At 51.0% G+C, this 57671-nt stretch carries 50 protein-coding genes, 1 tRNA gene and 2 pseudogenes (1 of these 53 running past the window's edge); 36 read left to right on the top strand and 17 right to left on the bottom strand.

Annotated elements, in window-relative coordinates; translation table 11 throughout:
• The first annotated feature begins 141 nt into the window (after positions 1-141).
• Positions 142-1821 (top strand): S1C family serine protease, encoded by a 1680-nt coding sequence (locus tag AB1I49_RS03015; RefSeq protein ID WP_407721349.1) that lies wholly within the window; start codon positions 142-144, stop codon positions 1819-1821.
• A gap of 95 nt (positions 1822-1916) precedes the next feature.
• Here the strand turns inward: AB1I49_RS03015 and murC are convergent, their stop codons facing one another.
• Positions 1917-3302 carry a UDP-N-acetylmuramate--L-alanine ligase gene (murC, locus tag AB1I49_RS03020; protein ID WP_405317732.1) on the bottom strand — a complete coding sequence of 462 codons (1386 nt, stop codon included), beginning with the start codon at positions 3300-3302 and terminating at the stop codon, positions 1917-1919.
• A gap of 151 nt (positions 3303-3453) precedes the next feature.
• Between murC and rlmD the strand changes: the two genes are divergently transcribed.
• The 11 genes from rlmD (at position 3454) to AB1I49_RS03075 (ending at position 14175) form a co-directional block, all read left to right on the top strand.
• The gene (gene rlmD / locus AB1I49_RS03025; protein WP_407721350.1) at positions 3454-4815 is read left to right on the top strand and encodes a 23S rRNA (uracil(1939)-C(5))-methyltransferase RlmD; all 1362 of its coding nucleotides are present in this window, start codon (positions 3454-3456) and stop codon (positions 4813-4815) included.
• A 150-nt stretch (positions 4816-4965) separates the two neighbouring features.
• The gene (locus AB1I49_RS03030; RefSeq protein ID WP_316610182.1) at positions 4966-5595 is read left to right on the top strand and encodes a class I SAM-dependent methyltransferase; all 630 of its coding nucleotides are present in this window, start codon (positions 4966-4968) and stop codon (positions 5593-5595) included.
• A gap of 2 nt (positions 5596-5597) precedes the next feature.
• Positions 5598-6371 carry an SDR family NAD(P)-dependent oxidoreductase gene (locus AB1I49_RS03035; protein ID WP_316610180.1) on the top strand — a complete coding sequence of 258 codons (774 nt, stop codon included), beginning with the start codon at positions 5598-5600 and terminating at the stop codon, positions 6369-6371.
• Complete coding sequence (locus tag AB1I49_RS03040; protein ID WP_407721351.1) at positions 6334-7254, top strand: YihY/virulence factor BrkB family protein; 921 nt, start codon at positions 6334-6336, stop codon at positions 7252-7254. The genes AB1I49_RS03035 and AB1I49_RS03040 overlap by 38 nt, the downstream gene beginning before the upstream one ends.
• On the top strand, positions 7251-7952 hold the full coding sequence (locus tag AB1I49_RS03045) for a hypothetical protein (protein ID WP_407721352.1): 702 nt from the start codon (positions 7251-7253) through the stop codon (positions 7950-7952). The genes AB1I49_RS03040 and AB1I49_RS03045 overlap by 4 nt, the downstream gene beginning before the upstream one ends.
• Positions 7953-8026: 74 nt before the next feature.
• Positions 8027-8746 (top strand): hypothetical protein, encoded by a 720-nt coding sequence (locus AB1I49_RS03050; RefSeq protein ID WP_316611828.1) that lies wholly within the window; start codon positions 8027-8029, stop codon positions 8744-8746.
• 117 nt (positions 8747-8863) lie between these two features.
• Positions 8864-9331: a MarR family winged helix-turn-helix transcriptional regulator gene (locus tag AB1I49_RS03055; RefSeq protein WP_201427506.1), complete on the top strand. Its 468-nt coding sequence runs from the start codon at positions 8864-8866 to the stop codon at positions 9329-9331.
• Positions 9328-11076, top strand: coding sequence for an ABC transporter ATP-binding protein (locus AB1I49_RS03060; RefSeq protein ID WP_407721353.1), 1749 nt, complete (start codon positions 9328-9330; stop codon positions 11074-11076). Before AB1I49_RS03055 ends, AB1I49_RS03060 begins: the two co-directional genes overlap by 4 nt.
• A 1-nt stretch (position 11077) precedes the next feature.
• On the top strand, positions 11078-12988 hold the full coding sequence (locus AB1I49_RS03065; RefSeq protein ID WP_201427508.1) for an ABC transporter ATP-binding protein: 1911 nt from the start codon (positions 11078-11080) through the stop codon (positions 12986-12988).
• 75 nt (positions 12989-13063) lie between these two features.
• Positions 13064-13954 (top strand): ComEC/Rec2 family competence protein, encoded by an 891-nt coding sequence (locus AB1I49_RS03070; protein ID WP_201427509.1) that lies wholly within the window; start codon positions 13064-13066, stop codon positions 13952-13954.
• Positions 13954-14175: a DUF3006 domain-containing protein gene (locus AB1I49_RS03075; RefSeq protein WP_201427510.1), complete on the top strand. Its 222-nt coding sequence runs from the start codon at positions 13954-13956 to the stop codon at positions 14173-14175. The genes AB1I49_RS03070 and AB1I49_RS03075 overlap by 1 nt, the downstream gene beginning before the upstream one ends.
• Positions 14176-14187: 12 nt before the next feature.
• Here the strand turns inward: AB1I49_RS03075 and AB1I49_RS03080 are convergent, their stop codons facing one another.
• A complete protein-coding gene (locus tag AB1I49_RS03080; RefSeq protein ID WP_201427511.1) occupies positions 14188-14865 on the bottom strand; it encodes a ComF family protein in 678 nt (225 codons plus the stop codon).
• Between the two features lie 218 nt (positions 14866-15083).
• On the opposite strand from AB1I49_RS03080, the gene AB1I49_RS03085 reads away from it, so the two are divergent.
• Positions 15084-15167, top strand: a tRNA-Leu gene (locus AB1I49_RS03085).
• A gap of 430 nt (positions 15168-15597) precedes the next feature.
• Here the strand turns inward: AB1I49_RS03085 and AB1I49_RS03090 are convergent.
• The 5 genes from AB1I49_RS03090 to gltB all read right to left on the bottom strand — a co-directional run bounded on the left by AB1I49_RS03090 (position 15598) and on the right by gltB (position 23875).
• Entirely contained in the window at positions 15598-15801 is a 204-nt protein-coding gene (locus AB1I49_RS03090; RefSeq protein WP_316610631.1) for a hypothetical protein, read from the bottom strand.
• Between the two features lie 56 nt (positions 15802-15857).
• Positions 15858-16070, bottom strand: coding sequence for a hypothetical protein (locus tag AB1I49_RS03095; protein ID WP_316610630.1), 213 nt, complete (start codon positions 16068-16070; stop codon positions 15858-15860).
• Positions 16071-16223: 153 nt separating this feature from the next.
• The gene (locus tag AB1I49_RS03100) at positions 16224-17828 is read right to left on the bottom strand and encodes a CTP synthase (RefSeq protein WP_316611819.1); all 1605 of its coding nucleotides are present in this window, start codon (positions 17826-17828) and stop codon (positions 16224-16226) included.
• A gap of 12 nt (positions 17829-17840) precedes the next feature.
• Entirely contained in the window at positions 17841-19322 is a 1482-nt protein-coding gene (locus AB1I49_RS03105) for a glutamate synthase subunit beta (protein WP_316610628.1), read from the bottom strand.
• A gap of 11 nt (positions 19323-19333) precedes the next feature.
• Positions 19334-23875, bottom strand: coding sequence for a glutamate synthase large subunit (gltB, locus tag AB1I49_RS03110; protein WP_407721355.1), 4542 nt, complete (start codon positions 23873-23875; stop codon positions 19334-19336).
• A 297-nt stretch (positions 23876-24172) separates the two neighbouring features.
• Here gltB and AB1I49_RS03115 point away from each other — a divergent pair, with 297 nt between their 5' ends.
• The 3 genes from AB1I49_RS03115 to AB1I49_RS03125 all read left to right on the top strand — a co-directional run bounded on the left by AB1I49_RS03115 (position 24173) and on the right by AB1I49_RS03125 (position 30121).
• Entirely contained in the window at positions 24173-26263 is a 2091-nt protein-coding gene (locus tag AB1I49_RS03115) for a glutamine synthetase III family protein (RefSeq protein WP_201427289.1), read from the top strand.
• Positions 26264-26325: 62 nt separating this feature from the next.
• Complete coding sequence (gene glmS, locus AB1I49_RS03120; RefSeq protein ID WP_201427290.1) at positions 26326-28152, top strand: glutamine--fructose-6-phosphate transaminase (isomerizing); 1827 nt, start codon at positions 26326-26328, stop codon at positions 28150-28152.
• A gap of 304 nt (positions 28153-28456) precedes the next feature.
• A complete protein-coding gene (locus AB1I49_RS03125) occupies positions 28457-30121 on the top strand; it encodes an ammonium transporter (RefSeq protein ID WP_407721624.1) in 1665 nt (554 codons plus the stop codon).
• 113 nt (positions 30122-30234) lie between these two features.
• On the opposite strand, the gene AB1I49_RS03130 is transcribed toward AB1I49_RS03125, so the two are convergent.
• Positions 30235-30858, bottom strand: coding sequence for an EAL domain-containing protein (locus AB1I49_RS03130; RefSeq protein WP_407721356.1), 624 nt, complete (start codon positions 30856-30858; stop codon positions 30235-30237).
• Between the two features lie 11 nt (positions 30859-30869).
• The gene (locus AB1I49_RS03135) at positions 30870-32156 is read right to left on the bottom strand and encodes a hypothetical protein (protein WP_201427522.1); all 1287 of its coding nucleotides are present in this window, start codon (positions 32154-32156) and stop codon (positions 30870-30872) included.
• A 220-nt stretch (positions 32157-32376) separates the two neighbouring features.
• Between AB1I49_RS03135 and guaA the strand changes: the two are divergent.
• Positions 32377-33330: pseudogene (gene guaA, locus AB1I49_RS03140) on the top strand (glutamine-hydrolyzing GMP synthase).
• Positions 33331-33516: 186 nt separating this feature from the next.
• Here guaA and AB1I49_RS03145 read toward each other — a convergent pair.
• The gene (locus AB1I49_RS03145) at positions 33517-34029 is read right to left on the bottom strand and encodes a helix-turn-helix domain-containing protein (protein WP_407721357.1); all 513 of its coding nucleotides are present in this window, start codon (positions 34027-34029) and stop codon (positions 33517-33519) included.
• A 273-nt stretch (positions 34030-34302) separates the two neighbouring features.
• Here AB1I49_RS03145 and AB1I49_RS03150 point away from each other — a divergent pair, with 273 nt between their 5' ends.
• The 6 genes from AB1I49_RS03150 to AB1I49_RS03175 all read left to right on the top strand — a co-directional run bounded on the left by AB1I49_RS03150 (position 34303) and on the right by AB1I49_RS03175 (position 39391).
• On the top strand, positions 34303-34500 hold the full coding sequence (locus AB1I49_RS03150; RefSeq protein WP_138157601.1) for a helix-turn-helix transcriptional regulator: 198 nt from the start codon (positions 34303-34305) through the stop codon (positions 34498-34500).
• 7 nt (positions 34501-34507) lie between these two features.
• The gene (locus AB1I49_RS03155; RefSeq protein ID WP_407721358.1) at positions 34508-35836 is read left to right on the top strand and encodes an AAA family ATPase; all 1329 of its coding nucleotides are present in this window, start codon (positions 34508-34510) and stop codon (positions 35834-35836) included.
• On the top strand, positions 35823-36176 hold the full coding sequence (locus AB1I49_RS03160; RefSeq protein WP_407721359.1) for a hypothetical protein: 354 nt from the start codon (positions 35823-35825) through the stop codon (positions 36174-36176). The genes AB1I49_RS03155 and AB1I49_RS03160 overlap by 14 nt, the downstream gene beginning before the upstream one ends.
• A 221-nt stretch (positions 36177-36397) precedes the next feature.
• A complete protein-coding gene (locus AB1I49_RS03165; RefSeq protein WP_407721625.1) occupies positions 36398-37531 on the top strand; it encodes a plasmid recombination protein in 1134 nt (377 codons plus the stop codon).
• A gap of 25 nt (positions 37532-37556) precedes the next feature.
• Positions 37557-37934, top strand: a complete 378-nt coding sequence (locus tag AB1I49_RS03170) for a TnpV protein (RefSeq protein WP_407721360.1) — start codon at positions 37557-37559, stop codon at positions 37932-37934.
• Positions 37935-38128: 194 nt separating this feature from the next.
• Positions 38129-39391, top strand: a complete 1263-nt coding sequence (locus tag AB1I49_RS03175; RefSeq protein ID WP_407721361.1) for a hypothetical protein — start codon at positions 38129-38131, stop codon at positions 39389-39391.
• Positions 39392-39971: 580 nt separating this feature from the next.
• Here the strand turns inward: AB1I49_RS03175 and AB1I49_RS03180 are convergent.
• The 5 genes and pseudogenes from AB1I49_RS03180 to AB1I49_RS03200 form a co-directional block, all read right to left on the bottom strand.
• Positions 39972-41297, bottom strand: coding sequence for an IS1380 family transposase (locus AB1I49_RS03180; protein ID WP_330054891.1), 1326 nt, complete (start codon positions 41295-41297; stop codon positions 39972-39974).
• A gap of 475 nt (positions 41298-41772) precedes the next feature.
• A pseudogene (locus tag AB1I49_RS03185) lies at positions 41773-42708 on the bottom strand (alpha/beta hydrolase family protein).
• A gap of 135 nt (positions 42709-42843) precedes the next feature.
• The gene (locus tag AB1I49_RS03190; protein ID WP_186834220.1) at positions 42844-43797 is read right to left on the bottom strand and encodes a dockerin type I repeat-containing protein; all 954 of its coding nucleotides are present in this window, start codon (positions 43795-43797) and stop codon (positions 42844-42846) included.
• Positions 43798-43848: 51 nt separating this feature from the next.
• Positions 43849-44907 (bottom strand): RNA polymerase sigma factor, encoded by a 1059-nt coding sequence (locus tag AB1I49_RS03195; protein ID WP_407721362.1) that lies wholly within the window; start codon positions 44905-44907, stop codon positions 43849-43851.
• A 66-nt stretch (positions 44908-44973) separates the two neighbouring features.
• A complete protein-coding gene (locus AB1I49_RS03200) occupies positions 44974-45300 on the bottom strand; it encodes an RNA polymerase sigma factor (RefSeq protein ID WP_407721363.1) in 327 nt (108 codons plus the stop codon).
• A gap of 214 nt (positions 45301-45514) precedes the next feature.
• Between AB1I49_RS03200 and AB1I49_RS03205 the strand changes: the two genes are divergently transcribed.
• The 3 genes from AB1I49_RS03205 (at position 45515) to AB1I49_RS03215 (ending at position 47235) form a co-directional block, all read left to right on the top strand.
• A complete protein-coding gene (locus tag AB1I49_RS03205) occupies positions 45515-45814 on the top strand; it encodes an ArsR/SmtB family transcription factor (protein ID WP_186834229.1) in 300 nt (99 codons plus the stop codon).
• 79 nt (positions 45815-45893) lie between these two features.
• Positions 45894-46889 carry a permease gene (locus AB1I49_RS03210; protein ID WP_186834217.1) on the top strand — a complete coding sequence of 332 codons (996 nt, stop codon included), beginning with the start codon at positions 45894-45896 and terminating at the stop codon, positions 46887-46889.
• 16 nt (positions 46890-46905) lie between these two features.
• Positions 46906-47235 (top strand): thioredoxin family protein, encoded by a 330-nt coding sequence (locus tag AB1I49_RS03215; RefSeq protein WP_186834216.1) that lies wholly within the window; start codon positions 46906-46908, stop codon positions 47233-47235.
• A gap of 52 nt (positions 47236-47287) precedes the next feature.
• Here the strand turns inward: AB1I49_RS03215 and AB1I49_RS03220 are convergent, their stop codons facing one another.
• Positions 47288-47845, bottom strand: a complete 558-nt coding sequence (locus AB1I49_RS03220; RefSeq protein ID WP_407721364.1) for a Maf family protein — start codon at positions 47843-47845, stop codon at positions 47288-47290.
• A gap of 151 nt (positions 47846-47996) precedes the next feature.
• Here AB1I49_RS03220 and cysK point away from each other — a divergent pair, with 151 nt between their 5' ends.
• Both cysK and AB1I49_RS03230 read left to right on the top strand, forming a co-directional pair.
• On the top strand, positions 47997-48926 hold the full coding sequence (gene cysK / locus AB1I49_RS03225) for a cysteine synthase A (RefSeq protein WP_186834214.1): 930 nt from the start codon (positions 47997-47999) through the stop codon (positions 48924-48926).
• 176 nt (positions 48927-49102) lie between these two features.
• Entirely contained in the window at positions 49103-50824 is a 1722-nt protein-coding gene (locus AB1I49_RS03230) for a hypothetical protein (protein ID WP_405317825.1), read from the top strand.
• Positions 50825-50892: 68 nt separating this feature from the next.
• Here AB1I49_RS03230 and AB1I49_RS03235 read toward each other — a convergent pair whose 3' ends face one another.
• On the bottom strand, positions 50893-51264 hold the full coding sequence (locus AB1I49_RS03235; RefSeq protein WP_186834212.1) for a metal-dependent transcriptional regulator: 372 nt from the start codon (positions 51262-51264) through the stop codon (positions 50893-50895).
• Between the two features lie 412 nt (positions 51265-51676).
• Between AB1I49_RS03235 and ilvA the strand changes: the two genes are divergently transcribed.
• The 8 genes from ilvA to ispF form a co-directional block, all read left to right on the top strand.
• Positions 51677-52870 carry a threonine ammonia-lyase gene (gene ilvA / locus AB1I49_RS03240; protein ID WP_186834228.1) on the top strand — a complete coding sequence of 398 codons (1194 nt, stop codon included), beginning with the start codon at positions 51677-51679 and terminating at the stop codon, positions 52868-52870.
• Between the two features lie 27 nt (positions 52871-52897).
• Entirely contained in the window at positions 52898-53269 is a 372-nt protein-coding gene (locus AB1I49_RS03245; RefSeq protein ID WP_207752159.1) for a RidA family protein, read from the top strand.
• A gap of 121 nt (positions 53270-53390) precedes the next feature.
• Entirely contained in the window at positions 53391-54263 is an 873-nt protein-coding gene (dpsA, locus tag AB1I49_RS03250) for a dipicolinate synthase subunit DpsA (RefSeq protein ID WP_186834211.1), read from the top strand.
• Complete coding sequence (locus tag AB1I49_RS03255) at positions 54260-54832, top strand: dipicolinate synthase subunit B (protein WP_316610457.1); 573 nt, start codon at positions 54260-54262, stop codon at positions 54830-54832. The genes dpsA and AB1I49_RS03255 overlap by 4 nt, the downstream gene beginning before the upstream one ends.
• Positions 54833-54912: 80 nt before the next feature.
• Positions 54913-55425 (top strand): hypothetical protein, encoded by a 513-nt coding sequence (locus AB1I49_RS03260; RefSeq protein WP_186834209.1) that lies wholly within the window; start codon positions 54913-54915, stop codon positions 55423-55425.
• 29 nt (positions 55426-55454) lie between these two features.
• Positions 55455-56726 carry an O-acetylhomoserine aminocarboxypropyltransferase/cysteine synthase family protein gene (locus AB1I49_RS03265; protein ID WP_186834208.1) on the top strand — a complete coding sequence of 424 codons (1272 nt, stop codon included), beginning with the start codon at positions 55455-55457 and terminating at the stop codon, positions 56724-56726.
• Between the two features lie 88 nt (positions 56727-56814).
• The gene (gene ispD, locus AB1I49_RS03270; protein WP_316609790.1) at positions 56815-57510 is read left to right on the top strand and encodes a 2-C-methyl-D-erythritol 4-phosphate cytidylyltransferase; all 696 of its coding nucleotides are present in this window, start codon (positions 56815-56817) and stop codon (positions 57508-57510) included.
• A gap of 17 nt (positions 57511-57527) precedes the next feature.
• A protein-coding gene (ispF, locus tag AB1I49_RS03275; RefSeq protein WP_186834206.1) for a 2-C-methyl-D-erythritol 2,4-cyclodiphosphate synthase crosses the window boundary here: on the top strand, positions 57528-57671 show its start. 324 nt of this gene lie beyond the right edge of the window; 144 of the gene's 468 nt are visible here — the first part of the coding sequence; the start codon lies at positions 57528-57530; the stop codon falls past the right edge of the window.

The following is a 57671-nucleotide window of genomic DNA, read 5'->3' on the forward strand; positions in this document are numbered from 1 at the left end:
GAAAAGTGAAAGAGTTTATTTCAAAAAACACAGTATTTTTTCAAGCTGATTTCATATAGTTTTCACTTTTGGGTTTTATTATATAGTCACGATAAAGATGACGACAGCGAAAGCTGCTAATATAGTCAGGAGGAAAAAACAATGAAAGACTATTTCGACGATTATAATGAAATAAACGATACCCGGATTCCCGAAAGCGATTCCGATGACAGCTTCTCTGCAAAGGAAAGCGCAGACGCTCAGGAGCCTGTTGAGGCTGAGAGTGCATCGGCTCCCGAAGCTCAGGAGTATGAAGAAATCAGCAGCAGCTCAGAGGAAACCAAGTCGGTTCCCGAAAGCTCCTACGAGTGGAACGCGACGGGCAGCGAGTACCGTCATTCATATATCAACGGCAACAACAGCGCGGCTTCTCATAATCCCAACAATTACGAGAACGCCTACAGCACGCATCAGGGCTACGGCTATCAGCAGCCGCAGCACCAGGCTCAGACCCAGTACAACCGCGGATATCAGCAGAACGCCTACAGCGGTTATTCCGCTCCGCGCTACACCTCGCAGCAGCCTCAGCAGCACGCAGCTACTCAGCCCAAGCAGAAGAAAAAGAAAGAGAAGAAGCCCGTTTCACGCGGATTTATCGCGGGAATGCTTTCACTCACGATTCTCGCTTCAGCGGCTCTCGGCTTTGGCGGCGGATATCTCGCGAAGAACCTGAACACGACCACCTCGGGCAATGTGACCATCAATCAGGTTAGCTCGGGCAGCGTTACAAATACCTCCTCGGTTTCGGCGACCACGACCTCGGACATCGTTAAAAAGACAGCCGACAGCGTTGTTGAAATCGCGACAGAGGGTACTGTGACAGGCAGCTTTGCACGCCAGTATGTAACAAAGGGCGCAGGCTCGGGCGTGATCATCTCATCTGACGGCTACATTGTCACGAACCACCACGTAATCGAAAACGCGAATACCATCACCGTTACACTCCGTGACGGCACCACAACCTACGACGCTACCCTGATCGGCAGCGACGCGGACAATGATATCGCGCTTCTTAAGATAGATGCTGAGGGTCTTTCACCCGCGACCTTCGGCGACAGCTCCTCGATCGCAGTCGGCGACTATGTTGTAGCGATCGGCAATCCTCTCGGCACCCTCGGAGGCACCGTAACAGACGGTATCATCTCCGCTCTTGCCCGTGAGGTAACGATTGAGGACAAGAACATGACACTGCTCCAGACCAATGCGCAGATCAGCCCCGGTAACTCAGGCGGCGGCCTCTTCAACGCAAACGGCGAGCTTATCGGCATCGTAAACGCCAAGGACAGCGCGACCGAGGTAGAGGGTATCGCCTTCGCGATTCCCGTGAACAACGTCATCGACGTTATCAAGGATCTGCAGAACTACGGCTATGTAACGGGCAAGATCGATCTGGGAATGGAGTTTGTAGATATCAATTCCAACGACACGGCGTTCTATTACGGCGTCAACGAGCTCGGCTGCTATGTTCTCTCTGTAGGCACAGGCTCCAACGCTGAGAGCGCGGGCTTCAAGCGCGGCGATATGATTACCGCGGTCAACGGAACGACAGTTTCGACCTCAAGCGACATCAGCAAGGCCCTTGAGAACAACAAGGTAGGCGACACTGTCAAGCTGACCGTAAAGCGCAACGGTCAGACTCAGGATATTTCACTGACTCTCGCAGAGTATAAGCCCTCGGCGAAGCTCAATGACAACGCCGGCGGAAGCGGCAATTCCAATTCCGACGACTCCACACAGCGCCGTTCAACCGACGACCTCTGGGAGAGGATTTTCGGTTGGTAACTAATCACAAATGCTATCGACATTTTTATGATAAATTCTCCTTTAACAAAACCGCACCGCCGAGCTTTCGGCGGTGCGGTTTGACATTTGAAGGGTTATTTGTTTTCAGCCATGAACTGCAGCTGCTTGTAAATCATGTTGGCGCACATATATACGTTGCCGCCGCCCATGGTGAGGATAAGGTCGCCTTCCTGAGCGTTCTTGCAGACGTAGTCCGTAATTTCCTCAAAGGTGTCGAGGCATACGGAGTTCGGAACCTTAGCGCCGAGGTCACGCGAGTAGATGTTGTAGGTATTTGTCTCTCTGACGGGCAGGATCTCGGAGATTACCGCGACGTCGGGGATCTTCAGAGCCTCGGCAAAGTCGTCGAGGAGCATCGCGGTACGCGAGAAGGTGTGGGGCTGGAAAACCGCCCAGACCTTGCGGAAGCCCATGTTCATAGCCGCGTTGAGGGTGGCTGTGAGCTCCGTGGGGTGATGCGCGAAGTCGTCGGCGACGGTGATTCCGTCGGGAGTGCCGAGGATTTCAAAGCGGCGGTGAACTCCGCCGAACTTGTGAAGGTTCTCGGAGATCTCGTTCGCTGTAGCGCCGAGGTAGTGAGCCGTCGCCGCTGCCGCGAGAGAGTTGTAGACGTTGTGCTTGCCGGGGACAATCAGTTTCACGTTCGTGAGCTTCTCGCCCTTGTAAAGCAGGTCGTACTGCTCGTGAACACCCTTGTCGGCGCTGAGGTTGACCGCGCGGTAGTCGCAGTTCTCGCCGAAGCCGAAGGTGATCTTATCGAGCTTTACGTCCCTGACGGCGTCGAGGGTGTTCTCGTCGTCGCCGTTGATAACGAGCAGACCAGTGGTCAGCTCAGCGAACTTCTTAAAGGACTTCTTGATGTTGTCGAGGTTCTTGAAGTAGTCGAGGTGGTCGGCGTCGATGTTGAGGATAATCGAGATGAAGGGATTAAGTTCGAGGAAGGTGTCAACGTACTCGCAAGCCTCACAGACGATGATGTCGCTCTGACCTACGTAGCTGTTGCCGCCGATGAAGGGCAGCTTGCCGCCGATGATAGCGGACGGGTCAAAGCCGCTGCCGATAAGTATCTGCGAGAGCATCGCGGTGGTTGTGGTCTTGCCGTGCGTACCCGAAACGGCGATGCTTCTCTTGTAACGTCTTGTAACTACGCCGAGCATAACGCTGCGCTCGATGCAGGGAATACCCTGTTCTGCGGCAGCCTTTCTCTCGGGGTTGGTTTCCTTGATAGCGGCGGAGTAAACAACGAGCTCTGCGCCCTTGATATTCTCCGCGGCGTGACCCATGTAAACGGGAATACCGTAGCTCTTGATGCGGTCGAGGGTCTCGCCCTCGTTCATATCGGAGCCCGAAAGCTCAAAGCCCTCGCTCCTGAGGATCTCGGCGAGAGGGCACATTCCGCTGCCGCCGATTCCGATAAAATGGATTCTTTTTATATGATTCAAAAGCTCATCATAATTCATTCCAAACACTCCCATATCAAATTAATCTACTCTTATTATAAGGCGAAAAACGCGAAAAATAAAGTCCCAAATGCAAATTTCATCAAATCGGTTGCCAAAAGCGCCGCGCAATGTTAGAATATAGTATACTATTGATAAAGGAAAACCGTCTATGTTGAAAAAGAACGATTTGATACAGCTCAAAATAACCTCCGCCACCGCCGAGGGCAGCGGAGTCGGACGAACCGAGGACGGCTTGGCGGTATTTGTGCCTATGTCCGCGATCGGCGACGAGCTGACCGTGAGGATCCTTAAGGTAAAAAAGACCTATGCCTTCGGAAAGCTCGAGGAGATCATAACTCCGTCGCCCGCGAGAATAGAGCCCGACTGCCCGAACTTTTCAAAATGCGGCGGCTGCGTCTGGCGGCATATCACCTACGCCGAGGAATGCCGTATCAAGGAGCGGAAGGTTCGCGACGCGGTTGAGCGCATAGGCGGAATACAGACCGAAATCAAGCCGATAATCGCCTGTGACCGCACTGACCGCTACCGCAACAAGGCGCAGCTTCCTGTGGGCAAAGACCGCGACGGCAATGTTCAAATCGGCTTTTACTCATTTCACAGCCACCGTATTGTCGACTGCGGCGACTGCGCGCTGCAGCCTGAGCAGTTTGCCGAGGTAATAAAAATCACGCGTGAGTTCGCTCAGAAATACGACGTTCCGATTTATGACGAAACGACGGGCAAGGGCAGGCTGCGGCACCTGTATATACGCTACGCCGAGATCAGCGACGAGCTGATGGTATGCTATGTTGTCAACGGCAACGGACTGAAGCACGAGGATATACTGCTCAAGAACCTCCGCGAAGCTCTGCCAAATCTGAAAACCGTTATTTTTAATTCTAACAGAGAAAAAACAAATGTAATTCTGGGCAGCAAAAACCGTGTCGCTTACGGTGAGGGTACTATTGAGGACGAGCTGTGCGGCAAGCGCTTCCGCATATCGCCGTTCTCGTTCTGGCAGGTCAACCGCGCTCAGGCGGAGAAGCTCTACTCAAAGGCTCGGGAGTACGCGAACCTCAGCGGAAGCGAAAACCTGCTCGACCTTTACTGCGGCACGGGAACTATCGGACTGACGATGGCTGACGGCTGCGCGTCGTTGATCGGTGTTGAGATCATTCCCGACGCTGTGCGCGACGCGGAGCTCAACGCCGAACGCAACGGTGTGAAGAACGCGCGTTTTATCTGTGCCGACGCTCCGGCAGCGGCAGAGCAGCTCAGACAGGAGGGCGTATCGCCGGATGTTGTGATTCTCGACCCGCCGCGGAAGGGCTGCGGCGAGGAGCTTGTTGAGACCGTCGCGAAGATGCAGCCCGAGCGTGTGGTTTATGTTTCCTGCGATCCCGCTACGCTCGCGAGGGATCTGAAATATTTCGCGGAGCGCGGATATGTCACAAGAGAAGTAACTCCCTGCGATATGTTCAGCCGAACCGCGCATGTTGAGAGCGTAGCTTTGCTGACGCGCAATCCCTGAGTATTATATGCGCGCAAAAGCCTTGTGTGCGCTTAAAAACAGATCAAAAATAGTCGGCTGTTGTCGGAATAAACGGCATGATTTCTCTTGACCGCCGACACGCGAAAAGCTATAATAATATTAAGGCATATTTTTGAAAGAAGTGAAAATATGAAATATCATAAGCTCACCGAAAACGCGGTGAAGCCCGACGGTTTCTGGGGTAAGCTGATGATCCGTTCGATGAACAAGGGTCATCACGAGCTCACTGACTGGGCGCTCACTCATTTCCCGATAAAAAGCGGGAGCGTCGTTCTCGACGTAGGCTGCGGCGGCGGAAGAACCGTCAGCAAGCTGTGTGATATGGTAGGCGGCGGAAAGGTCTACGGAATCGACTACTCCGATTTGTGCGTAAAAAAGGCGGAGAAGCTCAACCGTAAAAACGTCCTCTGCAAAAAGGCGGTGATCCGTCAGGCTTCCGTATCATCTCTGCCGTTCGAAGATGAAAAATTCGACGCCGTCACGGCGATCGAAACATATTATTTCTGGCCCGACAAGCTCGGAGATCTGAAGGAGATCGCGCGCACAATGAAGTGCGGCGGCAGGCTGCTGCTCGTGTTTGAGATGCTTGCCGACCCCGAAAATCCCGACAAGTGGAAGGCTGTTGAGAAGCGCCTCAATATCGAGGCGGTAACGCGCGAGGGCATTGAGGAAATGCTCGACCGCGCGGGTTACCAGAATATCCGTACATATGTGAGGAGCGGTACCACATGGCTGTGCGCGACCGCTGAGAAGGAGTAGGAATGAAGGCATTGATCACAGGCGCAAGCTCAGGCATCGGCAGGGAATTTGCCCGGTATCTGGCGGAGCTCGGCTATGATTTGATTATCTGTGCGCGGCGCACAGATGAGCTGTACAAGCTCAGGGACGAGCTTTCAAACGTCCGCGTCCGCGTAATTACAATTGACCTTTCGCGTGAACAGGACGCGCTCGACCTGTACGAGCACCTCAGCATCGACGGGGAAGAGATCGACGTACTGATCAATAACGCCGGCTTCGGCGTTTACGGCAAATTCAGCGACACCCCTCTCGACAGGGAATTGCAGCTGCTTCACACCAACATCTGCTCGCTTCATATTCTGACAAAGCTGTTTCTCGGCGATATGCTCAAGCGCGGCAGCGGACTGATTCTCAACGTCGGTTCGATGGCGGGCTTTTCCGCGGGGCCGACATTCTCAAGCTACTATGCCTCAAAGAACTACGTTGTCCGCCTCACAGAGGCGATTCACGAGGAGCTTCGCCGTTCGGGCAGCAAGGTTAAGGTTTCGGTGCTTTGTCCGGGACCTGTGAACACGAGCTTCAACGACGTCGCGAACGTAAAGTTCTCTGTCGGCGGTCTTAATCCGCGCGACGTGGCGCGCTATGCCTTTGACAAGGCTCAGAAGGGCAAGATGGTGATTATCCCGGGCGCGGGCATGAAGGTCGTCAAGTTCTTTGAGCACTTCCTGAGCGAGAAGGCTCTCACCCGAATGTCATACAATGTACAGTCAAGAAAAGACGGTAACGGCAATGCGTAAGCTGATAGATTTTGTTTTAAGGCTTTACGCTCCGTTCAAGCCGTTTGTCGACAAGATCAACCACGACAATGTGTTTGCCATCGCGGGACAGACGGCGTTCTTTTTGCTTTTGTCGAGCGTACCTCTCGCGATGTTCGGCGTGTCGATTCTTCAGAGTTTCCATATTCCCGAGGAGACCCTCGACAAGTTTTTCGGAATTATCCTCAACGAAACCGCGTCGAGCTATATGTCGGATTTCATGAGCAATGTCTACGAGAACACGGCGGGAATCAGTCTTGTGACGATCGTGGTCACTCTCTGGTCTGCGGCAAAGGGTATACAGGCGATAACGAACGGACTCAACCGCGTTCACGACACATACGAGAACCGCAACTGGTTTTTTGTGCGTCTGCGCTCGATGGTCTATACGGTCGTATTCTTCCTGATAGTTCTCGCGACGATAATCGTCGTGGTTCTCGGCTCAACGCTCAACAGCATCATGAAGGATTACCTCACGGTGCTTCCGAGCTTTGTCGGCATAATCTACAAGCTGCGCTATGTTATCATATTCGCTTATCTTGTGGTGCTGTTCGCGCTGATTTACAGAAATATCCCGAACGTTACGCGCGAGGTCAGGAAGAAGTACTGCTTCCGCTACCAGCTCCCGGGAGCGTTTCTCTGCGCGGTCTCTTGGGTAGTGCTCTCGCTCGGAATCTCGATCTACGTCGACGATTTCAACGGCTTTTCGATTTACGGCGGATTGACCCGATTGGCGATAATCATGGTCTGGCTGTATTTCTGCATCGTCTGCCTGATGATCGGCGCCGAAATCAACGTGTACTATCACGACAATATCCGAAAAATCTACCACATGATCAAGCCCGGGAGGAAGAGAAGCAAATGAGATATCTGATAGCTGACCTTGTGACCGAATACACTCCTCTTTCCGAGGAATTCAAGGCGTTTCTGGAGCCTTTTTCCTACGACGGCGACAGAGCAACCGATATTACACTCAGATACACGCGCGAGGACGCGGAGTCCCTCCTGAAAAAGATGGTGAAGGAAACAACCTTTTCTCAGGCGGAGAGCTTCGGCGTTTCGGGTATATTCAACCGTTTGATAATCAGGCACCGCGCAATGCTGGTGCACTCCTCGGCGCTGATCTGCGGCGGAAAGGCGTATCTTTTTTCCGCTGATTCGGGAGTCGGCAAGTCGACCCACACGCGACTGTGGCTGGACGCGTTCGGAGATGAAGTCCACATCATGAACGACGACAAGCCCGTTTTGCGCATTTATGACGACAGGATACTCGCCTGCGGCACTCCGTTTGACGGTGGCAGCGGCATAGCTCTCAACGAAACCTATCCTCTGGGCGCGATAATATTTATTGAGCGCGGAGAGGAAAATTCCGTCCGTGTGCCGTCCGATAAGGAAGTGATCCAAAAGCTCTATTTCCAGACGGCGCGAATGGTGGGGCCAAAGACAGCTCAGGAAATGCTGATCAATTTCGATTTGCTTATCGGCAAAGCAATGTTTTATATTCTCACCTGCAACATGGACATTTCGGCGGCTCATACAGCGCGCAGGGAGATCATCGGCTGACAGAATTTTGAAATATTTAATAAAAATATTTGCCTCCGTTTGCGGAACACTAATTCCGTAACGGAGGTGTTTTTGTGTACAAAAGAATCATATCATATTTTATGGTGCTCCTGATTGCGTTCGCGGCGTTTTTGGGCAATTCCCCGACCGTCAGCGCGTTCGGCATGGACGACCTGAAAAGCGACAGCCGCATGCAGCTCGGCTATTCGATCATAAACGGCTATTCAAAGCTCAGCGCCCGCAGCGGTCTGACGGACTACAGCAAAACCGCCGTTTACTGCGGTCAGGACTTGTCAAATCCTTACCTGCTCGCGCTTGCCGGTACGTTTTATTTTACAAACGGAGTGGATCTCGAGCGCACTCTGACCGACAACGGCTACGCCCTCGGTCTTGTGCGTAAGCTCAACGCTTTTCTCGAGCGCATGGGAGTGAAAAACGAACGGCTCACTTCTCTCAAAGCGGCGCTTAAGAACGAAAAAGTGCCTGTCACGGAGAGCCTCGACAGCGTCGGTCTGTTGTTTATAAAGACGGACAGCGCCTTTGCGGGCCGTCTTATGAACGACGACAGGGTGGACTTCGTTTTCGCGGGCGGAGAGGTTCCGCCGAGCATGAAGGATTTGAATATGGACGGCAGATCGGACTTCGAGGACGCGTCGTATATCCAGCGCTTTTTGGCGGGAGAGCTTGTATATCCCGACGCTGACGAGAACGAGTATATCAAATTCGCGACGGATATTGACGGCGACAAAAATCAGGATATCAGGGACGCTACGGCGCTGCTTCGGGACGCGTAATAGCGCCCCGAAATTTTTTAAAAGGCTGTTGACATCGGCGGGAATATGGTATAAAATAGTTTTATATCAAACAGTTTAACTTCGAACTGTTGAAAACTGAACTATTGGGGTGATAGCATGACTGCGGCCAACGAAATCGGCGCGATCGGCCGTGAGATCAAGGCGATCGACCACCTGATGCAGCGCGAGATCCAGAAATCCGCCTCTCAGATGGGAGTTGACAAGGTGACGGTGATGCACGGCTGGATTATCGGTTTTTTGATGTCGGCGAGCGGCGACGTGTACCAGAAGGACATCGAGTCGCACTTCGCGATTTCGCGCTCCACGGTGACGAATATCGTCAAATGCATGGAGAAGAAGGGTTACATCAAGCGCGAGTCGGTCGATTCCGATGCTCGTCTGAAAAAGCTCGTGCTGACAAAGCAGGGCAGAGAGGTAGGCGAAACCATGCTCTCCGCCGTAAAGGAAACCGAAAAACGCTTTGACAACATGCTGTCCGAAGCCGAGAGCAGGCGATTTCTGACGCTTATCCGCAAGCTGAGGCTCGGACTTGAACAATCCGCTGCGAAAGGAGAAAAAGAATGATTAAAACACTTGCTTTACATATCAAGGGCTTTGTGCTCGAATCGGTGCTCACGCCCTTGTTTATGATTCTCGAGGTCGTTATGGAAACGATCATTCCGATGCTCATGGCGACCATCATTGACGACGGAATCAACAAAGGCGATATGCAGCATATCATCATCACGGGTCTGTGGATGCTGCTCTGCGCGCTGATAGCTCTGTTCGCAGGCGCGATGGGCGCGGTATACGGAGCGAAGGCGTCGGCTGGCTTTGCGAAAAATCTCCGTCAGGGAATGTTTGAAAACATTCAGAGCTTTTCCTTCGCGAACATTGACAAGTACTCAACGGCGGGTCTTGTAACCCGAATGACGACCGACGTGACGAATGTCCAGAACGCCTATATGATGCTCCTGCGGATCTGTTTCCGCGCGCCTGTCAACCTCATCGCCGCGATGACAATGACCTTCCTGATAAACGCAAGGCTCGCGAGCATTTACCTTATCGCGGTCGTATTCCTTGGAATCGTTATGGGGTTCATCATTGCGCGCACGCACAAGTATTTTACCCAGGTTTTCAAGCGTTACGACGACCTCAACGCGAGCGTGCAGGAAAACGTATCCTCTATCCGCGTCGTCAAGGCGTTTGTCCGCGAGGAGCATGAGGTAAAGAAGTTCCAAAAGGCGGCGAACAACCTCTACAAGCTCTTTGTCAAGGCGGAAAAGCTGATGGTTTCCGTCACTCCGCTCATGACCCTGACCGTATACGGCTCCGTTATCGCGATAAGCTGGTTCGGCGCGGTGATGATCGTCAACAGCGAGTTGACAACAGGCGAGCTGACAACCATGCTGACCTACTGCATGCAGATACTCATGAGCCTGATGATGGTGGGCTTCATCTTCGTGATGCTCACGATGAGTATGGCGAGCGCGCAGCGTATCGCAGGTGTGCTCAACGAGAAATCTACGCTCACAAATCCCGAGAACCCAGACTTCGATGTGCCCGACGGCAGCATCGATTTTGAGAATGTGTCGTTCAGCTATAGTGAAAAGAGCGAGCGTCCCGTTCTGAATGACATTAACCTTCATATCAGATCAGGCGAGACGATCGGTATCGCGGGCGGTACCGGCAGCTCCAAAACCAGCCTTGTAAACCTCATCGGCAGACTCTACGACGCGAGCGAGGGAACAGTCAAGGTCGGCGGCAAGGACGTACGCTCCTACGACCTCGAAATCCTCCGCGACGAGGTTGCCGTGGTGCTCCAGAAGAACGTCCTGTTCAGCGGCACGATCCTCGACAATCTCCGCTGGGGCAACGAGCACGCCACCGAGGAGGAGTGTATCGAGGCGTGCAGGCTGGCATGCGCCGACGAGTTCATTCAGAATTTCCCCGACGGCTACAACACCCGAATCGAACAGGGCGGCGCGAACGTCTCGGGCGGACAGAAGCAGCGCCTTTGTATCGCGAGAGCGCTTCTCAAAAAGCCCAAGATACTGATTCTCGACGACTCGACCTCCGCAGTCGACACGGCGACAGATGCCAAGATCCGCCGCGCCTTTGCCGAGGAGATCCCGAATACCACCAAAATCATCATCTCTCAGCGCATTTCGAGCGTTGAGAAGGCAGACCGCATTGTTGTAATGGAGCACGGCAAAATCAACGCCGTAGGCACCCACGACGAGCTTATGCAGAGCTGCCGGATCTACCGCGAAACCTACGTTGCCCAGACAGAGGGCAGCGGCGACTTTGACAAGAAGGGAGGAAACTGATATGGCTGCACCGATGGGACACGGAAGAAGAAACGCGGGCCCGCGCCCGAAGGTCAAAAACCCCGGAAAGACCTTCAAGCGTCTGCTCGGACTAATTCTCAAGAACTACAAGGTTCATCTGATAATAGTATTCGTCTGCATCATAATCAGCGTATTCTCCAGCGTTCAGGGAACTCTCTTTATCCGCAACCTGATCGACGACTACATCGTGCCGATGCTCTCTCAGCCGACACCCGATTTCACTCCGCTGATTCTCGCAATCATGCGCGTGGCGGCGTTCTATCTGGTCGGCGCGGCAGCAACCTACGCTTATTCGAGAATAATGATTTACGTCACTCAGGGCACCATGCGCGATCTGCGCTGTGATATCTTCAAACACATGGAGAGCCTTCCAATCAAGTATTTTGACACCCACCCTCACGGCGACATCATGAGCGTCTACACCAACGACGTTGACACCCTTCGCCAGATGGTCAGCCAGAGTATGCCGCAGGTATTCTCGAGCGCGATCACGATCGTTTCGGTTCTTGCGAGCATGTTTGTGATCAGCGTACCGCTTACTCTCATCACCCTCGCTATGGTTTTCGCGGTGATGATGATAACAAAGAAAATCGGCGGCAAGAGCAGCAAGTATTTCCTCGCGCAGCAGGTCGACCTCGGCAAGGAGAACGGCTACATCGAGGAGATGATGCAGGGTCAGAAGGTCGTCAAGGTTTTCAACCACGAGAAAAAGAGCGTTGAGGAGTTCAATGAGCTCAACGACACCCTTTTCCACAGCTCCTACAACGCCAATATGTTCGCAAATATTCTCATGCCGATCAACGCCCAGATGGGCAACGTCAGCTACGTACTCTGCGCGATCGCGGGCGGCGTGCTCGCGACCTCGGTCAGCGGCTTCTTCGGAATCTCGCTCGGCAGCCTTGTCAGCTTCCTGTCGTTCAACAAGAGCTTCAGCCAGCCTATCACACAGGTCAGCCAGCAGTTCAACAGCATTATCATGGCTCTCGCGGGCGCGGAGCGTATCTTCGCGATGCTCGACGAGCCGTCCGAGGAGGATAACGGCTACGTGACCCTCGTCAACGCCAAGAGGGTCGACGGCAAGCTCACCGAAACCGACGAGCGCACGGGACTGTGGGCGTGGAAGCACACCCATCAGGCTACGGGCGATATCGACTACATTCCGCTTCAGGGCGCGCTTGTAATGGACGACGTCGACTTCGGCTACACCGACGAGAAGATGGTGCTGCATAACGTCGACATCGACGCAAAGCCCGGTCAGAAGATCGCCTTTGTCGGTTCAACGGGCGCGGGCAAGACGACTATCACGAATCTTATCAACCGCTTTTACGACATTCAGGACGGCAAGATCCGCTACGACGGAATCAATATCAACAAGATCCGCAAGTCCGATCTGCGCCGTTCTCTCGGCATAGTTTTGCAGGAGACCAACCTGTTCAGCGACACTATCATGGAGAATATCCGCTACGGCAGACTTGACGCGACAGATGAAGAAGTCATCGCGGCGGCAAAGCTCGCAAACGCGGACGACTTTATCCGCCAGCTTCCCGACGGCTACAACACCGTTATCAAGGCTGACGGCGGAAATCTCAGCCAGGGTCAGCGCCAGATGCTCGCCATTGCGCGCGCGGCGGTCGCGGATCCACCTGCGCTCATTCTCGACGAAGCGACCAGCTCCATTGATACCCGAACGGAGAGAATGGTTCAGGAGAGCATGGATAAGCTGATGAAGGGCAGAACGACCTTTGTAATCGCTCACCGTCTCTCGACCGTAAGGAACTCCGACTGCATTATCGTGCTCGAGCAGGGCAGGATCATTGAGCGCGGAACCCATGAGCAGCTACTCGAGCAGAAGGGCAAGTACTACAGCCTATACACGGGCAAGGCGTCATAAAATAATTGCCGTTTCCGTCTGTATTATATTGATTACTGACACAATATGTTGTATAATACAGATGGAGGTGGGCATATGAAACACAAAAACTTGTTATCGGCGATATTCGCGGCATTCATGCTTATTGTTATGCTTTGCTCATGCGATATCGCCGATATCTTCGCGGAAAACACGTCGGATTTCACACCCGATATGTATGTCCACTTTCTCGACGTGGGGCAGGGCGATTCGATATTTATCGAGCTGCCCAACGGCAAAACAATGCTTATCGACAGCGGTGAGAACTACCACGGTGCGGCGATACTCTCGTACATAAAAGACCGCGGTTACGACAAAATAGACTATGTGGTCGGCACGCACCCGCACTCCGACCATATAGGCTCGATGGCATATATCGTCAGGAATATAAAAATCGGCTCGGTATATATGCCGAAGGTCGCCACGAATACCGTTATGTACGAAAAGCTGCTCGAAGCCGTCGAGAAGAAAAACCGCAAGATTCAAAACGGCAGGGCGGGAATAACGATCGCGAGGGACAAGGACAGGGACTTTGCGGCGAGGATAATCGCGCCGCTCGAGGTCGACGAGAAAAACCTCAACAACAGCTCCGTTATGATTCTTCTCGACTACAAGGATGCGACATTCCTCTTCACGGGCGACGCCGAGAAGGACGAGCTTAATACAATAAAAGCGGACGTAACCGCAGACGTGCTCAAGGTAGGACACCACGGCAGCCGCAACGCCAACCCGAAGGATTTTCTCAAGAAGGTCGATCCGCAGATCGCCGTGATTTCCTGCGGAGTTGACAACGACTACGGCCACCCTCACAAGGAAACACTTAAAATTCTCAGCGAGATGGACTGCGATGTATACCGCACCGACAAAGACCAGACCGTGACCGTTTACACCGACGGCGAAAAGCTCGGGGTTGAAACGGGCGGCGAAGTAATAGAAAGGGCGAAGTAATGAAGAAATTTACTGTTGACCGCATTGAGGGAGAGCTTGCCGTACTCGAATGCGAAAACGGCAGCTTTGTCAATATGGAGCTTGATTCACTTCCGAAGAATATCCGCGAGGGTGATATAATTCGCTTTGACTCAAACAGCTGCTTTCTCAGCGCTGAGGAAACCGACCGCCGACGCAGGAAGATGCAGAAGTTGATGGACAAGCTCTTTACAGAGGAATAAAAAATCGCTCCCTCACCGGGGAGCGATAAATTTATTTTCGACAGTTGTGCACACCACGGCACAGCGGATTTCGGCGCATTTGCCCTTTGAGAGAATACGTGCGCACTCGCCGAGCGTATTGCCCGACGTGATGATATCGTCGATTATCAGGATATTCCTGCCTCTGACCGATTCTATATCTTTCAATGCGTAAACGCTGTGTACGTTTTTCGCGCGGTCGCGGCCTCTTGTCTTGTGCTGCGGATTATTGCGCTTTACCTTCTCAAGTGTGTCAAGGTACGGAAGCTCCATGATCTGGGCGCATTCGCGCGCAAGCAGCTCCGCCTGATTGTAGCCTCTGGCGCGCTTGTCCTTATAATGCATCGGCACGCACGTCACAAGGTCAAAACGCAGCTCTCCGTGAATCTCCGAAACCGCGCGGACGATCTGCATCGCTAAGGGTTTCGCGAGGTCGCCGCGGTTATGAAATTTCAGCTTTTTGACAGCCTTGGCGTAAACGCCGTTATAGGAGAAGGGTGAGGCACAGAGAAATCCGCCTATGGCATAACGTGTGCAGCAGACTTCGGGGAACTGTCCGCGACAGCTCTTGCAGGCGCATTCGGTATCGGGAATTACCTTGTTGCAATACGGGCACCGCGACGGAAACAGAGCCACGGCAGAAAAACGGAGTATTTTTTTGAAAACATTCATGGCAACAAATATTATGGGCAAGGTTGATTATGGCGTTTGGTACTGATAATATAATACCACTTCTTTTGGTGCTAACGCAAGAGCTGAAATATGTTTCCGCTCAAAAGAAAAATTTTTCTGACGCTCAAAAGAAAAAATTTTCTGAAAACTGTTGACAACCAATGAACTCTGTGATATAATATCTCTTGTTGAGTTCGCAAAGAACAAAAACAAAATATGCGAGTGTGCTGGAATAGGCAGACAGGCACGTTTGAGGGGCGTGTGTCTTTGACGTACGGGTTCAAGTCCCGTCACTCGCACCAAAGCCGCACTTTTATGTGCGGCTTTTATTTTTCCCTAAATGCTGAAAAATCCGCATAAACACAAGACAAATGAGCTTTTTAAACTCTAAATTTCATTATCCGTTTTTATCGCTTTATAGACACTTAAATACAGTAAAACTACGCAGAAAATACACAGTTTAAAACCCGAGGAGAGTACCTCGGGCTTTATCTAAAGCGGCATATCTCTAATTCCAAATTAGAATAATGCAGGGTTGTGCATAGTTGAAGTTTTTTTAAACCTTTCTTATAGAAAATAATATATAGTGAGGTATTTAAAAACCGTGCAAACCCTGCACAGAGGTGATCTATGAAGATTGACTTCAACGCCCCCTCGCTAAATAACAAACAACCCCGTCCGAATTTCTCAGGCGGGGTCATCTTATGTGTTCAAAGTCCGGGTGTATCATGTTTATTCCTCCAGTGCCTCAAGGAACTCCCTTTCGTTGTTGTAGTCGTGAGGGAAAACTGTGGTTGATTCACCTGACAGAACCGACTCGTCGATTTTCGCGGTGGAATCGGGCTTTGTCAATTCGTATTTTTCCAGAATTGCCCTGATTTCTTCGTCAGGCAGATTCATGATCAGTTCAATTGCGTGCTTCTTGATCGCTGTCATATTATCACCTCAAATCTTTTTTTCGGCAATTGCTGTTTCAGGCGATTGCTATTCTTTCAAATGTACATACACTCTGACTCGTCATCGTATTCTGACGGGAGATACGCATTTGCCGGCACGTTAGCTGACGACTCGTAGATCCTCTCCGACACTGTTGTGTTCACGTAGTTGTCTTGCGCTGATTTTTTGCTGAAAATAGCTGCCTTTGCGGCTGCGGCTGCGGTTGCAGCTGTTGCGGCGGTGATTGCGATAAATAAAAGTTTCAACATAGTTTTCGTCTCCTTTGCTTCAATAAAATACAGTGTTTCGTTTGACTGTGGCTATATTATATCAGACCGAGTATAACAAAACTATTACAACAACAATTACATTCGAAAAAAATACGGACAAAGATGGTTTTTCATCTTTGCCCGATTATAAGGTTAATTATATTTTTGCTTTATAGCCGCGCTGATAAACGCTGAGAACAGCGGGTGCGGATTGTTCGGACGCGATTTGAATTCGGGGTGGTACTGCACACCGACATAGAAGTCGCGGTCGCTCAGCTCAACGGTTTCGACAAGTCTGCCGTCGGGAGAGAGTCCCGAGAGCGTCAGACCCGCGCCTGCGATCTGCTCGCGGTAGTCGTTGTTGAACTCATAGCGGTGGCGGTGGCGTTCGCTGATTTCCCTTTTGCCGTACGCGCGGAGCATTGTCGTGTTTTCCTGAATAACGCAGGGATACGCGCCGAGACGCAGAGTGCCGCCCTTGTCGATCTCGTCGTTCTGCCCGGGCATAAAGTCGATTACGTCGGGTACGGAGCGGTCAAATTCGCCCGAGTTGGCGTTTTCGATGCCCGCGACGTTTCTCGCGAACTCAATGACCGCAATCTGCATTCCGAGGCAGATGCCGAAGTAGGGGAGGTCGTTTTCTCTTGCGTACTTGGCGCTGAGAACCATGCCTTCGATGCCGCGCTTGCCGAAGCCGCCGGGAATGATAATGCCGTCAAGACTGTTCAGCTTTTCGCTGACGTTCTCCTCGGTGATATCCTCGGAATCGAGCCATTCGATGTCGACCTTCGTGTTCTGGTAGTAACCGGCGTGGTGGAGAGCCTCGGCTACGCTGAGATAAGCGTCGTGCAGCTCAACGTACTTGCCGACAAGACCGATCCTGACAACGCGCTCGCGGTTCTTGATGCGCTCGATCATATGCTCCCAGTCAGAGAGGTCGGGCTTGCCGCACTCGATATTGAGCTCGCGGCAGACGATGTCCGAGAGATGCGCCTTTTCGAGCATGAGCGGAGCCTCATAGAGCACGGGAAGCGTGAGGTTCTCGATTACACAGTCGCGGCGCACGTTGCAGAAGCCCGCGATTTTTTCAAAGATACCCGTGTCGGTAATCGGCTCGTCGGCGCGGAGAATGATCACGTCGGGAGCGATACCCAAGCCCTGCAGCTCCTTGACGCTGTGCTGAGTGGGCTTTGACTTGTGCTCGCCCGAAGCCTTGAGGTAGGGGACGAGGGTTACGTGGATATAGAGGCGGTTTTCCTTGCCGATTTCATGGCCGACCTGACGGATAGCCTCGAGAAACGGCTGGCTCTCGATGTCACCTATGGTGCCGCCGATTTCGGTGATAACAACGTCAGCGTCGGTTTTCTTGCCGACGGAGTAGATGAACCGCTTGATCTCGTCGGTGATATGCGGAATAACCTGAACGGTTTTGCCGAGGTATTCGCCGCGGCGTTCCTTCGAGATAACGTTCGAGTAGACCTTGCCTGTCGTGAGATTAGAGAACTTGTTGAGATCCTCGTCGATAAAACGCTCATAGTGACCGAGGTCGAGGTCGGTTTCAGCGCCGTCCTCGGTTACGTAGACCTCGCCGTGCTGATAAGGACTCATTGTGCCTGGGTCGACGTTGATGTATGGGTCGAGCTTCTGAGCCGCGACCTTAAGACCGCGCGCTTTGAGGAGTCTGCCGAGCGAGGCGGCGGTGATGCCTTTGCCGAGACCCGAAACTACGCCGCCCGTAACAAAGATATATTTAGTCATGCTGCAGCCTCCTTAAAGATTAGTGTAGCCCATCAGGCTCTCGTCGACTTCCCTTGCGCAGTCGCGGCCGTCGCGGATCGCGCGCACTACGAGTGACTGACCGCTGTGCATATCGCCCGCGGTAAATACGTTCGGCACGCTCGTCAGGTGGGTGCCGTTCTGACCCGCGACGTTTGTTCTGCCGTCGAGCGCTACGCCGAAGCTGTCGGTTACATAGCTCTCGCTGCCGAGGAAGCCCGCCGCAATAAGCGCGAGCTCGCAGTCGACGATGTATTCGCTGCCCTCGATCGGAGTCATGTTCAGTCTGCCTGTCTTGCTGTCCTTTACGGCGTCGAGCTTGACGAGCACAACCGCCTTGAGGTCGCCGTTGTTGTCCTTGATGAATTCCTTGACCGTCGTCTGATATTCTCTCGGATCCTTGCCGAATACCGCAGCGGCTTCCTCCTGACCGTAGTCCGTTTTGCAGACCCTCGGCCATTCAGGCCACGGGTTGTTTTCCGCGCGGGTGTCGGGCAGCTTGGGCATCATCTCGAGCTGTAGAATGCTCTTTGCGCCGTGGCGGACGCAGGTGCCTACGCAGTCGTTGCCCGTGTCGCCGCCGCCGATAACGAGGACGTTCTTGCCCTTCGCGCTGATATAGCCCTCAGTCAGACCGTTGTCGAGCAGAGCTTTTGTAGTGGATTTCAGAAAGTCTACCGCGAAGTAGATGCCGTTTGCATCTCTGCCCTCGGCCTTGATATCGCGCGGATTTGAGGCTCCGCAGGCGAGAACTATGCGGTCAAATTCTTTGTTTAATTCCTCAAAAGAAATATCCTTGCCGACGTTCACGCTTGTGCGGAATGTGATTCCTTCCTCGCGCATAACGTCAAGGCGGCGCTCGATGATGGTTTTCTCGAGCTTCATGTTTGGTATGCCGTACATCAGCAGGCCGCCGATGCGGTCGCTTCTCTCAAAAACGGTCACGCTGTGTCCGCGCTTGTTGAGCTGGTCGGCAGCGGCAAGTCCCGAGGGACCTGATCCGATAACGGCGATTTTCTTGCCTGTACGTGTCTTGGGCGGATCTGCCTTTGCCCAGCCGTTTGCATAGGCGGTTTCAACGATTGCGAATTCGTTGTTCCTCACCGTCACCGCGTCGCCGTTCGCGCCGCAGGTGCATGCCTTTTCACAGAGAGCCGGACAAACGCGGGAGGTGAACTCGGGGAAGTTGTTGGTGATTTTGAGGCGGTGATACGCCTGTTCCCACGCGCCGCGGAACACAAGGTCGTTCCATTCGGGGATGAGGTTGTTGAGCGGACAGCCCGAGATCATGCCGCCGAGCATCATGCCCGACTGGCAGAAGGGTACGCCGCATTCCATGCAGCGCGCGCCTTGCTTCTGCTGTTCCTCACGGCTGAGCGGCTCGTGAAATTCGTCGAAATTTTTGATTCGTTCATATACGGAGAAGGCTGGGGCTTCCTCACGCTGATATTCCATAAATCCTGTTGGCTTTCCCATCTTTCTCCTCCTTATCTGTCGTTGATGATATTGTAAAACGCCTCAATGCGCGCCTGTTCGGGTGTTGCGCCGTTTTGCTCAAGTGAAGCAATTTCGGTTGTGATCTTCTTGTAGTCGTGCGGAATGATCTTCTTGAACAGCGGCAGGTAGTGCTTGAAATCGTCGAGGATCTTCTGACCCTTGGCGGAGCCTGTAGCGGCTACGTGCTCCTCTATAAGTGCTTTTACTACCGAGTACGCCTCGTGCTCGCTGACCTCTGTGCATTCGACAAGGTCCTTGTTGAGGCGCTTGTAGAGGTGGTGGTGCTCGTCGAGGACATACGCTACGCCGCCCGACATACCCGCGGCAAAGTTGTTGCCCGTTTTGCCGAGAACAACGACCGTACCGCCCGTCATGTACTCGCAGCCGTGGTCGCCTACGCCCTCAACGACCGCTGTCGCGCCTGAGTTGCGCACGCAGAAGCGCTCGCCCGCGACGCCGTTAATGAACGCATAGCCGCTTGTTGCGCCGTACAGAGCTACGTTGCCGATGATGATGTTCTCACTCGCTTCGAACTTAGAGCCCTTCGGCGGATAAACGATCAGCTTGCCGCCCGAGAGCCCCTTGCCGAAGTAGTCGTTGCTGTCGCCCTCGATTTTGAGGGTCAGACCCTTCGGAATGAACGCGCCGAAGCTCTGACCGCCCGAGCCGTGGCAGCAAACGGTGAAGCTGTCGTCGGAAAGAGCGGAGCCGTACTTCTTTGTGAGCTCGGAGCCGAACGCCGTGCCGAGAGAACGGTCGGTGTTTTTGATATCCATTTCAAGCTGTCCGCCTCCGCCGTTCGCAAGCGCCTTTTTGAACTTCTTGAGCAGGACGTTTTCGTCAACGGTCTTTTCAAATTCAAAGTTATAGAGGTTCTTTTCGGTGTATCTGACAGGCTCGCTGAAATCAGAGCTGAGCAGCTTGCTGAGATCTATCTGCTTTTCTCTGTCGGTGAGGTTATCCTTCTGACGGAGCAGGTCGGTTCTGCCGACGAGCTCGTCGAGAGTGCGCACGCCGAGACGAGCCATGTATTCTCTCAGCTCCTCGGCGACAAAGCGCATGAAGTTGATGACGTACTCGGGCTTGCCCATAAATCTCTTGCGCAGCTCGGGATTCTGTGTCGCCACGCCGAAGGGGCAGGTGTCGAGGTTGCAGACGCGCATCATCGCGCAGCCGAGGGTAACAAGCGGAGCTGTTGCGAAGCCGAATTCCTCAGCGCCGAGCATAGCGGCGATCGCTACGTCGCGGCCTGTCATCAGCTTGCCGTCGGTTTCGATTACAACCTTGTTTCGCAGGTTGTTCATAACGAGAGTCTGGTGAGCCTCGGCGAGACCGAGCTCCCACGGCAGACCCGCGTTATAGATCGAGCTTCCGGGAGCCGCGCCCGTGCCGCCGTCGTGACCCGAGATCAGGATAACGCCCGCGCCTGCTTTTGCTACGCCCGCGGCGACTGTGCCTACGCCGCACTCCGAAACGAGCTTGACGGAGATTCTCGCTGCCTTGTTGGCGTTCTTGAGGTCATAGATGAGCTGTGCCAAGTCCTCGATTGAGTAAATGTCGTGGTGGGGCGGAGGTGAAATCAGCGATACGCCCGGAGTGGAGTGTCTTGTTTTCGCAATCCACGGATATACCTTCTTGCCGGGCAGGTGACCGCCTTCGCCGGGCTTTGCGCCCTGAGCCATCTTGATCTGGATCTCGTCGGCTGAGGTGAGGTATTCGCTCGTTACGCCGAAGCGTCCTGAGGCTACCTGCTTGATTGCTGAGCAGCGGTTCTCCTTTGTGCCCTTTGTGAGCAGTCTTTCGGGGCTTTCGCCGCCCTCGCCGGAGTTTGACTTGCCGTGCAGTGAGTTCATCGCGAGAGCGAGAGCCTCGTGAGCCTCCTGCGAAATCGAGCCGTAGGACATAGCGCCTGTCTTGAAGCGTCTGACGATCGATTCAACGCTCTCGACCTCGTCGATCGGAACGGGATTTTCGGGGTAGTTGAAGTCGAGCAGACCTCTCAGGCAGATGGGATCCATTTCCTCGTTGATAAGCTGGGAATACAGCTTGTAGAGCGCGTAATCGCCCTTTTTGGTCGCCTGCTGGAGGGTGTGTATAGTGCGCGGATTGTAGAGATGTTCCTCGCGTCCGCTGCGGAATTTATGGCTGCCGCGTGACTCAAGCTCGTTTGATACCCCGAGGTCGAGCGGGTCAAACGCCGCGGTGTGAAGTCTGTCTGTGTTTCTTTCGATATCCTTGATTGTGATGCCGCCGACTCTGCTGACGGTGCCCGCGAAGTACTTGTCGATAACGTCGCTGCTGATTCCGACAGCCTCAAAAATGCGCGAGCCGAGGTAGGACTGAATGGTAGAAATGCCCATTTTAGAAGCGATTTTTACTATGCCGTGCAGAATAGCGTCGTTGTAGTCGCTGACCGCCGCGTAGAAGTCCTTGTCGAGCAGATCGTCGTGAATGAGCTCGTGGATTGTTTCCTCAGCCATGTAGGGATTGATGGCGGTTACGCCGTAGCCGAGAAGCGTCGCGAAATGGTGAACCTCACGGGGCTCGCCGCTCTCGAGTACGAGTGAGAGCGAGGTTCTGCGTTTGGTGTCTACAAGGTGCTGATGAAGGGCGGATACAGCTAACAGAGAGGGGATAGCGAGGTGATTCTCGTCGACTCCTCTGTCAGAGAGGATCAGGATATTCGCGCCTTCGTTATAGGCTCTGTCAGCCGCCAGGAACAGCCTTTTTATCGCTTTGTCAAGACGGGTGTTTTTGTAGTAAAGAATCGGGATAACGGCTACCTTGAAGCCGCTGATTTTCATGTTTTTGAGCTTGAGGATATCGGTGGAGGAGAGGATCGGGTTGTGAACCTTGAGAACCTTGCAGTTCGAGGGCTTTTCCTCCAGGATATTTCCCGCCGAACCGATGTAAACGGTGGTTGAGGTGACGATCTCCTCGCGGATCGCGTCGATCGGCGGATTGGTTACCTGCGCGAACAGCTGCTTGAAGTAGTTGAACAGCGGCTGCGGCTCGTTAGAGAGCGCTGCAATCGGCTTGTCGGTGCCCATCGCGGAGATAGGCTCGCTGCCGTTTTTCGCCATCGGCAGGATAGAATTCATCACGTCCTCATATGTGTAGCCGAACGCCTTCTGGAGCTTTCTGCGCTCCTCGCGGTGATGTCTTTCGACCTTCTCGTTCGGGATCTTGAGGTCGCGCAGCTCAACGAGGTTTGAGTCGAGCCACTCGCCGTACGGCTGCTTTGAGGCGTAGGTCTGCTTGATTTCGTCGTCGTCGATAAGTCTGCCCTTTACGGTGTCAACAAGCAGCATTTTGCCCGGGCGCAGACGTTCCTTTGTGATAACGTTTTCAACGGGGACGGGAAGCGCGCCGACCTCTGAGGAGAGGATCAGGTTGCCGTCGTCGGTGATGTAGTAGCGCGAGGGTCTTAAGCCGTTTCGGTCGAGCACAGCGCCCATAACGTCGCCGTCGGTAAAGAGTATCGCCGCAGGGCCGTCCCACGGTTCCATCATCGTCGCGTAGTACTGATAGAAATCGCGCTTTTTCTGGTTCATTGCGCGGTTGTTGTCCCACGGCTCGGGGATAGTCGTCATAACGGCAAGGGGTAAGTCCATGCCGCTCATAACGAGGAATTCGAGGGTGTTGTCGAGCATCGCAGAGTCGCTGCCCTCGGTGTTGACAACGGGCATTACCTTGTCGAGGTCGCCCTTGAGGTGCTCGCTCTGCATTGTTTCCTCACGCGCGAGCATCTTGTCTGCGTTGCCGCGGATAGTGTTGATCTCGCCGTTGTGGACGATCATGCGGTTGGGATGAGCTCTCTGCCAGCTCGGGTTGGTGTTGGTCGAGAAGCGCGAGTGAACCATCGCGATAGCGGACTCAAAGTCCTCGTCCTGCAAATCGAGGAAGAAACGGCGGAGGTCGCCGACAAGGAACATTCCCTTATATACGATCGTGCGGCTAGAGAGAGAAACGACATATGTGTCCTCGTTGCTCTGCTCAAACACTCTGCGCGCGACGTAGAGTCTGCGGTCAAAGTCAAGACCCTTCTTCACGCCCGAGGGACGCTGAATGAAGCACTGCTCGATGTATGGCATACAGTCGAGAGCGCGCTGACCGATGACCTTTGTGTCGGCGGGCACTTCTCTCCAGCCGAGGACGGTCAGTCCTTCCTTGCGCGCGATAATTTCAAATAATTTTTTTGACTGGCTGCGCATAAGCTCATTCTGAGGGAAGAAAAACATTCCCACAGCGTAGTCGCGTTCGCCTTTGAGGTCAACGCCGATCGCCTTTGCCGCCTTTTTGAAGAATTTATGCGAAATCTGCACCAGGATACCAACGCCGTCGCCTGTCTTGCCGTCGGCGTCCTTGCCTGCGCGGTGCTCAAGTGTTTCAACAATGGTTAGGGCGTTCGCCACAGTCGCGTGTGACTTGATGCCGTTGATGTTTACCACCGCGCCGATGCCGCAGTTGTCGTGCTCAAAACGCGGGGAATAGAGGGTGTTTTCTAATGGTCGGTTTATTGTCTGACTCATTTGCCTTCTTCCTTTCGTCGGAATTCTTACGTGCACTATTATATAACCGTTATTCTTGTGTTGTCAATAGAAAACTGCAAGAAAAATTGTTGTTCATGCAAAATTAACGGCAACAACAGGGAGAAAACGAGGCGTTTTTGAGAAAATTTGCAAGATTCGAAAAAATTATTGCAATACCCCTTGACAAACCCTCCGAATGGGTGTATACTGTCAGCAATGACACGGCAAGGGTGCTGAGGGCAGATGCTCTCCGCACCCTTTTTTGCTTTGTTTACGAAACGCAAGGAGACGATTTTTATGTCAAAAGTACCCGAAATGTTCGGCAGTATGGTGTTTAACGACAAAAAAATGCAGGAGCGCCTGCCGAAGTCAACCTATAAAGCGCTCAAGAGAACAGTCCAGAACGGCGAGCCGCTTGATCTGAGCGTAGCAAACGTAGTTGCCAACGCCATGAAGGACTGGGCGGTTGAGATGGGTTGCACCCACTACACACACTGGTTCCAGCCTATGACAGGCGTTACAGCAGAGAAGCACGACAGCTTTATCTGTCCCGACGGCGACCAGGTAATCATGGAATTCTCAGGCAAGGAGCTCATCAAGGGCGAGCCCGACGCGTCCTCCTTCCCGAGCGGCGGCATCCGCGCGACCTTTGAGGCGAGAGGCTACACCACATGGGATCCCACCTCTCCCGCGTTTATCCGCGACGCGACACTTTACATTCCCACCGCGTTCTGTTCATACACAGGCGAGGTTCTCGATAAGAAAACTCCTCTTCTCCGCTCGATGGAGCGCCTGAGCAGCGAGGCGGTCAAGGTTCTGCAGCTTCTCGGCAAGGAGAACGTAACGCGCGTTACCACGACCGTAGGTCCCGAGCAGGAGTACTTCCTGATCGACAAGAAGATGTACGATCAGCGACCCGACCTGATCTACACAGGCAGAACGCTCTTCGGAGCGAAAGCTCCCAAGGGTCAGGAGCTTGCAGACCACTACTTCGGCTCCATCAAGACCAGAGTCGCGGCATACATGAAGGATCTCGACGAGGAGCTCTGGAAGCTCGGCGTGCTCGCAAAGACAAAGCACAACGAGGTCGCACCCTCACAGCACGAGCTTGCTCCGATCTTCTCGACCTCCAATATCGCGACCGACCACAATGAGCTCTGCATGGAGATTATGAAGAAGGTCGCCGAGCGTCACGGCCTTGTATGCCTGCTCCACGAGAAGCCCTTCGCGGGTGTCAACGGCTCGGGCAAGCACAATAACTGGTCAATTTCCACCAACACGGGCGAGAACCTTCTCGACCCCGGCAAGAACCCCGAGGATAACCTGCAGTTCCAGCTCTTCCTCGCGGCTATCGTAAAGGCGGTTGACGAGTATCAGGATCTGCTCCGTATCACTGTAGCTTCCGCGGGCAACGACCACAGACTCGGCGCGAACGAAGCGCCGCCCGCAATTATTTCTATGTATCTCGGCGACGATCTCGGCGCTCTTGTTGAGAGCATCATCGAGGGTAAGGAGTACCGCAGCCACGACAAGGCGAAGATGGAGACAGGCGTAGACGTACTTCCCGACTTCCGCAAGGATAACTCCGACCGTAACCGCACCTCTCCGTTTGCATTCACGGGCAACAAGTTCGAGTTCAGAGCGCTCGGTTCATCGCTTAACATCGCCTGCCCGAACTACATGCTCAACACCATGGTAGCCGAGGAGCTCAGCCAGTTCTATGAAGCCGTAAAGGACGCAGAGGACGTTGAGGCGGCCCTCAAGGCTCTGATCAAGGATACCTTCACAGCCCATCAGAGAATCATCTTCAACGGCGACAACTACACCGACGAGTGGGTCGAGGAAGCCGCAAAGCGCGGACTTTGCAACTACAAGTCGCTGCCCGAGGCAATGGCTCATTATGTAGATCAGAAGAACATCGACCTCTTTGTCAGAAACGGAATCGTATCCGAAGCCGAGATCCGCGCACGTTATGAGATCGAGCTCGAGCACTACGCAAAGCAGCTCAACATCGAGGCGCTCACAATGCTCGAAATGGCAAAGAAGAACATCACACCTGCAGTAATCTCCTTCGTCAGGGAGCTCGCCGAGACCGTATCGCTCAAGAAGAGCGTATCGGCAAGCATCTCGACCGCAGCCGAGGAAAGCCTGCTCGAAAGCCTTTCGGAGCAGCTCGAGGCGTTTGTAAACAAAACCTCAGAGCTCGAGAGCGCGGTTGCAGAGGCTGATAAGTACAGCGGCGACGTTCTCGCCTGCGCGACCTATTTCCGCGAGAAGGTATTCGCGAAGATGGAAGAGCTCAGAGCAGTAGGCGATTCAATGGAAACAGAGACCTCCGCGAACTACTGGCCGTATCCTTCTTACGGTGAAATGCTCTTTGGCGTTTGACTATAATATAAAATTAGTATATAATATAATATGCTAATTCTATTTTCGGAGGTAACTAATATATGTGCGGAATTGTAGGATATGTCGGTCCCCGCGACTGTACGGACGTTTTGGTATCGGCGCTGACAAAGCTCGAATACAGAGGATATGACTCTGCGGGCATCGCCGTTTTTGAGGACGGAAAAATCGCTGTAGCCAAGACGAAGGGAAGACTTTCCGATCTTGTAAACAAAATGGAGAAGGAAGGCAAGCCCCACGGACACGCGGGCATAGGTCACACGCGCTGGGCGACTCACGGAGAGCCGTCGGACGTAAACTCACACCCGCATTCGGGCAGACGCGTGACCATCGTTCACAACGGCATTATCGAGAACTACAAGCAGCTCAAGCAGTTTCTGATCGACAATGAGCGCACAGAGTTTCTCTCTGATACAGACACCGAGGTCGTGGCTCAGCTCCTCGACTTCTACTACGACGGCAATCCGATCCGCTGTATCCGCAAGGTTCTCCATGAGCTCCGCGGTTCGTTCGCACTCGGCATTGTATTTGCCGACCGTCCCGACACGGTATACGCGGTACGCTGCGAAAGCCCTCTGATTGTCGGTCAGGGCACGGGCGAGGTCTTTGTTGCCTCAGACGTTCCCGCTATTATTAAGTATACAAAGGACTATTATCTTTTGGAGTACGGCGAGATCGCGGTGCTCAAGAACGGTTCGGTTCATTTTTGCAGTCTGCACGGCAGAATGATAGAAAAGGAACTGCACACAGCCGACTGGGACGAGGACAGCGCCGAGAAGGGCGGATATCCTCACTTCATGATCAAGGAGATCCATGAACAGCCCACCGCCGTCAAGACGACCGTAACTCCCCGCATCGAGGACGGACTTCCCGATCTGTCCGAGTGCGGAATCACACCCGAAGCCCTCAAAAACGTCAACAATATCTTTATCGTCGCCTGCGGAACGGCGATGCACGCGGGAATGGTCGGCAAGTATGTCATCGAAAAGCTGGCGCGCGTATCCGTAACCGTTGACATCGCGAGCGAATTCCGTTACCGCGATCCGCTGCTCGGCAAGGACGATCTGGTGGTGATCATCAGCCAGTCCGGCGAGACAGCCGATTCAAAGGCGGTGCTGAGCCTGGCAAAGGAGATGGGAGCAAAGACGCTCGCCGTCGTCAATGTCAAGGGAAGCTCGATAGCCCGCGAGGCTGATATGGTTATCTACACCCACGCAGGTCCCGAGATCGCCGTAGCGTCAACGAAGGCGTATATGGTGCAGCTCGCGGTCATGTATCTGCTGGCGTTTGAAATGGCGTTTGCGGGAGGCAGAATCGACGAGGAGAAATGCAGAAAGCTCACTTCTCAGCTCACCGCGATGCCCGACATCATTCAGGAGACTATCGAAAAGACCCTCGATGTTTGCCAGTACATCTCGACAAAGCTGATTACCGCAGACAGCCTTTTGTACATCGGACGCGGACTTGACTACGCGCTCTCGATGGAAGGCTCCCTCAAGCTCAAGGAGATATCCTACATTCACTCCGAGAGCTACGCGGCAGGCGAGCTCAAGCACGGTACGATCTCGCTGATCACGGACGGTATGCCCGTTATCGCCGTCGCTACGCAGAACACTCTGCTCGAAAAGACGGTTTCCAATATTAAAGAGGTCAAGGCGCGCGGCGCTATGACCATCGTCATCTGTGACGAACAAGCCGATATTGACCGCGAGGCTGCGGATTATCTGATCCGTGTGCCGCGCATAAGCGAAATGCTCATGCCGATGGTTGCGACAGTTCCGATGCAGCTGCTCGCGTACTACACCTCGGTCAATAAGGGCAACGACGTTGACAAGCCGAGAAATCTCGCAAAATCCGTCACCGTCGAATAATAAAATACCGCACATGAGAAATATGCGGTATTGCTGAACAAGCTATTATCCCATATTCTTTCATATCTTACGCAACGGCGCGTTTTTCCTTCGGGGGGAACGCGCCGTTTGTCGTAAAACCATAAGGGATAATTAAGCTGAATAATTACAATAATCCCGCCCATACGGCAGGTTTGAATATATGTAATTTATTTTTTAAGGAGTGATCAAGGTGAATGAATCAATCAGAGAATTCGTCACCCAACTGACAAATGAACAGCTGTTTGCCGTGTGGTTCCTGATCGGAGCCGCGCTGGTATTCTGGATGCAGGCAGGCTTCGCCATGGTTGAGGCGGGCTTTACCAGAGCCAAGAACACAGGCAATATTATTATGAAGAACCTCATGGACTTCTGTATCGGAACCGTGACCTTCATTCTCATCGGCTTCGGTTTGCTGATGGGCGAGGATCTGGTCGGAATTATCGGCAAGCCCGGATTTGACCTCTTCACCTCATACGCAAACTTCAACTTCTCCAGCTTTGTATTCAACCTCGTATTCTGTGCTACAACCGCTACGATCGTTTCGGGCGCTATGGCGGAGCGTACAAAGTTCCTGTCCTACTGCGTATACTCGGGCGTGATCTCCGCGGTCATCTACCCGATCGAGGCGCACTGGATCTGGGGCGGCGGCTGGCTCAGCCAGATCGGCTTCCACGATTTCGCAGGCTCCTGCGCGATCCACATGGTCGGCGGTATCTCCGCTCTTATCGGCGCGAAGATCCTCGGCGCGCGTATCGGCAAATTCAAGAGAGATAAGAACGGCAAGGTCGTCAAGGTCGGCGCTTTCCCGGGTCACAACATCGCGCTCGGTGCGCTGGGCGTATTTATCCTCTGGCTCGGCTGGTACGGCTTCAACGGCGCTGCGGCTACCTCTGTTGAGCAGCTCGGCTCAATCTTCCTGACAACCACCATCGCGCCTGCCGTTGCGACAGTCGCTTGCATGATTTTCACATGGATCAAGTACGGCAAGCCCGACGTAAGTATGTGCCTTAACGCTTCTCTCGCGGGTCTGGTTGCAATCACCGCTCCCTGCGACGTCACAGACGCCTTCGGCGCAATCGTAATCGGCCTTGTAGCCGGTCTGCTCGTAGTATTCGGCGTATGGCTTCTCGACTACAAGCTCCACATCGACGACCCTGTCGGCGCAGTAGCGGTTCACATGATGAACGGTATCTGGGGTACTCTTTCTGTAGGCCTTTTCGCAACAGATTCAGCTCCCGGCTACGCTATCGCCAACGCTTCGGGTCAGAAGCTCGTCGGTCTGTTCTACGGCGGCGGATTTGAGCTCATGGGCCTGCAGCTTATCGGCTTTGCTTCCGTAGCTGCATGGACAGCCGTTACGATCACCGTTGTATTCCTGATCATCAAAAAGATTTTCGGTCTCCGCGTTACCCGCGAGGAGGAAATCTCAGGTCTGGACGCTACAGAGCACGGTATGCCTTCCGCGTACGCAGGCTTCTCAATGCTTCCCGACTATATCGACGAGGGAGAAACTCCCATTGTTGTCAGCGGCGACGTTCCCGTTGCCGAGGCTGTCGCGGTTAAGAAGATGCCCAGCTTTGACGACGGTACACCCAAGATCACCAAGGTTGAGATCGTATGTAAGGAAGCCCGTCTTGAATCTCTCAAGAACGCTATGATGGGCATAGGTATTACGGGTATGACAGTTTCACACGTACTCGGCTGCGGCGCACAGAAGGGTAAGCCCGAATACTACCGCGGCGTACAGATCGAAGCTAACCTCCTGCCCAAGGTACAGGTTGACGTTGTAGTCTGCACCGTTCCCGTTACACTCGTAATCGAAACCGCCAAGAAGGTTCTTTACACAGGCCACATCGGCGACGGCAAGATCTTTGTCTATGACGTTGAGGACGTTGTAAAGGTAAGAACCGGCGAAACAGGCATCGATGCCATGAAGAACTTCGATTAAGTAAATAGTCATCCTCTTCTTCTTGACTGATATACTAAACGAAAAGACGGTCGTTTTTCGGCCGCCTTTTCCTTTTAAAATAGAAAAGCAGACCCGTTTTGAGTCTGCTTTGTTTATCGGGTTGCTCTGAGGTACGCGAGGAAAGCGCTCGGTGGAACGGGCTTTGAGAAGAAGTAGCCCTGTTCGTAGTCGCAGCCCATTTCTGCAAGCTGCGTTTTCATATCGACGGTTTCTACGCCCTCGACAACGATTTTCATATTGGAATTTCTGAACATCTGGATCAGGTCGGGCAACAGTTTTGACTCTCCCTTGAAGTAGGAGTGCACGACCGACATATCGAGCTTTACAACGTGGATCGGCAGCTTGAGGAGCTGCGCGATATTCGAGGTACCTGTGCCGAAGTCGTCGAGCGACAGCTCCGCACCGCTTGCCTGCAGGCGCGTCATCTGGTTGACGATCGCCTGATGGTCGTCGATGAAGGATTCTGTGATCTCAAAGTCGAACATATTCATCGGCACGCCGTGCTTGAACGCGATGCCCGACAAATCGGCGGCGAGGTCGTCGTCAAGACACTGGGCGGGCGAGAGGTTTACGTTGATGAACTCGATGCCCTGATTGACAACCTTCTCATTGTTGACAAACCGGCACACGCGGTCAAAAATCTGCCTTCCGAGCTCCGTGATATCTCCGTTGCGTTCGGCGACTCGGATAAATTCGTTCGGCGGGATATATCCCATGTTGTCGTCATTCAGACGGGCAGAGCTTCCGCACCGACAACGCGGTCGGCTCCGGTGGAGTAGATGGGCTGGAAGAATACTTCAACGCGGTGCTGCTCAAGGGCTTTTTTGAGTGCTGCCTCAATGTCCTTTTCGCGCTGCAGCTTACTGAGGATCGCTTCAGTGATCGCGTAGTTACCGCGCTGGTTTTCGTGGTAGCTTCTGCCTGACGCGAAGTTTATGAGCTCCTCGATCCGCTCGATCTCGCGCTTCAGGATATCGAAGGGGATAAGCATAACCGTAAATGTCATCGGAACAGTCTCGTTGCTGAGCTTTAGCTGCCGCTCAAATTGCCGTTTCCATTTACGGGCGGTAAGCTCGGGAGTGTCGGCATTCTCGCGGCTGAGAATAATAAAGCGACCGCCGCCGAGATAAAATATATTTGTTTTCGGCGTGATGCCCTTGATACGCTTGCTGACAAGCTCAAGCTGGCGTTGAATCTGATTCGCGCCGTAGAGGTGCTTTGCCGTGTCGAAGTCATGAGCGCTTACCATTATCGCGCTGACGGGAATGTTCTTTTCCAAGAAGTCGTCGCATATCAGGGCGAAGGCGTATTTGTTGAACAGCCCTATGCGGCGGTCATAGAAGAGGTCGGGGTTTTCCGCCGAGAAGAATATGATCAGGATAACGATGATGCTGAAATAGCTCGTCACGAGCGTGTTGATAAACAGCTTGCGGAAGATAATGCCGAGCAGAAGCGCTGTGTTGCAGGAGAACAGACCTACGCGGTTGCGCTTGCGAAGCCCCTTCCAGCCGACGATAAGAGAAACGAAGGACGCGCCTATGTAAAAGTATGTGCTGAAATAAATCGTCTGGTAGAGCGCGCAGTTGTGATAGCCTGTTTCGGGGTTGATCGTGAATATCGCCGACGTCCACGGAGTGGAGAGAGTCAGAAACACGCCGACGGATACGGGTATAAGTGTGACGATGCGGAACCATCGCCCGAGCTTGCGGAACGCTCCGCAGACTTCTGAGGTGTACGCGAACAGCGCCCAGCCTCGTATCAGGAAGGGGAGGAAATACAGCATATTTATCGCGTACATGATCCACATCGGAAAGCTCGTCCAGACCTCGTTCATCTCGCAGGACACGATATCCGCGAGCGTCATGGTCAGATTTGAGATCATGACCGCCAGAAAACAGTGGCTCGAACGGATCGGCAGGTTGCGCCTGAAGCTGTAGAACAAAATGATCAGCAGCTGAACGGGTATTGACGCGAGCGCAAAGTCGTAGTTGTAATCACTGAGCCAATGGATCATTTCCTCACCTCCTTTTTGCATACTAAGCTGTATAATAATGATACACGAAAAACGACTAAAATTCAACATATAATGTGGGTTATCTTAATGAATAATTGCCAAAAGAAATGTTTGCGTTTGACGAAAAAAGTCTTTTCAACGAGGAGCGGATGTGTTATAATCAAATCAACACAAAAAACTCCGGAGGTAAGATATGCAAGGAAATGTAAGACCCGAAACAATGGAAAGAATCACAACACCCGAGCTTGCTCAGGCGTTTATTGACGAGCAGATTTCAGAGCTCAGAGAGCAGATCGGAGACAAGAAGGTGCTTCTCGCACTCTCCGGCGGCGTTGACAGCTCGGTCGTCGCAGCGCTGCTCATCAAGGCGGTCGGACAGCAGCTCGTATGCGTCCACGTGAACCACGGTCTGCTCAGAAAGGGCGAGCCCGAGCAGGTTGTCGAGGTATTCCGCAACCAGATGAACGCGAACCTGATCTATGTCGACGCGGTTGACCGTTTTCTCGACAAGCTAGCCGGTGTCGCTGAGCCCTAAAAGAAGAGAAAAATCATCGGTGCCGAGTTTATCCGCGTGTTTGAGGAAGAGGCGCGCAAGCTCGACGGAATCGAGTTTCTGGCTCAGGGCACGATCTATCCCGATATCCTCGAGAGCGACGGGGTAAAGGCGCATCACAATGTCGGCGGTCTGCCCGAGGATCTTCAGTTTGAGCTGGTCGAGCCGCTCAAGCTCCTTTTCAAGGACGAGGTAAGAGTGGTCGGCAAGGCTCTCGGTCTGCCCGACAACATGGTATTCCGTCAGCCGTTCCCGGGTCCCGGCTTAGGCGTCCGCTGCCTCGGCGCTATCACCCGCGACAGACTTGAGGCTGTCAGAGAGTCCGACGCGATTCTCCGCGAGGAATTCGCAAAGAACGGTCTTGAGGGCAAGGTCTGGCAGTATTTCACCGCTGTGCCCGATTTCAAATCCGTCGGCGTAAAGGACGGCAAGCGCACCTTCGCTTATCCCGTAATTATCCGCGCCGTCAACACAAAGGACGCGATGACCGCTACTGTCGAGAACGTGCCGTTTGAGCTTTTGCAGCACATCACCGCGCGCATTACGTCTGAGGTTGAGAACGTCAACCGCGTGCTCTACGACCTCACGCCGAAGCCCTCGGGCACAATTGAGTGGGAATAAGGCAAAATCGAGAGAGAACCGCATAAACAGTGGCTTTTTGAGTGGTTAGCGTTAATAATGATAGCAAAATGATAGCACCCTCAAAAGCGCCTTTATTCTAAGGTTTATTCCGGTTTGCAGGTACAATTATATAATAAAAGTTTAGGCATTACTGACTTGTTGCAGTCGGTAATGCCTTTTTTGTGCTTATTGATTTTTCAGTTTGTCCTCAAATGCTTCCAACATAGCGTTATTCAGGTCATCTGACGGCAGCTTTACATATTCGCTGTTAGTGTCATATTTAGGATAGTTATAGCGCCACTCGTCATACTCTTCCTTGGTTATTTCTCCGGCTTTCAATTTGGCACTTTGCTCTGCCCACGCCTTTACCGCCCGAAGAACAGAAGCGTTTGAAAAACTCAGCTTGGTTTCTCCGTCCTTTTCTTCGGCTTGTAAACCGTAGATATCCTCAAGTGCGAATAAGGTGTGCATTAACCCAAGCTCTGAGTCAATGTTGGGAACATCCAACGCAAGAGGTGAAACCTCTAACGCTTTTGCAAGCTCCTTTGTAATATCTGCTTTCGGAGTTCTTGTGCCCGATTCATACTGAGCGATTCTAATGTCAGCTGTTTTTTCGGGAAATCCGATAAGCTGACCGAGATACTTTTGTGTGAAATTCTTTAAATTGCGAATGTATTTGATTCTTTCGCCGATTGCCATTTCAAGTCACCTCAAATAATATGATACACATAGTATAGCATATATGTTTAGTGCTTGTCAACAAAAATTAAACAAAAAAGTTTTATTTTTTCTAACTCAATCCGCTTGACTTAACCATATATGTTTAGTATAATAGAAATAGACTAAGCAATATAGTTTAGCTATCTGTCGCATATCACAGTAAAGGTATGTCCGCCCGGGCGAATCGGTTGGCGGTCAGAAAGTATTCCGACACGAAATAAATTATAATTTACTATGAAAGGGGGTTTGTCTATGTCAGGAACTATGTTTATGCGAGTGAGTGAAGTTGCGGAGGAATTGGGCGTATCCGAATCTTACGCATATAAACTCATTCAAAAGCTAAATAAAGAGCTAAAGGCGACCGGATGCCTTACACTTCCGGGAAGAATTGACCGTAAATTTTTTCACGATCATATTTATGCGACCAGAACAAATAGTGAAAAGGAGTGATGTGTAAATGGGCGCATTTAAAGATAAGAAAAGCGGAAGCTGGTATGTTCAATTCCGCTATACAGATTGGCAGGGTAAACGCCAACAAAAGCTTAAGCGTGGGTTTGCAACAAAGCACGAAGCGCTGGAGTGGGAACGTGAGTTCCTATTGCAGAAGCAAACGGATGTAACAATGTCCTTTGGCAGTTTCTATGAGCTATATAAAAAGGATATAAAGCCTCGGCTCAAAGAAAACACTTGGCAGACAAAGGAAAATATCATCGAGGGTAAAATTATTCCTTATTTCAAGGATAGAAAGCTCTGTGACATATCCGCAACAGACGTGATTGAATGGCAAAACGAGATAAGGACGCTCAAAAATAAGCACGGGAAGCTATATTCCAAGACGTATCTCCGTACCGTTCACAATCAGCTCAGCGCTATGTTCAATCACGCTGTGCGTTATTACGGCTTGCGTTCCAATCCTGCGTCCATCGCAGGAAATATGGGTGAAAAGGAAAGCAAGGAGATGAAGTTTTGGACGCTTGAAGAATATAAAAGCTTGTCTGATTTCAATAGTTTGGAGTTAAATTGTTTTGACGAAAATTATCTGCACACCGTTTCTATGACTGAGTTGTACGACACTGTATATGAAAACAGACCGCCGATCGTTGACAGTTTGCTGTACAACGGACTGTATCTGTTTGTCGGCTCGCCGAAAATCGGCAAGAGCTTTTTGATGGCGCAGCTTGCTTATCATATCAGCACCGGAACGCCGATTTGGAATTACAAGGTCAACAAAGGTACGGTGCTTTACCTTGCCCTCGAAGATGATTACAGTCGCTTGCAAAAGCGGTTGTATCAGATGTTTGGTACTGACAGCGCCGACAATCTGTACTTATCCGTTTCGGCAAGTCAGTTGAATGAGGGCTTGGACAAACAGTTGGAGAGTTTTATCACGAAGCACGCCGACACCAAGCTCATAATCATTGACACTTTGCAAAAGGTGCGTGAGGTAAGCTCTGATTACAGCTACTCGAATGATTATGAGATTATCAGCAGTCTGAAAAAATTTGCCGACAATAACAAAATCTGTATGATACTCGTTCATCATACACGCAAGCAAAAATCTGATGACAGCTTTGATATGATTTCAGGAACTAACGGCTTGCTCGGCGCTGCCGACGGAGCGTTTGTTCTGCAAAAAGAAAAGCGGACTGCAAACGCAGCTACGCTTGAAATATCCGGCAGAGACCAACAGGATCAGAAGCTATACCTTAACCGCAATCCCGATAATCTGATATGGGAGCTCGAGAGGACGGAAGAAGAATACGGAAACGCTGGTGTGGGAGCTTGACAAAATCGAAACAGAGCTTTGGAAAGCGCCACTTGAGCCGTTGCTCGACAGGATCGCCGAGAGGGTGACCGCCGACAATCCGCAATGGTGTGGTACGCCGACGGAGCTGTGTGAATATCTCGCCGTTAACATCAAGCCGAACGCTATCACACAAAAGCTGAATGTCAATGTCAACCGTCTGATGGACGAACACAAGATCGTCTACCACTACAAGCGCACTCACGAAGGGCGCAGAATCACGCTGACCTATGAGGGCGGCGTGTCAAAGCGTGACGGCTGTGACAGCAATTGTGGGGTGTGTGAAACACCGACACAGCTGACACGGACTGACACGCACTAAAGTTTAGGCGGGGTGCAGGGAGCCCTTTTCAAAGGGCTGCCCTTGCCCCTCGGAGAGCGCAAAACCTGCTCGCAGGTTGCATTTTTGATAGCCCTGCTGTCAAAAGTGCTTTTGCGTTACTCTTGGCAAGAGTAACAGAACCTGAGTAAGCAACTCAGTAAAAAGATAGCTGAATACAAATACAGATTTGAGGTAGATAAATGAAGAGAACGATTAGCGCAATGGTGGGTAAAGGCTCTGTCACGCACAACAGCCGCAGCTTCACAGCGGAGAACGTGGACAGCGAGCGTACCCATTTGAATATAGATTACTGCAACGAGCCAATCAAGAAAGTGTATCACGAAATGTTTGATGAAGCTCTGAAACAGTACAACGATAAACAGAAACGCAAGGACAGAAAAATTCCCGATTACTATAAGCATATCGAGTCCGGAAAGCAGGAAAAGCTGTTCCACGAGATCATTTTCCAAATCGGCAACAAGGAAGATATGTCGGCAACAGGAGAACACGCCGAGCTTGCGAGGATAATCCTCGACGAATACTATCAAGGCTTCCAAGAGCGCAATCCTTACCTAAGAGTGTTCTCGGCGCACCTTCATATGGACGAAGCAACGCCGCATATCCATATCGACTTTGTACCGTTCACAACCGGCAGCAAGCGAGGTTTGGAAACACGAGTTTCGCTGAAACAGGCAATGCTCAATATGGGCTTCAAAGGCGAGGGCAGGAGTGACAACGAACTGAATCGCTGGATACTTTCCGAAAAGAAAGTCCTCGCTCAGATTATGGAGCGGCACGGTATCGAATGGGAGCAGAAGGGTACTCACGAGCAACACTTGTCCGTTCTTGATTACAAAAAGCAGGAGCGAGCCAAAGAGGTTGCCGAACTTGACAGGGAGATTGAAGAAAAGCAATTGGAGGTCAAGGGGCTGAAAGCGACGGTTGAGAAAATCGAGGAAGCAAAGGAAATTCTCGGCGACGTCGAAAAACAGCTTAACGAAGATCCGCAACTGCAACTCCCTGAGCCGCAAGGCTTAATGACGGCAAAGAGCTACAAGAAAAAGTTTGTAGAACCGCTAATTAACCGGTTGAAAAATCTTGTTCGTACAGTCCTCGCCAGAAGCTATCAGGGTTGGGAGAATTACCACCGTATCAATAATCTGAACGGCAGATTGCACCGTGAGAACGAACATCTGAAATATGAAAACTCCAAGCTCAAAGAGCTCAACGGTATGCTCCGTGAACAAAACAAAGCCTATCAGCTATTGGAGAAAGTCTTTGGAAGGCGTAGGCTCAATGAGATTATCGAGCAGGCGAGAGGTTTCAAAAAGTCAAAACAGCGTGACGCACGCTAAATTTATTAAGAAAGGTTGATGAACAATGGAAAAAAGAATTTACGACAAGAAAACGGGTATTCACTATGAGCTGCAAGGTGATTATTATCTGCCGTGCCTGACGCTCCCCGAACAGCCGAAGGTAGAAATCGGAATATGGGGCAAGCGGCATTTGCGTTACATCAAGCAGCACCACAAAATCCGCTATACCAATCTGCTGACAAGCTGCAAGCTCACCGCCTACCTCGCCGACATAGACGAGCAGGCAGAGGATATGTTTTTTCGGTTGGTACAACAACTTGCCGAAAAGGAATGCGTGACTGAGCAGCTCAAAGCGGATAATCAAATGCTGTGGGTGAAGCGAATGAACAATATCCGGAACCGTGCAACGGAGATCGTGAATGCAGAGCTGATTTACAACTGATCAGCACAGCCGCCAAGTGGGATAATCTCCTGCTTGGCGGCGCTTTTCTATTGCCAATAAACCTAAATCTCTTGTTTTATTATATTGGTCGCTCTTGAATTATTTCTTGTAATGGCGAGAAAATATATGGTCCTTTTGAATACGATATCAAAGATGACACTATCTCTCTTCAAAGTTGTAGAGAACATCAGTATTTGATTGGTGTATATAAGTCTGATTCTTATACAGAAAACTATTTGTCTATTATAGATCACGATGATGAAGAAGTCGTTCTTTTGCTCCCAAAAGAAATATTGTGTTCTCCTTCTGAGTGTGAAAAGAACTATGATTGGATTACTGAAGAAAAACTATTAGATACGTTTTTTGTTTCGTTGCGTAATAGCAAAGAATATACAAGAGAACAGATTCGTCAAATAAAAGATAACGTCCTTCAAACGCTAAATGTTGAGTCGGATGTTAGTATATCCGAAGAAAGAGTTGAACGAATTTGCAATCTATTTGACAGTATATCGAAAGAAAATGATCAAATTCAACAAATTGTACAATACGCAATGGATGATGCTACATTAAAGGAAGCGTTAATCAAAGAAATTGCAGAAAATCATTTTGATCTCATTGGATCAAAATTGCCAGAATATGATTCTGTGCAACAAGAAATTAGTAAGCTTAATAATTTTAAAGCAAAACTAGAAGATGAAATTAGAGACATTGAGGACTCACGCAACGAAGACGAACTACCTGCCGACTATGCAGAAAAACTTGAAGAATTGAAAAATGAAAATGATGAGAATAATAATAAGATAAAAGAATTAGAACAAATCATAAACGACTATAAGCAGAAAGAGCAAGATTTAAAAAATATTGAAGAAATAAAAAATGATATTATTCGTCTATCTAAGGAACGTGATGATTATACCGATGAATATAAAAAAGCAAAAGAAAAATACAACCAACAAATAATTGATAACAACGAATTAAAGAAACAGTTTGAAAAAACTCTCGAAAGTTTTACGACAGAAGAATTATCTCCCCGCTTTTTAGATAGGAGCTGGGTTATTATGCTTACTCTATTCAGAACAACAAAAAACTATAATAAAGATTATTATACTCCAGATTTTGTTTTGAAATTCTATAGCGACACTCATAATGAAGAATATGTGGTGTTTGATTCAAAGTTTTCATCCAGAGATAATATAAAAAAATATAGTTTGGATGAAGTAATACTTAAGTATTCACGTGAATTTGCTTCTACTGCAAAGGTAAGTTATCCAAAAATGGTATGGATATTACAAGGTAGAGTCAAGAGCAGTGAAAATCCTATTTGGAAATATCATAATTCCCGATTAGCATCCAGGTACTTACCTGCGACTTCTTATGGAATAGCTTCTGTAAATACTATCGTAGATATTAAACAACGACTATGGAATGAAATTAAACGGTGTATTTCTTTGCTATAAACGAGAAATAATTTATCACTTTAAAGTGTTGATTTTAAAGATTGTTCGTGCTATAATAACAGCAGTACCGTTGATACTGTTTTGATACTGTTATTATTTGAAGCCAAAAATAATAGTCAGAATAGCGGTAATAATGGTATCAATAGAAGAAAATACTAAACTAATATGTTTAGTATCTAAATGAATTAAGCGAGTGGGAATAAATTTCGAATATAGAATTATAATCAATGCCGCCAAGTGGGATAATTCCTGCTTGGCGGCGTTTTTCTATTGCTAATTATCTGGTTTTATGGTAAAATTAAATTACGATATTTGAAAGGCTAATTAGAATGAATACAAAGGATTTAATCAAATACTTGAGTGTCCTTTATGTGAGAAATAATTATGAAATCAGATATAATTAAACCCGAATTATTCACGGATATCCGGAATTGCGTATGAAAATGGATATGTAAGAGAAAACAGCAGCAAAACTGACACCCTGCAAAGTTTTCCACCGAATAAAGGCGCACTACTCCCTTGGGGGTCAGATAATTTTTGAACGGGAGTTTTGAAGCTGTCAAGGTACACGGGGTAACGTCTATTTGAGTTGCGGACTGAGTTTTTTAATATTGGCGAGAGTCTCGAAAAACTGCGTTTGGTATGGACAGTAACTGCACAGTTTAAAATACACATATCTCGCGGAGCTGACGATTCTGGCTGCAATTTTCAACAGCTTGAGTCTGACAGTGTCGATACGATCCTTTCGCATGGATTCAGGCAGTGTCAGGCGGCGAAACCAGTTAAATAGATTGTATGCCAGCGCATGAATCTGAACCCGGTTGGCGTTGACAATCATGGAAGAACTGCTGACATAGCTCATATCAAAGCCGGATTTGCACTCCTTGATGAAGTTTTCCATATTTCCCCGCTTGCAGTAAAAGCGGATTAAATCCTCAGGAGAGGACTCCATATTGGTCACGACAAAGGTATGCATGTGAATCATCTGACCGTAAGGCTTCTCGATTTTGCAGACGACGCGTCTGGGGTAATCCCAAGAACCCGCCTTGTACAGAAACTCGCCATACACGACGGCATGAGAAACAGTGTCCTCCCGGGTAAGATCATACAGTTCAGAGTCCAAGTCTTGAGCAAGTCTTCTCAGCACAGGATTTTCCTTGAGCCGAATGACATAGCCGGTGCCGTTTGTTTCAAACAGACTGTAGAGTTCATCTGTGGCAAAACCGCTGTCTCCCCGTGCAAAGAGGGCTGTTTGAGGATAATCTCTCTGATATTCCTCCAGAAGCGGCAGCATAAATGCGGCTGCTCCGTTGCTGCAATACTGCGTTCCCGGGCGCAGTTCTACCATCAGTAAATCTCCGGTCATTCCGTCGAAGCAAAGCAGGGGATGATAACCGTGGGCTTGGTAGTGGTAGTTGAACGCTTCGCCTTCCTGCGTGCCATATGCAGCCAGCAAGGTGGAATCGAGGTCGAACAGAATGTGCTCCGGTTTATCGACAGAATAGACTCTTCTGCGAAGAATCCGCTGTATCTCTTCCAACTGCTGTAAACTCCGTTCATCCATGCGGTTGTGAAAACGGGACAGAGTAGGCTGAGAGGCTAAAGCGGTTTTGCCGATAACAGCGTTCAGGACAGGATCGTTTCTCAGGCTGTCGGCGTGATCGTCCTGAAAATAGGCGCCGGTAATCTGATAGAGCATCTGTAAAAGATTCTCATGATCTTTGTGGATTCGGAATGAAGCAGTGTCCGTTGTGCGGAAACGATTTCTGAGCAGCGAATTGACGCCCAGCTTGTGATAAAACTCCTTGAGCAAAAGCAGTCCGCCATCCGAAGAAAGATTGCCGCCATCGAAATTTACGCGAATTTTCTTATTGCTTTCCAACACTGTTTCTGATATAATAGCCATGGGACTTCTCTCCTTTGGTTTGTTGTTGTGGTAACTACATTATACCAAATTTGAAGTCCCTTTTCCATACCCTGCGGGCTTCATCTTTTAGGTGAAAGCCCGTTTCTTCATTTTTTTAGTATTTTCCCTGTGTTGGGGCGATTACCAGGCGATGGCGTGAATAATTCAGGTTAAATTAGATATTACGGATTATCAAAAGTGTACGCTATCGCTTTAAAGTGTTGATTTTATTGCATATTTCTGCTATAATAATCTTGTATCGTGGCAACAAAATGGCAACAGAATTTTTGATAGCCTGTGTTTTATTTACAATACAAATAATAGAAATACTCCGTGTTAAAACCCTTAAACAAATACTGTTAAGATTATTTTGCAGGGAGCGAATGGGAGTAAAGATCTCCATTCTCCCCAATAAACAGGCAATAGCAAACCCCTCACGTGTGAACGCTCGGTTCATTCGGGAGGGGTATTTTTATTACTGGTTCAGCCAGTTGCGGATAGTGGAATAATCTTTGTCATGTACGATGGCGTGGGAATCGTCCTCATAAGTGATAAAGGTGCAGTCGGTACTGTCTTTGAGCTTCGCGTACAAATCCTCCGCCTGCTTGTAGGAAACCCGTTTGTCCTGTCTGCTGTGGAACATCAGCACCGGAACCTCGATTTCGTCCGCCTAATACACAGCCGAGCGTTTTTTGTATTCCTCGGGATTTTCATCAGGCGTGCAGCCGATTGTTTCCTTCAGGACGGTTTTCATATCATCACGGCTTTCATACGCCTCAAACAAATCGCTTTCGGCGCTGAGTGCGATGATGCGCTTGATTCTTTTGTCCTGTCTTGCGACAGGGTATGTCATCACGCCGCCGCGCGAAGCGCCCGCAGCGCAGAAATCGTCCATGTCTATGAACGAAAAATGATTCTCGCATAAATCAATCAGCTTGATAACATCATGCAGGTCGTCTCCGCCGAACTGGTCGGCACCCTCGGACCCGCCGCCGCCCCTGTACTGTGAAGCGACGACAATGCGGCCACAAACGGCGCAGATATTGGCTGTAGTATCATTTTCCAGCTTGCCGAAATCTCTGTTTCCGCCGCGGTTAAACAGAACGCATTTGCCTGGCTTCTGCGTTGCCGCCAACGAATTCGGAACGGAGATATATCCGTTGATTTTAAGACCGTCCGACAGATATGTGAATCGATATGACGTGCAGATATCCGACAATGCTTCACTGAGATTGACCTTTGCAATGTCAAAGACCTCGCTGCTTTCGTAGTCCTCGATACGGTAGATGTCGCTGCTTTGGGCGGAGCTTGTCGTTTCAGTCTGGCCCGGCTTTGCGGGTTGACATGCCGATAAAGACAGAAGGACGAGCGTTGATGCCAATAATGCGCAAACCAGTTTTTTCGTTTTCATGCTGATAATCTCCTATCATTCCGTGTGGTTCATATCAACAGTGTACCATATCCGCTTTTGATATACAAGCAATTTGCAGTGATACGCGCCGCAAGTATTTCTTTCCCCGCGAAAATATGCTTAATCGGATGAAAACTATCCTAAACAGTCAATTTCATCGGCGAGATATTTTTGAATCTGCGTAGCGTCGTCAACGGTTACTTCACCGTCGCCGTTTGCGTCGGCGGCCGTTAGGCAGTCGCCTTCCAGGGTGATACGTTCCGCAAGATGCAGCTGAATAAATGTCACGTCGGTAATATTTACCTCACCGTCGCCGTTCGCGTCACCAAACAGGATATCATTTTTACCTATTGCTTCAGAAAATACGTCGGTGTAGTCCTTGCTTCGATCGTAGGAATCGATTGTCAGAGGTTCAGCATTGCCAAACGTGACGGTATAGGTGTGTCCGGGTTCGAGCGCGATGCCGTGCCTGCCGAAATCAAAGCTCCAGATCTGGGCGTTTTCGTCCAGGGTCATTCTGCCGCACCACAAGACGTAGGCTTCAGCGGTTTCGTCATAGACCTGACAGGTCAGTGTGCGGTCACTTCCGTAGGCGCCCTTATCGGCGCGGACGCTGAAAACATCTGCTCCGGCTTGTTTCTCGTTCTCGCCGAGCCACTTGTATTTGTACACAGGCTTGGAATAGAAGGATTTCATTGTGAAGATTTCCGAGAAAACGGCGGTGTATTCCTTTTCGCTGTCATAATCTGCGATGGTGAGGTCCTCGGTTTGAATGATCCAGTTGTCAGAGAAAACAACGGTGTATGAGTGTGCGGGATCCAAGGTGATGCCGTGTCCGTCAAGGTCGTAACGCCACACATCGGTATTCGCGTCCTTTGTCATTGCGCCTTTTTTGGCGCCCCATTTCACGATTTCGGAGCTGTCGGTTTCGTCCGTGATAAAGCAGTACATCTGCTTGACGTCCCTGAAGGTATCGCTGTCAATATCAATGCTGAGTACATGGGCGGCAGGTTCGACTGCGTTTGCCGGAACGCTGAAAACGGAAACCGACACAGTCGCGGCTAGTACAGCGGTTAAGCATTTTTTCATTGCTGGTTTCATAAAAAAGCACCCTTTCTTATTAAATCTTCGTCCGTTCTCTTATTCTCCGAGCCACTTATACTTATATGAATAAGTGTTGGCGGTATAACTGATAGGGGTGGATTCGCCGGTGTACACAGCGACATGCTCTCTGGTGTTGCCCGAGGCGGTGAATTCAAGCACATCTGTCTGCGTGCTCCAATCGCTCGTAAATACGACGCTGTATCTGTGTCCTGAATACAGCGTGATATTCTGTCTGGCAAGAGAAATGCTCCAGGTGTCCGTGTTTTCGATCTTGGACATGGTTTCCTTTATCGAGCCCCAGGCCGCCAAAACGGTATCCGCGGTTTTGTCCGTGAGGAAGCAGTACATTCTGTCAAAATCGCTGAATGTATCTTCCGCGACCTGAATTCTGATGATTTGCGAATAGAGCGGCGTATCGCTTTGCTCAGCCGTTGACGGCGTCTGAGTTGACGGAGCCTGAGTCGCGTTTTCGGAATAGACGGTTGTTTCCGCGGTATTCTCCTGCGGCTGCTGAGTGCCGGCTTCGATGTTGTCGGTCACGGCGCGGCTGACGGGAACGGTCTGTGCGGTTGTTTCCGCGGCGGTCGGTTCGGTCGGCTCTGTACTTGAGGGCTGAGTCATAATGTATGTATGCGAGGAAGGAGCGGTGAACGGCTCGGACGGATTATCCGCGTTCGATTTCCCTGACATCACAGCGGCGCCGATTCCGCCGGCGGTGATAAGGCACGCAGCTCCGACAGCCGCCGCTTTTATAGGCAATGAGGCGGACGCTGACGAGGGATTGACAGCCGCTACCTTGATTTCGCCTGCCTGTGTCGCATACGGGATCAGAATATTCTTTTGCCTTTCCGCGCCCTGGATCAGGCTGAACGATATCACGGACATGGGCGGTACCGCGCAGGAGGCGAGAGCCGCGCCGCCGTATTGCTCCAGATATTTTTTCATGGACTGACGCGCGGAGTACAGGCGGCTTTTCACGGTGTTTTCGTTGACCTCAAGGATATCTGCGATCTGCTTTACGCTCATCTGATTAAAGTAAAACATCATCACGCTTTCACGCAAAAGCTGAGGCAGCGCTCTGACCGCTTCTCTCACATAACCGCAGACCTCCTCGGTTTCCGCTGATTTCTCGGGACAGATCTGGTCGTTTTCATCAGCGAATTACCATGTGTCCTCGTCAATGCTGATATGCTCCTTTGTGCGCGAGAGCTTTGTTTTGCAGTAGTTCGCGGCAATCGTTTTCATCCAGCCCAGAAAAGCCTTCGGTTCGTCGAGTGTATCGAGCTTTTTGAGAATGGTCAGCAAAATATCCTGCACCGCATCCTTTGCCTGTTCCTCGTCGCCGAGCAAAGTCAGGCTGTAGTAGTACAGATATCCGCTCACCATATTGATGACGTCCTCCATCGCCTTGCGGCTGCCGTTCTGCGCCTTTGCCACCAAGCGCGACAGCCTTGCGTTATCTATTTTATATTTAGGCTGTTTGTTCATGCTGATCCCTTCTCTTTCCTCTCATTTTCCCCTTTCATTAAAAAGGACTCTGAAGTTCGGAAAAGGTTTGCTGCTTTTTTAAAATTTTTTCTGAATCTATGATAACAGAAAAAATCAATGTTGTCAATCGGAGCGGAAAAACTTAGCCTTGACAAGCCGCTGAATTTCATTATAATATATATAGACACTTTTCAATATGGTGAATAAAATGGAAATGAACGAAAAGAAAACCGCCGAGCTGTTCAAGGCGCTCTGCGATGAAAACCGCATAAAGATTTTGAAGCTGCTGCAGTCGGGCGAGAAGTGCGCCTGCCGCCTCAATGAGGAAATCAGCGTCACCCAGCCCACCATGTCGCACCACATGAAGGTTCTCTGTGATTCGGGGATAGTTGTCGGCCGCAAGGAAGGAAAGTGGATGCACTACTCGATTTCACAAGAGGGTGCCAAAGCCGCCGTGGATATTCTCTCGCAGCTGACAAATGTGCAGACGGAACAGAAGGAATCCTGCTGCTGATCAAAGCCGTGCTCATGCACGGCTCTGTTAATGGACTATAAATAGACAAATTTCGATTTATCTATATTTTGGAGGTATTATGGGGAGCTTTATTCAGAATGAAATACTCGGAATGGCGTGGCTTGAGCGCCTTATAGGCAGTTTGCTAACGCTATGCGGACTCGACACCGATAGCAAAATCGGCGGCAGCGTCCTGTTTTTTATCTATGACACAATCAAAATCATGCTTTTGCTCGGCGTATTGATTCTGATAATCTCGTATATTCAGAGTTATTTTCCGCCCGAAAGGAGCAAGAAGCTGCTCGGCAGGTTCAACGGCTTGGGTGCGAGAATCATCGCCGCACTCCTGGGAACGGTGACGCCGTTTTGCTCGTGCTCGTCAATACCGCTGTTTATCGGTTTTACAAGCGCGGGTCTGCCGCTCGGGGTGACGTTCTCGTTCCTGATCTCGTCGCCGATGGTCGACCTCGGCAGCCTTGTGCTGCTGATGAGCATTTTCGGGTGGAAGGTCGCCGTCGTCTATGTCGTGCTCGGACTTGTTATCGCCGTTGCGGGCGGCACGCTGATCGAGAAGCTTCACCTAGAGGATCAGGTTCAGGAGTATATCCGAAACGCGAAGGCGATCGATATTCCGCAGGAGGAGCTGCGTTTTTCAGACAGGCTTAAATACGCGTGGGGAGAGGTGCTCTCAACCGCGAAGAAGGTATTCCCTTATGTGCTGATAGGAGTCGGAATCGGCGCGGTCATTCACAACTGGATCCCCGAGGAGTGGGTGATCACCGCGCTGGGCGGCGACAATCCCTTCGGTGTGATCATCGCGACGATCTGCGGAATCCCAATGTACGCCGACATCTTCGGCACGATACCGATCGCCGAGGCTTTGCTCGGAAAGGGAGCGCTGCTCGGGGTAGTGCTCTCGTTCATGATGGGCGTTACGACGCTGTCACTGCCTTCGATGATCATGCTCAAGAAGGCGGTCAAGGCAAAGCTGCTGGGAATTTTCATCGCCATCTGTACGGTGGGAATAATAATAGTAGGTTACGCGTTCAACGCGCTGCAATTTTTGTTGATATAAAAACGGAGGTATAAAAATGGCATTTTTCAATCGTAAAAAGGAAGAAGCAAAACCCTGCTGCTGTTTGGGAACCGCTCAGACCGCAAAGTACGACGCTGTGCTTTCTGAGGTAACGAGCGTCAAGGTTCTCGGTGCGGGCTGCAAGTCGTGCCATCAGATGTACGAGAACACAAAGCAGGCGGTCAGCGACCTCGGTCTCGGAGTTGAGGTCGAGTACATCACCGATATGGAAAAGGTTATGCAGTACGGCGCGATGTCGATGCCCGTGCTGGTAATCAACGAAAAGGTCGTGTCCGCAGGCAAGGTGCTCAAGCCGCAGGAAACAGTAAAATTATTATCCAGATAATGCTCAGGGCTGACGCGTTTGATCTGCGTCAGACCTGATTTTGTAATATAAATTATTCAGCCTGAATATCCTTTAATGCTCTGCTCAGCTTTGCGACGGGCAGTCCGACAACGTTGAAGTAGTCGCCGCGGATACCCTTGATCAGCAGCGAGCCTTTTCCCTGAATGCCGTACGCGCCTGCCTTGTCCGCAGGCTCTCCCGTGATGATGTACGCCTTTATCTCCTCGTTTGAAAGAGGATAGAACTCTACCTCGGTCACGTCGGAAAAGGTGAGTTTTTTGTTTCCCTTGTAAATCGCGCAGCCCGTGATCACGCGGTGAACCCTGCCCGATAGCAGCCGCAGCATTTCGAACGCTGCCATGTCGCCGTGGGGCTTGCCGAGCATTCGGTTCCCGACAAATACGCCAGTGTCGCAGCCGATAACAATGTCGTCGGGGTATTGCGCGCTTACAAAAGCCGCCTTTTGGTAGGCAAGGTGTTCGGGAACGCTCTCGAGCGGAAGGCTCTTGTCGACGCTTTCGTCGATATCGGCGGGTACGATTTTGAAATCCTCGGTAATGAGCTTGAGCAGCTCCTGTCTGCGCGGTGAGGCAGAGGCGAGTATGAGCATAAAATCAGTCCTTTTTTGAGTTCTGATACTATTTTACACCGTTTCGCGAAAAAAGTAAATAAAAACCATTGACAAACGGATAAAGTGGTGATATAATAAAGCCTATAAAACACGTAGGTTTTATAATTATTCCAAAAGGAGATAATAAATCATGAAAGTATATCAGCATATCACAGACCTGATCGGCGGCACACCGCTTCTCAGACTTACCAATTATCTTGACAATAACGGCATCGGAGCGGAGATTTACGCGAAGCTCGAGTATTTTAATCCCGCGGGCAGCGTAAAGGACAGAATCGCGCGCGCGATGATCGACGAGGCAGAGGCGACAGGCGCGCTCAAGAAGGGCGCTGTAATCATTGAGCCGACCAGCGGCAACACAGGTATCGGTCTTGCGGCGGTTGCAGCATCGAGAGGCTACCGCGTGATCCTCACCATGCCCGAGACAATGAGCGTTGAGCGCCGCAATCTGCTCAAGGCGTACGGAGCCGAGATCGTTCTTACCGAAGGCGCGAAGGGCATGAAGGGCGCTATCGAAAAGGCAAATCAGCTCGCATCTGAGATCGAGGGCAGCTTCATTCCCGGTCAGTTCATCAATCCCGCGAATCCGCAGGCGCATATCCGCACCACAGGTCCCGAGATTTGGGAGGATACCGACGGCAAGGTCGATATCTTTGTTGCGGGCGTCGGCACAGGCGGCACTCTCACGGGTGTAGGCACATACCTCAAGTCCAAGAATCCCGACGTAAAGGTTGTCGCTGTTGAGCCGGCAGGCTCTCCCGTACTCTCAAAGGGTACCGCAGGCCCTCACAAGATCCAGGGCATCGGTGCCGGCTTTGTACCCGATACCCTCAATACCGAGATTTACGATGAGATTATCACAGTAGAGAACGAGGACGCTTTCGCTGCGGGCAGAACCCTCGCGAGAGGCGAAGGACTTCTTGTAGGTATTTCATCGGGCGCGGCTGTCTGGGCGGCTGCACAGCTTGCAAAGCGCCCCGAGAACAAGGGCAAGGTAATTGTCGCTCTGCTTCCCGATACGGGCGAGAGATACCTCTCAACAGCAATGTTTGCGGAATAAAAGTATTACGAGGCGGTGAGAAATCACCGCTTCTTTTTTTGCGGCATAAAAGGTCAGCGGCGTTGCAAGAGTGGTATTTTGACGGAATTCATTTCATATTTACTTGATTTTTGGTTGATTATGAGATATAATAAAAGTTAACAATTATGTAATTAAAAACGAAGGGTGGATATATAATGAAGAAATGTATTTCAGTTTTATTATGTCTGATTCTTGCTTTTTCGTCTGTTTCTCTGTTTGCTGTCAGCGCGTCTGCGGCGGAAAATATACTTACGGTGAACGCTACCTCAAACATTCCGGAGCTGTTTCCGGGTTCAAGCATGGAAATCAGTTCCGCTTCCGGTTCCGATCAGGTTACGGTTACATATTGGTACAATACAAAGAATTATTGCATGCTCAACTGTGAGTTCACACTGACCTATGACAGAGATTATCTTGAGTATGACCATACGAAGAATGTTAACGAAAAGCTGAATGATCGAGGTAATCTGGTACCTTTATTTGTAAAGAACGCGTTTGTTAAAGGAGAACCGAAGGGCATAATTTTTAACACTAACCCGGCATCTTTTGCTGAGGGAAATATCGGAGCGATAAAGGCAAACTGCACCAACACAAACGGATATGACGTTTGTGAGGGGAAGTCGGCGTTTATTTCCGTGACCTTCAATGTGAAAAAAAATTCAGGTGAAACGAACGTAAATCTGCAAATAAAAACTTTGGGATTTCGCAAAGACGGCGAGACGACGGTCAATCCCGTGTACCTTGTTTCGAAGAGCCAGATTGTAAAAAATTCGCCTGTGGAATATGTGACTGATAAGAGCTATTCCGTTGCTTACGCGGGTCCGTATAATGAAAAATATGTACCTGTGGTTGATAATGACAAAAATCTCGAAATCAGCATGAATCTCGAGCTTACGGTCAACCTCAAAACGGCGTTTTATGTGAAAAAGGCTGCGGTCGGAGATATGACCGATTTGCGTATGAATATTAAATATTCCGATGATTACAGCACTGTGGACAAAGATCTGACGTACAGCGAAGCAACAGTCGATGGTGTTGAATATTACAAGTTTGTCTATGAGGGAGTTAATCCTCAGCGTATGTATGATGAATATAAGGTGACTGTTTCTGCAAACGACAATGGAATACCCCACTATCGTACCGAAACTAAAGGCGTCAAGAGCTATATTTACAAAGCTCTGACAGATTCCAAAAACCAAAAATGGTATACGATTTTTGTTGACCTTCTTAATTACGGCTCGGCAGGTCAGACCTTCAAGGGCTATCACGCTGATAGCCTTATCAACAGAAACCTGATCGGTTATAGAAATATCTCTAATTTAAAACCTGTAATTGATGCGGAAAACGCCAAGCTGGACTGCCCTGTTACAGCTTTAAACGACTACATCAGAGAGGTCAATGACGACAATTTCAGAAAAATTGATAATCCCGAAGCCGAGTATATGGGGATACAGCTGGTGCTCGGAAGCGTCATCGCGATGAAATACCACTTTAACATCGCCGATCCCGCGGGAAAATATGTAAGAGTTTTGCATTATGACAGTAACGGCAACAAGGTCAGCGATCCCGTATATATTCCCGCAGAGGAGTTCCTGAGTGAGAACGGTCATTATGCGGTGATGTACAAGGATCTGAAAGCAAATCAAATGCGCGATTTGGTTTATTTCACGGTTGTGGACAGCGAAAAAAAACCGATCGGCAGCACCACACGCTTCAGTATCGTTTCTGAGTATTATATCAGAAAAAAACAGATGGAGAATCCCGGCTTTCTGAGCGATAGCGATAAGGAATATGTGCAGGAGCTGGTTGCTTATGAAAAGGCAATGATGATTTACGGCGATTCTGTTATATTTTATTTGAAGAACAATCCTGATTAAAAGATTAAGGACGGCAACTCGCCGTCCTTTTTTCTGCAAAAACGGCACACAGAATGCGTGCCGAAGTGTTATTTCATTTGCTCGTTAAGGTATTTTTTCAGAGCCGCAAAGGTGCTGCTGCTTATGACGTGCTCGATTTTGCAGGCGTCGTTTGTCGCGGTTTCCTCGTCGACGCCGAGCCTGATGAAGAATTCGCTGAGGACGGTGTGACGCTCGTATGTGCGCTGAGCGACCTCAAGTCCTGCCTCGGTGAGATGAAGTCCGCCGTCGTGGGCAACGGTGATATAGCCGCCGTCGCGGAGAATTCCGACCGCACGGCTGACGCTGGGCTTGGAGTATCCCATTTCCTCGCCGACGTCGATAGAGCGCACAAATCCCTTGCGCTGACTGAGAACATATATGGTTTCAAGATACATTTCGCCTGATTCTTTCAGCTGCATCAAATCACTCCTAAATATTCTGATTCCATGATATCATAAAACAAAAAAATAATCAATGGTTTTTTGAGTAACGGGTATGTAACAATGCGTTTCTCAGCGGCCATAAATCTTCGGACAGAGAATAGGATACGTGAGAGTCAGATGAACCCTTCCCGCGAAAATGAAACACATAAGAATCATAAAACCTTTAGAACGCGGATCGCCCGCGGACGAATGCCCGATGCCGTATCAGTGACCGTCAATCTTCGGACAGAGAATAGGAAACGTGTGATTCAGATGAACCCTTCCCGCGAAAATGAAACACAAAAGATTCATAGAACCTTTAGTACGCGAAACAAAAAACTTGATTTTTTTAGAGAATAGGAGTAGAATAGTGGAAGTGTAATTTTTGGAAGATGAAGGAAGTGTCATGATGTTAACACTTGACAAGATTTATCACGCATCATATGTATTGAAGGACGTTATCCGTCAAACACACATTGTAAAGGCTTCGGCTATTACCGACGACTGCGAGGTTTACCTCAAGCCCGAGAATCTGCAGATCACGGGTTCGTTCAAGGTAAGAGGCTCAGGCTACAAGATCTCACAGCTCTCCGAGGAGGAGAAGGAGAGAGGCGTTATCGCGTGCTCAGCGGGCAACCACGCTCAGGGCGTTGCGCTTGCCGCGACTAAGTACGGTATCAAGTCTTTGATTTGTCTGCCCGACGGTGCTCCGATTTCAAAGGTCGAGGCTACAAAGGGCTACGGCGCTGAGGTCTGCATGGTCAAGGGCGTGTATGACGACGCTTATAACGAAGCTCTCCGTCTGCGCGACGAGAAGAACCTGACCTTTATTCACCCCTTTGACGACGAGAATGTCATCGCCGGTCAGGGTACTATCGGTCTTGAAATCCTCAACGAGATGCCCGACGTCGACGCTGTTGTAGCGGCGATCGGCGGCGGCGGTCTGCTTTCGGGCGTTGCGCTCGCAATAAAGAGCCTGAACCCCAATATCAAGGTTTACGGCGTACAGGCTGAGGGTGCACCCTCAATGTACGAGTCCGTCAAGCAGGGCAAGATCGTTTCTCTCGATAAGGTATCCACGATTGCCGACGGTATCCAGGTCAAGGAACCCGGCGAGCATACGTTTGAATATATCAGCAAGTACGTTGACGATATCGTAACGGTTTCCGACGACGAGATCGCTTCCGCGATTCTTAAGCTGATCGAAACCCAGAAGATGATCGCCGAGGGTGCGGGCGCAGCTCCTCTCGCGGCTGTAATGTACAACAAGCTCCCCGTTAAGGGCAAGAAAGTTGTCTGCATCGTTTCGGGCGGTAATATCGACGTGACGATCCTCAACAGAGTGATCAAGCGCGGTCTTATCATGAGCGGCAGACAGCAGACTCTGTGCATTCAGCTCCAGGATAAGCCCGGTCAGCTGCTAGCTGTATCGAAGATCATCGCTGACCACGGCGCGAACGTCATCTCCGTTCACCACGAGAGAGCGGGCGAGGGTACCGACGTTACGGCGGCGTATCTGAGGATCATTCTCGAGACGAGAAACTTCGAGCACGTCAACGAGATCTCTAAGGCACTTAAAAGCGCAGGCTTCAAGCTTGTTTGATTATTGGTTATACAGGAGGAATACATCATGGATTATGTTTATACAAAGAACGCGCCCGACGCGATCGGCCCTTATTCACAGGCTGTAAAGGCAAACGGACTCGTTTTCACCTCGGGTCAGATCGCTATCAACCCTGCTACAGGCGCGGTTGAGGCTGATACTATCGAGGCTCAGACCGAGCAGGTCTGCAACAACCTCAAGAATGTTCTTGAGGCTGCAGGCTCTTCACTCGACAAGGCGGTAAAGACTGTTTGCTTCCTAGCGGATATGAACGACTTCGCGGCGTTCAACGCGGTTTACGGCAGCTACTTCACCTCAAAGCCCGCGCGTTCCTGCGTAGCGGTAAAGACCCTGCCCAAGAATGTTCTGGTAGAGGTCGAGGTAATCGCCGAGGTATAATTCTAATAACGAATAAAAGGCAGGCTGCGTGCCTGCCTTTTTGTTTTTAAACCGCGCGCAGTCACCTTCTGACGATCGTATCATATGATGAATTATACAGTGATTACGGTTGGTGTTATGTATGCAGAATAAAATCAGAAGCTTCGGAATACTCGGCGGCGACAAGCGGCAGCTTTTTTTGGCGGATTCGCTGATAAAGGACGGCTACCGCGTCATGCTCGGCGGTTTCGATAATTTGCGCAGTATAGGCGATATAACGATCGCCGACGTGAGAACGGCGCTCGGCTACAGCGACGCAGTACTGTTGCCGCTGCCGTCGGTGAGGGCTGACGGCAGCCTGAACGCGCCGTTCGCGGTGAGTACGCTGTATTTTGACGAGGAGGAGCAGGAGCTCCTGAAGCAAAAGCCCGTGTTCGCCTCGATGAAGGACAGATTGATACGCGCGTATCCCGCACTAAAGAGCGCGCGGATATATGACTACGCGGCACGTGACGATTTTTCGGTGCTCAACGCGGTGCCGACAGCCGAGGGCGCGGTGGAGTGCGCCATGAGCGCTTACGAGGGAACGATAGCGGGCGCGAGGTGTCTGGTCGTCGGGTTCGGCAGGATAGGCAAAATCCTTGCCCGCATGCTCAAGGCTCTCGGCGCGGAGGTAACGGTCAGCGCGAGAAGCTCGACCGACCGCGCGTATATCTCGGCGCTGGGTTATGACTTTGTAAATACTGAGAAGCTGACGGAGATCCGCGGCTATAATATCGTATTCAATACCGTGCCGAAGCTGATTTTTGACAGAGAGCTGCTGGAGAACACCGACTGCGATACGCTGTTGATAGACCTTGCGTCCCTGCCGGGGGGAGTGGATTTCGACGCGGCGAGCGCCCTGAGGATAGACGCGCAGCGCGCGCTTTCGCTGCCGGGAAAATGCGCTCCCAAAACGGCGGGGGAAATAATCAAAACAACCGTATTCCGAATGATCGAGGAGGTAAATCGGTGACAAAGGCAACCATTGGGTTTGCGATGTGCGGTTCCTTTTGCACCTTTTCAAAGGCATTTGAGCAGATGCGCGCGCTGGTGGAGGACGGCTACGATGTGATACCTATTATGTCGGGCAACGCGTCGTCTACCGACACGCGCTTCGGCAAGGCGAGTGAGATGATAGAGCGCGCTGAGGAGATCACGGGAAAAAGAGTGCTGACCACGGCGGTTCAGACCGAGCCGATCGGCCCGAAAAAGCTGTGCGACCTGCTCGTGATCGCGCCCTGCACAGGCAATACCCTCGCAAAGCTCAGCCTCGGCGTGACAGATACATCTGTTACAATGGCGGCGAAATCCCACCTGCGTGTGCTGCGGCCGGTGCTGCTCTGTGTTGCGACAAACGACGCGCTGGGCGCGTCCGCGCAGAACATCGGCAGATTGCTGAACACAAAGAACATCTACTTCGTACCCCTGAAGCAGGACGACCCTGTCAAAAAGCCGAATTCTCTCGTCGCAGACTTCAATAAGCTGAAGCCATGCGTCGAGGCGGCGCTTGAGAACAGACAGGTGCAGCCTGTGTTTGAATAATTTTTGCGCGGCAGGTATTGTACCTGCCGCTATTTTGTGGTAGAATAATATTGTATATATTTTTGAAAGGCAGTTTAACGATGAAATATTGTAAAAAGTGCAAGCATATCCATGAGGACAAGTTTGACATCTGCACCGAGTGCCGCAAGCCGCAGCAGCTTTATCCGATCGAGGACGAGAATACACCCGTGTTTCTGCTGTCCGCGTCGGGCTTTGAGGCTCAGCGAGTTCAGTCCGCACTCGAGAGCGGCGGAATCCCGAGCGACCTTGCCGCGAGAAAAAACAACCTCTCCGCGGACGCCGTGACAGGATCGGATATCAACGACAAGGATATCCTCGTGCCTTATGCAGCCTATGAGAAGGCGTACGATATCTGCGTCGGCATCGGCGCGATAAAGCCCGAGGGCGAGGAAATAACGGTAGATATGCAGGATGTAGAGAACACAGCCGAGAGCGAGGAGCAGGTCGAAATGAGCCCCGCGAAGCGCACTACGGTCAAGATTCTCTCGGCAATCCTGATAATTATCCTGTTTTGCCTTGTGATCTGGGGCACGGATTTCCTCACGGGATTTCTGACAGGATTTTTTAAGTAACGCATATAAAACGTAAAGGAGTCATACATATGAATATTGAAACAAAGTTCCTGCACGCAGGATATGAACCCAAGAACGGCGAACCCCGCCAGCTTCCGATTTACCAGAGTACCACATGGAAGTACGCTTCCAGCGACGACATGGGCAAGCTCTTTGATTTAGAAGCGAGCGGTTATTTCTACACCAGACTTCAGAACCCCACCAACGACATGGTAGCCGCGAAGCTCGCAGCTCTTGAGGGCGGCGTCGCAGCGATGCTCACCTCGAGCGGACAGGCGGCTAACTTCTTCGCGCTCTTCAACATCTGCGAGACAGGCAGCCACATCGTCGCTTCCTCTGCGATTTACGGCGGCACCTACAATCTTCTCGGCGTAACGATGAAGAAGATGGGCATCGACGTCACCTTTGTCGATCAGGATCTGCCCGAGGAGGAGCTTGCAAAGGCGTTCCGTCCCAATACAAGGGCGCTGTTCGGCGAGACCATCACCAATCCCACCGTTACCGTTCTCGACATCGAGAAGTTCGCGCGTCTTGCGCATTCCCACGGAGTTCCGCTTATCGTCGACAACACCTTCGCGACTCCCGCGAATTGCCGCCCGATTGAGTTCGGCGCTGACATCGTCACACATTCGACCACAAAGTACATGGACGGCCATGCCATCAGCGTAGGCGGCGCGATTATCGACAGCGGCAACTTCGACTGGATGGCACACGCCGATATGTATCCCGGACTCACCACCCCCGACGAGAGCTATCACGGCCTTGTATACGCCGAGAAGTTCGGCAAGCTCGGTTATATCACAAAGGCGACCTCTCAGCTCATGCGCGACCTCGGTTCTATCCAGTCACCGCAGAATGCGTTCTATCTCAACAACGGCCTTGAGAGCCTTCATGTCCGCATGAACAGACACTGCGAGAACGCGAAGAAGGTCGCCGAGTTCCTCAGCAAGCAGGATAAGGTGGCGTGGATCCACTATCCCGACCTCGAGGGCGACAAGTACAACGAGCTTTCCAAAAAGTACCTGCCCAACGGCTCCTGCGGCGTAATGGCGTTTGCCGTAAAGGGCGGCAGAGATAAGGCGATCAGGTTCATGGACAGCCTCAAGCTCGCGACGATCGCGACTCACGTTGCCGACGCGAGAACATGCCTGCTCCACCCCGCGAGCCACACCCACCGTCAGCTTTCCGATCAGCAGTTGCTTGAGGCGGGCATCGCACCCGATCTGATCCGTCTTTCCGTAGGTCTCGAGAACGCCGACGACCTGATTGCGGATCTCAGGCAGGCTCTCGAGCAAATCTAAGTATTTTATCTGATAATAATTCCGACTGTGCAGGCCGCCTGACCGCGGTTTTGCCATACAAACTGTCCATTAAACAGAGGGGTACGCTATGAAAAACTTTGTTTCCGCGATCATCGTCGCAGCGGGCGGTTCCGTCAGAATGGGAATCGCCGACAGCAAGCAGTTTCTGCCGTTGCTCGGCAAGCCCGCGATTGAATATACTTTGCGCGCATTTCAGAAATGCCATCTGATCCGCGAGATAATAGTTGTCTGCCGCGAGCAGGACATGGAGCGCATTCGGCAGATTGCCGACGAAAACGGCTTCTCCAAGGTGAAGCGCCTTATCCCGGGCGGAGCCAGCCGCGCCGAGAGTGTGCGCAACGGCATTTCCGCGGCTGACGAGAACACAAAATACTACGCCATTCACGACGGCGCGCGTCCGCTTATCACCGTTGAGGAGATCGACCGCGTCACCGAGGCTGCTTTCGAAACAGGCGCCGCAACTCTCGGCACCTCTGTCACCGACACGATCAAGATCGTCAACGGCTACAACGTCATTGAGAGCACGCCTCTGCGTTCGCAGCTCCGAGCGGTTCAGACTCCGCAGGTTTTTGAAAAAGACCTCTACACCTTCGCTCTCGAGAACGCCGGCGACAACCTGATAAACTTCACCGACGACTGCTCGCTGATCGAGCACATGGGAGGCGAGGTCGAGGTCGTCAAGGGCAGCAAGGAGAACATCAAGCTCACCACGCCCGTCGACGTGATCATTGCGGAGAGCATTCTTAAGGACAGAGCCAGATAAGGCAGAGGAGAACCACTATGCGAATTGGACACGGCTACGACGTTCACCGCTTTGCCGAAAACCGTAAGCTGATACTCGGCGGAGTTGAGATCCCGTTTGAGTACGGACTTCTCGGACATTCCGACGCCGACGTGCTGCTCCACGCGATCTCCGACGCGCTT

It is taken from the genome of Ruminococcus sp. NATIVEDY160 (assembly GCF_045819885.1).
Lineage (GTDB): Bacteria > Bacillota > Clostridia > Oscillospirales > Acutalibacteraceae > Ruminococcoides.

Coding starts and splice junctions, on each gene's coding strand:
- ispD (WP_316609790.1), top strand. CDS start 56,815: ATGAAAAACTTTGTTTCCGCGATCATCGTCGCAGCGGGCGGTTCCGTC.
- glmS (WP_201427290.1), top strand. CDS start 26,326: ATGTGCGGAATTGTAGGATATGTCGGTCCCCGCGACTGTACGGACGTT.
- AB1I49_RS03210 (WP_186834217.1), top strand. CDS start 45,894: ATGGGGAGCTTTATTCAGAATGAAATACTCGGAATGGCGTGGCTTGAG.
- AB1I49_RS03205 (WP_186834229.1), top strand. CDS start 45,515: ATGAACGAAAAGAAAACCGCCGAGCTGTTCAAGGCGCTCTGCGATGAA.
- AB1I49_RS03200 (WP_407721363.1), bottom strand. CDS start 45,300: ATGAACAAACAGCCTAAATATAAAATAGATAACGCAAGGCTGTCGCGC.
- ilvA (WP_186834228.1), top strand. CDS start 51,677: ATGTTAACACTTGACAAGATTTATCACGCATCATATGTATTGAAGGAC.
- AB1I49_RS03065 (WP_201427508.1), top strand. CDS start 11,078: ATGGCTGCACCGATGGGACACGGAAGAAGAAACGCGGGCCCGCGCCCG.
- AB1I49_RS03155 (WP_407721358.1), top strand. CDS start 34,508: ATGGGCGCATTTAAAGATAAGAAAAGCGGAAGCTGGTATGTTCAATTC.
- cysK (WP_186834214.1), top strand. CDS start 47,997: ATGAAAGTATATCAGCATATCACAGACCTGATCGGCGGCACACCGCTT.
- gltB (WP_407721355.1), bottom strand. CDS start 23,875: ATGAGTCAGACAATAAACCGACCATTAGAAAACACCCTCTATTCCCCG.
- AB1I49_RS03230 (WP_405317825.1), top strand. CDS start 49,103: ATGAAGAAATGTATTTCAGTTTTATTATGTCTGATTCTTGCTTTTTCG.
- dpsA (WP_186834211.1), top strand. CDS start 53,391: ATGCAGAATAAAATCAGAAGCTTCGGAATACTCGGCGGCGACAAGCGG.
- AB1I49_RS03095 (WP_316610630.1), bottom strand. CDS start 16,070: ATGTTGAAACTTTTATTTATCGCAATCACCGCCGCAACAGCTGCAACC.
- murC (WP_405317732.1), bottom strand. CDS start 3,302: ATGAATTATGATGAGCTTTTGAATCATATAAAAAGAATCCATTTTATC.
- AB1I49_RS03265 (WP_186834208.1), top strand. CDS start 55,455: ATGAATATTGAAACAAAGTTCCTGCACGCAGGATATGAACCCAAGAAC.
- AB1I49_RS03215 (WP_186834216.1), top strand. CDS start 46,906: ATGGCATTTTTCAATCGTAAAAAGGAAGAAGCAAAACCCTGCTGCTGT.
- AB1I49_RS03080 (WP_201427511.1), bottom strand. CDS start 14,865: ATGAATGTTTTCAAAAAAATACTCCGTTTTTCTGCCGTGGCTCTGTTT.
- AB1I49_RS03070 (WP_201427509.1), top strand. CDS start 13,064: ATGAAACACAAAAACTTGTTATCGGCGATATTCGCGGCATTCATGCTT.
- AB1I49_RS03055 (WP_201427506.1), top strand. CDS start 8,864: ATGACTGCGGCCAACGAAATCGGCGCGATCGGCCGTGAGATCAAGGCG.
- AB1I49_RS03045 (WP_407721352.1), top strand. CDS start 7,251: ATGAGATATCTGATAGCTGACCTTGTGACCGAATACACTCCTCTTTCC.
- AB1I49_RS03260 (WP_186834209.1), top strand. CDS start 54,913: ATGAAATATTGTAAAAAGTGCAAGCATATCCATGAGGACAAGTTTGAC.
- AB1I49_RS03145 (WP_407721357.1), bottom strand. CDS start 34,029: ATGGCAATCGGCGAAAGAATCAAATACATTCGCAATTTAAAGAATTTC.
- AB1I49_RS03190 (WP_186834220.1), bottom strand. CDS start 43,797: ATGAAAAAATGCTTAACCGCTGTACTAGCCGCGACTGTGTCGGTTTCC.
- AB1I49_RS03035 (WP_316610180.1), top strand. CDS start 5,598: ATGAAGGCATTGATCACAGGCGCAAGCTCAGGCATCGGCAGGGAATTT.
- AB1I49_RS03040 (WP_407721351.1), top strand. CDS start 6,334: ATGTACAGTCAAGAAAAGACGGTAACGGCAATGCGTAAGCTGATAGAT.
- AB1I49_RS03220 (WP_407721364.1), bottom strand. CDS start 47,845: ATGCTCATACTCGCCTCTGCCTCACCGCGCAGACAGGAGCTGCTCAAG.
- AB1I49_RS03130 (WP_407721356.1), bottom strand. CDS start 30,858: ATGGGATATATCCCGCCGAACGAATTTATCCGAGTCGCCGAACGCAAC.
- AB1I49_RS03180 (WP_330054891.1), bottom strand. CDS start 41,297: ATGGCTATTATATCAGAAACAGTGTTGGAAAGCAATAAGAAAATTCGC.
- AB1I49_RS03100 (WP_316611819.1), bottom strand. CDS start 17,828: ATGACTAAATATATCTTTGTTACGGGCGGCGTAGTTTCGGGTCTCGGC.
- AB1I49_RS03245 (WP_207752159.1), top strand. CDS start 52,898: ATGGATTATGTTTATACAAAGAACGCGCCCGACGCGATCGGCCCTTAT.
- AB1I49_RS03105 (WP_316610628.1), bottom strand. CDS start 19,322: ATGGGAAAGCCAACAGGATTTATGGAATATCAGCGTGAGGAAGCCCCA.
- AB1I49_RS03235 (WP_186834212.1), bottom strand. CDS start 51,264: ATGCAGCTGAAAGAATCAGGCGAAATGTATCTTGAAACCATATATGTT.
- AB1I49_RS03060 (WP_407721353.1), top strand. CDS start 9,328: ATGATTAAAACACTTGCTTTACATATCAAGGGCTTTGTGCTCGAATCG.
- AB1I49_RS03075 (WP_201427510.1), top strand. CDS start 13,954: ATGAAGAAATTTACTGTTGACCGCATTGAGGGAGAGCTTGCCGTACTC.
- AB1I49_RS03135 (WP_201427522.1), bottom strand. CDS start 32,156: ATGATCCATTGGCTCAGTGATTACAACTACGACTTTGCGCTCGCGTCA.
- AB1I49_RS03090 (WP_316610631.1), bottom strand. CDS start 15,801: ATGACAGCGATCAAGAAGCACGCAATTGAACTGATCATGAATCTGCCT.
- AB1I49_RS03170 (WP_407721360.1), top strand. CDS start 37,557: ATGGAAAAAAGAATTTACGACAAGAAAACGGGTATTCACTATGAGCTG.
- AB1I49_RS03015 (WP_407721349.1), top strand. CDS start 142: ATGAAAGACTATTTCGACGATTATAATGAAATAAACGATACCCGGATT.
- rlmD (WP_407721350.1), top strand. CDS start 3,454: ATGTTGAAAAAGAACGATTTGATACAGCTCAAAATAACCTCCGCCACC.
- AB1I49_RS03115 (WP_201427289.1), top strand. CDS start 24,173: ATGTCAAAAGTACCCGAAATGTTCGGCAGTATGGTGTTTAACGACAAA.
- AB1I49_RS03165 (WP_407721625.1), top strand. CDS start 36,398: ATGGTGGGTAAAGGCTCTGTCACGCACAACAGCCGCAGCTTCACAGCG.
- AB1I49_RS03125 (WP_407721624.1), top strand. CDS start 28,457: ATGCAGGCAGGCTTCGCCATGGTTGAGGCGGGCTTTACCAGAGCCAAG.
- AB1I49_RS03150 (WP_138157601.1), top strand. CDS start 34,303: ATGTCAGGAACTATGTTTATGCGAGTGAGTGAAGTTGCGGAGGAATTG.
- AB1I49_RS03030 (WP_316610182.1), top strand. CDS start 4,966: ATGAAATATCATAAGCTCACCGAAAACGCGGTGAAGCCCGACGGTTTC.